Below are 55,975 nucleotides of genomic sequence, written 5' to 3'. Positions count from 1 at the left end.
CCCGGGGGATGACCTGCTTGGCGCGTACGCCCTGCCGGGGCAGGAGCAGCCGGTCCCGGTCGCCCCACGCCACGGTGACGGGCACGCCGGGGAGGTCGTCGGTGAACCTGACGGTCCGTCCGGCCCGCAGCGTCTCGGTGAATCCCTCGGCGCGGGCGAGGGCCAGCGTCTCGGCGACCACGGCCTCGGGGGAGCGGCGACCGGGACGGGCGTAGATCGTGCTGGTGAGGACGGTGCGCCCGGCTGCCGTGCGGGCCAGCCGCTCGACCAGGGGCAGGGGCAGGCCGCGCGCGGTGCGGCGCATCCCCTGCAGCACGGTGAAGGCGTAGCGCCGCTCGGCCGGCGTCCAGAAGCCGGCCGGGGACAGGGCCGTCACCGACCGCGCCAGGCCCTGCCGGCCGAGCTCCAGGGCCAGCAGACCGCCCAGGGAGTTGCCCGCCACGTGCGGCCGGTCCAGCCCCAGGGCGGCGCAGAAGGAGCCGAGCACGGCATCGGTCGTCGGCAGGTCGTGCGGCAGCCCGTGCGGCAGCGCGGGCGACCGGCCGAACCCCGGCAGGTCCACGGCCGTCACCTCCCGCTCGGTCGCGAGGATGTCGATCACCGGGTCCCAGGCCTCCCGGTGGTGACCGATGCCGTGCAGCAGGAGCAGCGGCTCGCCGGCGCCCACGCGCGTGTAGGCGAGGGTGATGTCGTGCGGACCGTGCGGGGTGGGGGCCGTGAAGGAGAGCGTCGCGGACATGGGGCTCCTCGTCGGTCGGGGACACGCGGTGCCGGCGGCGCGCGAACGGTGCCGGCGCTGCTGGACAGCCTGTCAGTAAGGGCTACCGATCGGTAGCCCCTCGTCGCCGCCGTCCCGTGCGGGTCCTGTGACGTCGGCTGTTCCGCCTGGACACGGGCGGACGCGTCCGCTGGGATGGGACGGTGAGCACCGATATCTCGACCGACGTCTTCGAAGAGCACCGGCCCGTCCTGCTGGGCGTCGCCTACCGCATGCTGGGCCGCCTCGCCGACGCGGAGGACGTGGTCCAGGAGGCCTGGCTGCGCTGGTCCCGGGACGACCGGACCGACGTCCGCGAGCCGCGCGGCTACCTGGTGCGCGTCACCACCCGCCTCGCCGTCGACCGGCTGCGCCAGATCAAGGCGCGGGGCGAGACCTACGTCGGCCCCTGGCTGCCCGAGCCCTACGCCACCGACTTCGGCGACGTGGTGCCGGACACCGCCGAGCGGGCGGTGCTCGCCGACTCCGTCTCCCTGGCCGTCCTCGTCGTCCTGGAGTCGCTGTCGCCCCTGGAACGGGCGGTGTTCGTGCTGCGCGAGGCGTTCGGCTACCCGTACGCCCAGATCGCCGCCGTGCTGGAGCGCGAGGAGGCCGCGGTGCGCCAGCTCGCCGGACGGGCCCGCAAGCACGTCGACGAACGCCGGCCCCGCTACGACGTCGACCCCGCCCAGCGCCGCGACCTCACCGAGCGGTTCCTCGCCGCGGCGGTCGAGGGCGACCTCGAAGGGCTGATGGCCATGCTCGCCCCCGGCGTCCGGCTGGTCGGCGACAGCGGCGGAAAGGCGAAGGCGCCGCTGCGCGTGCTGGAGACCTCCGACAAGGTGGCGCGCTTCCTCATCGGCGCCGCCCGCAAGACCGACCCGGGCGCCACGCTGCGCTTCCTGGAGGTCAACGGCGGCCCGGCCGCGCTGGTGCTCACGGGGGGCAAGCCCGACTTCGTCGTCCAGGTGGACATCGCCGACGGGCGCGTCCAGTCGGTGTACATCGTCCGCAACCCCGACAAGCTGCGGTACCTGCCGATCGACTGACGTCCCGACGCCCGGCCAGGCCGAAGCCCCCGTCCCCGACGGGGGCTTCGCCGTCGTGTCACCCCCGCGGCCCCGTACGAACACCTCGTGAACACCGCCCCGCCGCGCGCCCCCGCCACGCGCGGCGGAGAGAGGATTGGTCTTGACCAAGGGGATGGGGCGTCCTATCGTCGCTGAGAACTGCAACAACCTTTAATAAACAAGGGCGCCAAAACGCCGCCGGACCACGGCGATCGCGGAGGACAGGGTGGGGACCACGCAGTTGGAATCGGTACCGGAGCCGAAGTACTGGCACCTCAGGACCATGCTCAGCGAGGCCCTGGACTCGGAGTTCTCGGTGGGAGAGATCCTGCCCAACGAGCGCGACCTCGCCGCACGCTTCGGCGTCGCCCGCGCCACGCTCCGCCAGGCCCTCGAGCAGCTCGAACTGGAGGGCAGGCTCCAGCGCCGCCGCGGCGTCGGCACGACCGTCGCGCCGCCGCGCGTGGGCGTGGCCGTCGGCCCCCGGCAGCACGCCTGGCCCGGCACCGGCGACGACGGCTGGAGGCCGGCCGACTGCCTCGCCGCGGTGCCGCCCGCGGCCGTCGCCGAAGCCCTGGGAACCGGCCGTGACGAGCCCGTGCACACCGTGCGCCGCTCCCGCGTCACGCACGGCCGGCCCGTCGCGGCGGAGCTGCTCTACATCCCGTCGGCGTCGGTGCCGGACCTGACCGCGATCGACGCCCCGTCCGGTGCGGCACGCGCACGCGCCGTGCTGCGCGAGCTGCAGCGGCTGGAGCTGGAGCACCGGGAGAACGCCGTCGAGCTGGGCTCGGCCGGCGCCGAGGACGCCAAGGAGCTCGACCGCCTCCCCGGGGCGCCGGTCCTGGTCGTCACCACGCGCTACCTCGCCGGGGGCCGCACCGCGGCGCTCTCCGTCGCCACCTACCGCGCCGACACCTGCCGGCTGACCTTCGGCGACTCGGGCGACATGGAGATCCACCACGGCCCGGAGACCCGGGCCTCCTGACGTCCGGCCGGCGACGCGGGTCCCGCCTCGGCGGGTCCCCGCGCGGCGGGCCGCACACCCGGGACCGGACCGGGCTCCCGCCGGGACCGCGGCGGAACGGCCGGCCGGACTGCCGAAGGCCCCGCGGCCGGCGGTCAGCGGCGGGCCGTCGCGCCCTCCACCGCGAACAGCTGCTCCTCCACGTGGTCGAGGGCCAGCCGCAGCGCGCCGGTCGCCACGGCGGCCTCGCCGAGCAGCGACAGGGTCACCCGCGGCGGCCGCAGGCAGTAGCGGGCCAGCTCCCGCCGCAACGGCTCCAGCACGCCGTCCAGCCCGGCCGCCCAGCCGCCGACGACGACCAGCTCCGGATCCAGGGCCAGCGCCAGCGCCGCCACGTCGTGCACCAGCCGCTGGAGGAAACGCTCGACGGCGGCACGGGCCCGCTGGTCGCCGTCCCGCGCCTGGGCGAAGACCTCGGCGACCGCCTGTTCGTCCAGCGGATGCAGCGGCCGGCCGGTGGTGGACAGCAGCGTCTCCGGCGTCACGTCCCGGCCCAGCAGGTGCAGCGCGCCGATCTCGCCCGCCGCCCCGCCGTACCCCCGGTGCAGCCGCCCGCCGATCAGCGCACCGGCCCCGGGGCTCAGCCCGGCCAGTACGAACACCACGTCGTCGGAGTCGGTGGCGGCCCCCTTCCAGTGCTCGGCGACCGCCGCCGCGTTGGCGTCGTTCTCCACCAGCACCGGGCACTTGAAGGAACGCCGCAGCCGCTCGCCCAGACGCAGCCCCGTCCACCCGGGCAGCGCGGTGCTCAGCCGGACCGTGCCGTCCGCCTCGACGATCCCGGGCGTGGCCGCCCCCACGGCCCGCAGGGACCCGCGCGCGACACCGGCCCGGCGCAGCAGCTCGGCGACCGCGGTGCGGAGCCGCTCCAGCCGCTCGTCGGCCGGGGCGGTCTCCTCGACGTCCTTCGCCTGGGCACCGATCACCCGCCCGTCCAGATCGGCGAGGAGCGCGGCGACCCGGTGCGGCCCGATCTCCAGGCCCAGCAGATGCCCCGCCTCCGCCCGGAACCGGAACCTCCGCGCGGGCCGCCCCTGCCGCCGCGCCACGACATCGGCGGCGGCCGCCTCGACGACCAGACCGGCCTCGATGAGCCCTTCGACGACGCCCTCGACGGTCGGCCGGGACAGCCCCGTCACCCGGGTGATCTCGGTCAGCGTCGCGCAGTCCGTGGCACGCAACGCGTGCAGCACCACGGCGGAGTTGATCCTCCGCAACAGCGACGGGTCCCCGCCGGTCAGGCCTGCCAAGGTCCGTCCTCCCAGCTCGAGCGCGTGTTCGCCGGATCGTACTCGGCCCGCTCCCCGCGGGCGAGCGCCGGTCCGCCCGTCCCCGGTCCGCGGACGTGCCTCAGCCCGGGGCCACGAACCCGGACTCGTACGCCGTGATCACCGCCTGCGTGCGGTCGCGCGCCCCCAGCTTCGCCAGCACCGCGCTCACATGCGACTTGACCGTCTCCGTACCGACGACCAGCCGGGCGGCGATCTCCGCGTTCGACAGCCCGCGCGCCATCAGCCGCAGCACCTCGCCCTCCCGCTCGGTCAGCCGCGCCCGCTCCAGCTCGGCACGGGCCGCACGGTTCCCGCCCCCGTCGCCGTACTCGGCGGCCAGCCGCCGCACCGACGCGGGGAACAGCAGCGAATCGCCCTCGGCGATCAACCGCACCGCGTGCACGATCTCGGCCGGCCGGGCCCGCTTCAGCAGGAACCCGTCGGCGCCCGCGCGCAGCGCCTCGTACACGTACTCGTCGTTCTCGAAGGTCGTCACCACGAGGATCCTGGGCGGTTCGGGCACCGTCCGCAGCAGCGCGCGCGTCGCCTCGATGCCGTCCAGCAGCGGCATGCGGACGTCCATGGCGACCACGTCCGGCCGCAGTTGCCGCACCAGCGGGATGACCGCCGCCCCGTCGGCCGCCTCCCCGGCCACCTCGATGTCGGGCTGTGCCTCCAACACGGCGCGCAGACCCGCGCGTACGAGGGGCTCGTCGTCGACGAGGAGTACTCTGACCGGCACCCGCCCAGCGTAGATCAGCCCAACGGCAGCTCGACGCGGACCTGCCAGTCGCCGGCGTCGTCGGGTCCCGTGTGCGCCCGCCCGCCCAGCAGCGCGGCCCGCTCGCGTATGCCGCGCAGGCCGCTGCCGCGCCCCGGCTCCGCTTTCCCGTCCGGCAGCGGATTGCGCACCTCCAGACCGAGACCGCCGTCCGCCACCCGGACCCGGACCCGCACGGGGACCGTCCCCGCGTGCCGCAGCACATTGGTCAGCGCCTCCTGGAGGATGCGGTACCCCTCTCGCGAGACGGGGCCCGGCACGGTCCCCAGAGGACCCGTCAGCTCGGCGTCGACCTTCGCCCCGGAGGCACGGGCGGACTCCAGCAGCCGGTCGGCGTCCACGAGCGTCGGCCGGCTGCTCACCGGCCGATCCGCCTCCCGCAGCACGCCGAGCACCCGTTCCAGGTCCTCCAGGGCCGCCCGGCCGGTCTCCTCGATCGCGGACAGGGCCCGATCGGTGAACTCCGGACTGTTCGCCGCGCGGGCGGCCCCGGCCTGCAGGACGGCGACGGTCAGGGCGTGGCCGATGGAGTCGTGCAGCTCGCGGGCGATGCGGGTGCGCTCCAGGAGCTGCTCGGTGCGCTCCTCCAGGGCCGCGAGACGCTCGGCGGCGGACGGGCCGAGCAGTCTGCGCGCGAGGAAGGTGGCCAGCTCGCCGAGGCCGACCACCGTCGCGTACAGGAGCAGCAGCGGGACGGGGACCAGCAGGGCGAAGGCCCAGTGCGGTCCCGCCCCCGCCACCAGGGGCACGTCGTCCGGCGCGGGACCGGTGACGCACTCGGCGGCCGTGTACGACAGGATCGGAAGCCAGACCGTGGCGAACCCCGCGAGGACCCCCAGGGCCACGCGCACCTCCAGCCACAGCACGGTCCGCAGACGGTCCCGCCAGCTCGTGGCCGGCCGCGCGGAGAAACCCGGGTCCGTCTCCCCGGGCGTCAGCATGAACCGCGCCTGCACGCCCTCGCCCACCCGCACGGCCGGGATCAGACCGACCGGGACCAGCGCCAGCGCCGGCACCCACGGCGACTCCGGCGCCACCCACATCCACACGCTGAACGCCGCCACCGGTATCCACAGGTGCAGCAGTCGCGTGTACGTCGCCCCACTGAGCAGCGGGCGCCAGAACCGTGCCATGCCGCCATCCTCCCAGCGCCCACCGACCACGCGATCCCCCGCACGGGGGAGACACCGCCCACCGGCGGGGGAGGACCCGCCCCCTCACCGGACGTCACGCTGCTGCCATGACCAGCATCGACGTCCAGAACCTCACCAAGGAGTACGGCACCCGGCGAGCCGTCGACGACCTCACCTTCACCGTGCACCCCGGCCGCGTCACCGGATTCCTCGGCCCCAACGGAGCCGGGAAGTCCACCACCATGCGGCTGGTGCTCGGCCTCGACCGGCCCACGTCCGGGGCCGCGACCGTCGGCGGGCGCCCCTACGCGACGCTCGACGAGCCGCTGCGGCACGTCGGCGCCCTGCTCGACGCGCACGCCGCGCACGGCTCGCGCACCGCCCGTGACCACCTGCGCGTCCTCGCGCTGAGCAACCGCCTCCCCGCGCGCCGGGTCGACGAGGTGATGGAGGAGACGGGCATCGCCTCGGTGGCCCGCCGCCGGGTGAGGACGTACTCCCTGGGCATGCGCCAGCGGCTGGGCATCGCCGCCGCGCTGCTGGGCGACCCCGGGGTGGTGATGCTGGACGAGCCCTCCAACGGGCTGGACCCCGAAGGCATCATCTGGATCCGGCAGCTGCTGCGCCGGCTCGCGGCCGAGGGCCGTACGGTCCTGGTCTCCAGCCACCTGATGAACGAGACCGCGTCCTTCGCCGACCACCTGGTGGTCCTCGGCCGGGGCCGCCTGCTGGCCGACACCCCGATGCGGGAGTTCATCGACGCGCGTGTGCGCCCGCGCGTGCGCATCCGCACCTCGGACCCCTCCGCCCTGAGGACCGTCCTCGCCCGGCACGGCCACGACGCGGTGGAGCACGACGACGGCCGCTGGACCGTGGACCACGCGCGCGTGGAGGACATCGGCCGTGCCGTGTCCGAGGCGGGCGTCCCGATCCTCGAACTGGCCCCGGACGAGGGCACCCTGGAGCAGGCCTACCTGGACCTGACCGCCGCCGAGACCGAGTTCACCGCGCAGCCCGCGCCGTCACAGGAGGCCTGACCATGCCGTTCTTCACACCCGTGCTCCGCTCCGAGGCGCTCAAGGTCCTCACCCTGCGCTCGCTGTGCGGCACGCTGGCGGCCGTGTTCGCCGTCACCGCGGCCTTCTCCGCGCTGGCCGGGGTCTCCGACACCTCGGACCCGGACTTCGACCCGCTGTTCACGGCCCTCTCCGGGGCCGTGCCCGGTCAGATCGCCGCCATCGCGTTCGGCGCCGTGGCCGTGTCGTCCGAGTACCAGGGGAACGGGATCCGGGTCTCCCTGGCCGCCGTTCCCCGGCGTGGACGGTGGTTCGCGGCGAAGCTGGCCGCCGTCGCCGTACCGACGTTCGCGGTGGGACTGCTCTCCGCCCTCGCCGCCCTGCTCGCGGCCCGCGCGGGCCTCGGCGGGGCCGCGGACGGCCTCACCGTGGGCGAGCAGGTGCGGGGCGTCGTGGGCTGCGGGCTCTACTTCACGCTGATGGCGCTGTTCGCGGCCGGTCTCACCGCGCTGTTCCGCAGCGGCGTGGTGACCCTGTCCGTCCTGATCCCGTTCATCCTCGTCGTCTCCTTCGTCATCGGGGACGCGGCCGGCGGCGCCGTCGAATTCCTGCCGGACAGGGCCGGCCAAGTGGTCCTCCACCAGAGGTACGACGGCACCCCGGGGCCGTGGACGGGACTCGCCGTGACCGCGCTGTGGACGGCGGCCGCCCTCCTCGCCGGAACCTGGCGGCTGCGCCGCCGGGACGCCTGACCCGGGGGCCGGCCGCCGCTCCGCCCGCGGTCGGTGGCGGCCGGCCCACCGGACCGTGACCGGCCGGCCCACCGGACCGCGACCGGCCGGCTACGCCTCCGCGTCCGCCGCGGCCCGCAGCCGGGCGAACTCCTCCGCCATCGTCGCGGCCGTCCAGTGCGCGTTGAGACCGCTGGGATTGGGCAGCACCCACACCCGGGTGCCCCCGATCGTGCGTTCCTGCGGCCCCACCCGGGCCTTGCGGTCGTCGAACGCCGCCCGGTACGCGGTGACACCGACGACGGCCAGCCAACGGGGCCGCAGCCGCTCCACCTTGAGCGCCAGCAGCCGGCCGCCCTCCCGGTACTCCTCGGCACCCAGCTCGTCCGCCCGCGCGCTCGCCCGGGCCACCACGTTGGTGATGCCGAGGCCGTACGACAGCAGCTCCTGCTGCTCCGACGGCTTCAGCTGCCGCGGTGTGAAGCCGGACAGGTGCAGCACCGGCCAGAACCGGTTGCCCGGGCGGGCGAAGTGGTGCCCCGTCGCCGCCGACAGCAGGCCGGGGTTGATGCCGCAGAACAGCACGCGGAGACCGTCCGCGACGACGTCCGGTACGAGACGGTCGCGGGCGGCCTCCAGCTCGGCCCGGGTGAAGCGGGTCAGAGGATCGCTCCGGGGGTGTAGCCCGCGGCGGCCGGGTACTGCTTGACGATCTCCTCGATCCGGCCGACGACGACGCCGACCTGGTCGGCCGCGGCGCCGGTGAAGGACAGCTTGTCGGCCATCAGCGCGTCGAGCCCGGCACGGTCCAGCGGGATGCGCTCGTCGGCGGCCAGCTTGTCGAGGAGCTCGTTGCGCTCGGCGCCCTGCTCGCGCATCGCCAGCGCGGAGGCGACGGCGTTCTCCTTGATCGCCTCGTGCGCGACCTCGCGGCCGACCCCGGCCCGCACCGCGCCCATCAGCACCTTGGTGGTGGCGAGGAACGGCAGGTAGCGGTCGAGCTCGCGGGCCACGACGGCGGGGAAGGCGCCGAACTCGTCGAGCACGGTCAGGAAGGTCTCCAGCAGGCCGTCCAGGGCGAAGAACGCGTCCGGCAGCGCGACCCGGCGCACCACCGAGCAGGACACGTCGCCCTCGTTCCACTGGTCGCCCGCCAGCTCGCCGGTCATCGACGCGTAGCCGCGCAGGACCACCATCAGGCCGTTGACGCGCTCGCAGGAGCGGGTGTTCATCTTGTGCGGCATCGCCGAGGAGCCGACCTGGCCGGGCTTGAAGCCCTCGGTGACCAGCTCGTGCCCGGCCATCAGCCGGATGGTCTTCGCCAGCGAGGACGGCGCCGCCGCCAGCTGCACCAGCGCGGTGACGACCTCGTAGTCCAGGGAGCGCGGGTAGACCTGGCCGACCGAGGTGAAGGCCTGCGAGAAGCCGAGGTGCCCGGCGATCCGCCGCTCCAGCTCCGCGAGCTTGCCGGCGTCCCCGCCGAGCAGGTCCAGCATGTCCTGGGCGGTGCCGACCGGACCCTTGATGCCGCGCAACGGGTAGCGGCCGAGCAGTTCCTCCACCCGGCCGTACGCCACGAGCAGCTCGTCGGCGGCGGTGGCGAACCGCTTGCCCAGCGTCGTGGCCTGCGCGGCCACGTTGTGCGAGCGGCCGGCCATGACCAGCTCGCCGTACTCGCCGGCCAGCTTGCCGAGGCGGGCCAGGACGGCCACGGAGCGGTCGCGGACCAGCTCCAGCGACAGCCGGATCTGCAGCTGCTCGACGTTCTCCGTCAGGTCGCGGGAGGTCATGCCCTTGTGCACGTGCTCGTGCCCGGCGAGGTCGTTGAACTCCTCGATCCGCGCCTTCACGTCGTGCCGCGTGACCTTCTCGCGCTCGGCGATGGAGGCCAGGTCGACCTGGTCCAGGACGCGCTCGTAGTCGGCGATCGCGGCGTCGGGCACCTCGATGCCCAGGTCCTTCTGGGCGCGCAGCACGGCGAGCCAGAGCTGCCGCTCGAGCCTCACCTTCTGCTCGGGCGACCAGAGCGTGGCGAGCTCGGCGGAGGCGTAGCGTCCGGCGAGGACGTTCGGGATGCGGGGCTTGGCGGGAGCGGAAGTCACGTGGACCGATTCTACTGGCGATTCGTGCAGGTCGGCGCCGCGGGGTTGTTCGTCGGAAGCTACGAACGCCGCCCGGACCCGGGGACGATCACGCCGGATCCCCGTACGGCAGCAGCTCCGGGCGCTTGGGCGGCAGGCCGTCGCCGGACGAGCGGCCCGTCAGCCTGCGGCCTATCCAGGGCAGCAGGTGCTGCCGGGCGAACCGCACGTCCTCGGTGCGGCGCGTGAGCCAGCCCGGCGGCGGCGTCGCCGGGACCGGCGCGTGCCAGTCGGGGTCCTCGGGTGCGTAGCCCAGCGTCTGCCACACGGCCTCCGCCACCCGGCGGTGGCCCTCGGCGGTCAGGTGCAGCCGGTCCACGTCCCACAGGCGCGGGTCGGCCAGCGACCGGGCGCCGTACAGGTCCACGACCACGGCACCGTGCTGCCCGGCGAGGTCGTCGATGATCGCGAACAGCGCCTCCATGCGCGGCCGGAACCGGTCCAGCACGGGACCCTGGCGCCCGGGGCTGCGCATCAGCACGAGCTGCTCGCAGTTCGGCGCCAGCCGCTCCACGGCCTGCGTGAGCAGGTCCCGCACCCGGGCCATGTCGCACTTGGGCCGCAGGGTGTCGTTGAGCCCGCCGACCAGCGTGATCACGTCGGCCCCCATGGCCGCCGCGACGTCCACCTGCTCGTCGACGATCTGTCCGATCAGCTTCCCGCGCACGGCGAGGTTGGCGTACCGGAAACCGGGGGTGCGGGCGGCCATCCGCGCCGCGAGGACGTCGGCCCAGCCCCGGTAGGAACCGTCGGGCAGCAGGTCGGACATGCCCTCGGTGAAGGAGTCGCCGACGGCGACGAGGCTGGTGTGGGTGGGGTTCGTCTGCATGGCGACGAAGATGGTAACCCGACTCCATACCCGCCGGTCGGTCGCCCTGGGCCGGGACGCCGGTTCAGGTCCGTCGGCCGAACAGTTCCCGCAGCACGTCCTCCATGGTCACCAGTCCCGCCAGCCGCCCGTCGGAGCCCAGGACCGCCGCCAGGTGCGTACGGCTGCCGCGCATCGCCGTGAGCACGTCGTCCAGCGGCGTGCCCTCCCGCACCCGGGCGATGGGCCGCATGTCCCGCAGCCGGAACGGCGCGGTGCGGGGGGAGGCGTCCAGGGCGTCCTTGACGTGCAGGTAGCCGACGATCCGCCGCCCGTCGTCCACCACCGGGAAGCGGGAGAACCCGGACGCGGCCGACAGCCGTTCCAACTGCTCCGGCGTGATGCCCACGCGCGCGTGCACGACGCGTTCCAGCGGCAGCACCACGTCCCGCACCGGCCGGCGGCCCAGTTCCAGGGCGTCGTGCAGGCGCTCCTGGGCGCGGTCGTCGATCAACCCGGCCTCGCTGGCGTCCTTGACGATCTCGGCCAGCTCCCGGTCCGTGAAGGTCGCCGAGACCTCGCTCTTCGCCTCCACCCTGAGCAGCTTGAGCAGCGTGTTCGCCAAGGCGTTCACCGTGAAGATCACCGGCCGCAGCGCGCGGGACAGCCCCACCAGCGGCGGCCCGAGCAGCAGCGCGCTGCGCACCGGCTCGGCCAGCGCGATGTTCTTCGGGACCATCTCGCCGAGCAGCATGTGCAGGTACGTCGCCAGCACCAGCGCGATCACGAAGGACACCGCGTGCCCCGCCCCCGACGGCACGCCCACCGCGTGGAACACCGGCTCCAGCAGGTGCGCGATCGCCGGTTCCGCGACGATGCCGAGGACCAGGGTGCACAGCGTGATGCCGAGCTGGGCCGCCGCCAGCAGCGCGGACACGTGCTCCAGACCCCACAGCACGCTCCTCGCCCGCCGGTCGCCCTCCGCCCCTTCCTCGACGTACTGCTCCACCTGGCTGCGGCGCACGGAGATCAGCGCGAACTCCGCGCCCACGAAGAACGCGTTGACGACGAGCGTCGCCAGACCGATCAGCAGCTGTACGGCGGTCACCGTCCGGCCTCCCCGTCCTCGTCGGCGTCCGTCGGGCCGTCGTCGAGCGGCGCGCACAGCAGCACCCTGGCGGCCCGGCGCCCCGTCGCGTCCACCACGTCCAGCCGCCAGCCCCCGATGTCGACGGTGTCGCCGACCGCGGGGATGCGGCCCAGCCGGGCCGCGACCAGCCCGGCGACCGTCTCGTAGGGGCCCTCCGGCACGCGCAGGCCGACGCGGGCGAGCCGGTCCACCCGGGCCGAGCCGTCGGCCCGGTACAGCGCGCGGCCCCGCTCGTCGGTGCCGGCCGGGTCCAGCTCGGGGATCTCGTGCGGGTCGTGCTCGTCGCGCACCTCGCCGACGACCTCCTCGACGATGTCCTCCAGCGTGGCCACCCCCGCCGTCCCGCCGTACTCGTCGATGACGACGGCCATCGTGCGACGCCCGGAGAGCCGGTCCAGGAGCCGGTCCACGGTCAGCGTCTCCGGGACGAGCAGCGGCTCGCGCATCAGCTCGGCGACCGGCACCCGCGGCCGGCGTTCGGCGGGCACCGCCAGCACGTCCTTCACGTGGGCCGTCCCCACCACCGCGTCGAGGGTGTCCCGGTAGACCGGGAACCGGGAAAGCCCGGTCGCCCGCGTCGCGTTGGCCACGTCCTCGCAGGTCGCCCGCCAGTCCAGGGCGACGACCTGGACGCGCGGGGTCATCACGTTCTCCGCCGTCAGGTCGGCGAGGTTCAGCGTGCGCACGAACAGTTCGGCGGTGTCGGGCTCCAGCGCGCCCTCCTTGGCGGAGTGCCGGGCGAGCGCCGCCAGCTCCTGCGGCCCGCGTGCGGACGCGAGCTCCTCCGCCGGCTCCACGCCGAGGCGGCGCACGACGCGGTTGGCCGAGTTGTTCAGATGGGTGATGAAGGGCCGGAAGGCCGTGCTGAACCAGCGCTGCGGACCGCCCACCCGCTTGGCGACGGCCAGCGGCGAGGAGATCGCCCAGTTCTTCGGCACCAGCTCGCCGACGATCATCAGGAAGACCGTGGACAGGGCCGTGCCCAGCACCAGTGCCAGCGACGAGGCCGTCGAACGGGACACCCCGGCGTCCTCCAGCGGACCCGCGAGGAGCGCCGCGACCGACGGCTCGGCGAGCATGCCGACCACCAGGTTGGTGACCGTGATGCCGAGCTGCGCCCCGGACAGCTGGAACGTCAGGTTCCGTACACCCTTCAACGCGCTCGCCGCGCCCCGCTCGCCGCGCGCGGCGGCCCGCTCCAGCTCACCGCGCTCGACGGTGGTCAGCGAGAACTCGGCCGCGACGAACGCGCCGCACGCGAGCGAGAGCAGGATCGCCACCAGCAGCAGGAGCACTTCGGTCATCGGGTCACCTCGGCTCCATGATCGGACAGGACGCGGAGGTTCGCGCGACGTCGCGCGCCGGGACACTCGCTCATGCGCCGGTGCTCACCGCCTTTCGGTCGGGCCGCCTCCCGGTCGGGCCGCCTTCAGTCGGCGAGGGGCTTGACCCAGCGTCGCCACTGTTCCTCGGGCGCGTACCCGGCGGCCCGCCACGCATGCTGCGCCCGTTCGTTGCGCACCAGCACCATCGCGTCCGCGCGCCGCCCGCCGAGCCGCGCGAACCGCTCCTCCGCGGCGTCCAGCAGGGCCGAGCCGATCCCCCGGCGGCGGTGGCCGGGGTGCACCGCCAGCCGGTACAGATGGCAGCGCCAGCCGTCGAAGCCGGCGATCACCGTGCCCACCAGGGCGTCGCCGCGCTCGGCCAGGATCAGCGCGTCGGGGTCGCGGGCGACCAGGCGTTCCACGCCGTCCCGGTCGTCACTGATGCTCGTCCCCTCCGCGGCCGCCCTCCAGAAGGCCAGTACGGCGTCCAGGTCCTCGGGCCCGGCGGCCCGTATCCGAAGATCGTCCATGCCGTGATCCCACCACGCGCGGTGGAGCGCCGAACGAGGATTCCGGCATGCGGACGGCGCGGACCGTCAGGTGCCGCGCAGCGCCCGCATCACCGGGGCGAAGGCCTCCATGTACGGCTCCAGCACCGTCAGGTACGTGAACCCGTACCGCTCGCGCTGCGCCCGCACCTGCGCGGCGATCTCCTCCAGGGTGCCCAGCAGCACGAGGGGCAGCTCCAGCGCCTGGCCGGCGGTCAGGTGCGGCACGTGCTCCAGCAGGGGGCGGAGGGCGGCCTCGCGGTCCTCGGTGACGACCACCGTCTGGATGAGCAGGTTCCGCTCCGCCGGCTCCCCGCGCCCCGCCGCCGTCTCTCCGTAGCGGGCGACGCGCTCGTCCAGCTCCTCGACCGTGAGGGGCGCGAGCCGCCCCGTCGTGCTCCCCGGCACCGTACGCGCGCCCGTGAACGCGACGATGTCGGCGTGCCGGGCGGCCAGCTCCAGCATCCGGTCGCCGTTGGCGCCGATGAGCAGCGGCACCCCGGGCCGCTGCACCGGCCGCGGCCGGTGCTCCTCGTCGCCGAGCAGCCGTCGCAGTTCCTCCACGGTGCGCCGCAGATGATCCACGCGCTCGCGCGGCGAGCCGAACGGCAGCCCCGCCGTGTCGTGCTCCGCCCGCACGTAGCCGGTGCCGAGCCCCAGCTCCAGGCGCCCGCCGGTGAGGGCGTCCGTGGTCGCCACCTCCCGGGCCAGCAGCACCGGGTTCCAGAAACCCGCGTTGAGCACGAACGTGCCCACCCGCGGCCGCTCGGTGGCCCGGGCCGCCGCGACCAGCGCCGGGAACGGGGCCACCGTGCCGAGGTGGTCCGGGACCAGGACGACGTCGTAGCCCAGCTCCTCGGCCCGCCGGCACTTCTCGCTCCACTCCGCGGCCGCGGCGGAGACCGTCAGGTTGACGCCGAAACGGAACGGACGTGACATGAACCCTCCTCGCACACGGTTGTCCTCGGTCCCGACGAGTCGATCACCGGCGCACCGCGGCCGCCGCCCTCGCCCCTACCGGCGTTCCGGCACCGGTCAGGAACTGCGCCGGTGGAGCGTGGGACGCCCGCGCACCACGGCTAGGCGTCACTTCCGGGCGGTCGCCAGGCCGTACCGAGGACGCAGTACGACACCGGCAGGGCCGGCCCGTTCTCCGGCATCAGCATCCGCCGGTACGGGCCCAGGGCGAACCCGGCGTCCCGCAGCGCGGCGACCGGGTCCCGGGACACGTGACAGCCGCCGGCCAGCGACGGCCACACCGTCCGGTCCAGCGCCCGCTGGGTGAAGGTCATCACCCGTCCGCCGCCCCGCCCGTGCTCGAAGAACCGCAGCTCACCACCGGGACGCAGCACCCGCCGCAGTTCCCCGAGGGCCCGCGGCACGTCCCGGACGCTGCACAGCACCAGCGACACGACGGCCGCGTCGAAGGCCTCGCTCTTGACCGGCAGCGCCTCCGCCGTACCCGGCGCCACGTCGACCGGCACCTGGGCCCGCAGCGCCGCGTCCACGGCCAGCCGCCGCAGGGAACGCTCCGGTTCGATGGCGACGACCTCCGAGACGGTGCCCGGGTAGTGCGCGAAGTTCAGGCCGTTGCCCGCGCCGATCTCGATCACCCGCCCGGACAGCCCGACGAGCAGCCGCTCGCGCACCCGCGCCATGCCCGTCCGGGTCTCGGCGCTCGTGCTGAACCGGGCGTAGCAGCGGGCGAAGAGCGGATGGTGCACGGCGTCCGGGGGCACTGCGCGGGAACGGGCGGATCGCAGCGGCATGGGACCTCCCTCACGAGGTGGCGCCTCACCGTGATTGTCCCCCGCCCGAGCACCGCGCACCCGCCCGTCGGCACGCCACGTGCGCGCGGTGGTCCGGCCGGCGGTCGTTCAGGGGGCCTCCCGGCGGCGGAACGCGTCCGCGTCCCACGTGCCCTCCAGGCGGGGGGCCAGCCAGTGCGGCGCCGCCGACCGGAAGGCGGCCGGTGCGAGGGCACCCGCCCCGGCGGGCAGGGCGCCGAGCAACGGTGCCCCGGACACGTCCGGCAGGTCCGCGAGGTTGCAGCGCGAGGCGAGGTCCGGTTCCGTGGGCCAGGCGCCGATCACCACGCCCGTCAACTCCAGCCCCCGCGTCGCGAGTTCACGGGCGGTCAGCTCGGTCGTGTTCAGGGTGCCGAGTCCCGCCGACGCCACCACGAGCACCGGTGCGCCGAGCAGGGCCGCGACGTCCGCCAGCGTCCCGCCCGCCTCGTCGAACCGGACGAGCAGCCCGCCGGCCCCCTCGACCAGCACCAGATCGTGCTCGGTGGCCAGCTTGGCCGCGGCCTCCGCCACCTCCCCGGGACGCACCGGCGCCCGCCCGGCCCGCCGCGCGGCCGTGGCGGGTGCCAGCGGTTCGGGGTAGCGGGCGACCTCGGCCGCCGTCACGGCGCCCGCCAGACGCGCGATCTCCTGGGCGTCCCCGGGCTCGTCGGGCCGTACGCCGGTCTGAGCGGCCTTCAGCACGGCCACCGACCGGCCGGCCGCCAGCGCCGCCGCGGCGACGGCGGCGGTCGTGACCGTCTTGCCCACCTCGGTGCCCGTCCCGGTGATCACCAGTACCGGCATGTGTCATCCCTCCTTCGCCGCCGCGCGGACCGCGCGGGTGATGCGGGCGATGTCCGTGTCGCCGGTGATGTAGGGCGGCATGGTGTAGATCAGGTCGCGGAACGGGCGCAGCCAGACGCCCTCGCGCACGGCCGCCGCCGTGGCGGCCCGCATGTCGACCGGGTGGTCGAGCTGGACGACGCCGATCGCCCCGAGCACCCGCACGTCGCTCACGCCCGGCAGGGCGGCGGCGGGGGCGAGCCCCTCGGTGAGGCCGGCCTCGATGCGCTTGACCTCCGCGCGCCAGTCGTGGCCGAGCAGCAGCTCGACGGAGGCACAGGCGACGGCGGCGGCGAGCGGGTTGCCCATGAAGGTGGGCCCGTGGGCGAGCACCGGCACCTCGCCCCGGGAGATGCCGTCGGCGACGCGCGCGGTGCACAGGGTGGCGGCCATGGTCAGGTAACCGCCGGTCAGCGCCTTGCCCACGCACATCACGTCCGGTGTCACCGACGCGTGTTCGGCGGCGAACAGGGCACCGGTGCGTCCGAAGCCGGTGGCGATCTCGTCGAACACCAGCAGCACGTCGTGCGCGTCGCACGCCTCGCGCAGCACCCGCAGGTAGGCGGGGGAGTGGAACCGCATGCCGCCCGCGCCCTGCACCACCGGTTCGACGATCACCGCGGCCAGCTCGTCGGCGTGCCGCTCGATCATCGACGACAGGTGCGCGGCGTAGGCGTCGTCGTACTCCGCGGGAGGGGCGTCGGCGAACAGCTGGCGGGGCAGGACGCCGCTCCACAGGTCGTGCATGCCGCCGTCGGGGTCGCACACGGACATGGGGTGCCAGGTGTCGCCGTGGTAGCCGCCGCGCCAGGTCAGCAGCCGCTGCTTGGCGGGGCGGCCCAGCGAGCGCCAGTACTGCAGGCACATCTTGACCGCGACCTCGACCGACACCGAGCCGGAGTCGGCGAGGAACACGTGCTCCAGCCCGTCGGGCGAGATGTCGACCAGGAGCTTGGCCAGCCGCACGGCGGGCTCGTGGGTGAGGCCGCCGAACATGACGTGGCTCATGCGGTCGAGCTGGTCGCGCACGGCCTCGTCGAGGACCGGGTGGCTGTAGCCGTGGATCGCCGACCACCAGGACGACATCCCGTCGACCAGCTCGTCCCGGGTGCCGGCCAGCCGCAGCCGCACCCCGCTCGCCGACTCCACCACCAGCGGGTCCTGCCGGCCGGGCATCGGTCCGTACGGGTGCCAGACGTGCTGCCGGTCCAGGGCCAGCAGCGCGTCCACGGTCAGCGCGGGCTCAGGCATTGGGCGCCAGGTCGGTTCCCGCGCCGCGCCGGCGCACCGCTACCAGATCGGTGCGCGCCTCGCCCGCGGGGACCGCCGGTTCCGCGGCCGTCGCGGAACCGCACCCGCCCTCGGCCGGGACGGAACCACAGACACCGCCGCCCTCGTGGGATCCGCAGCCGCCGTCCTCGTGCGGCCCGCAGCCGCCCCGGCCCGCCGTGCGGTGCTCGGGCAGGGTCACCCGGTCGGTGCCCTCCACCTCGAAGCCGGCGTCCGCGATCATCTCCAGGTCGGCCTTGCCCGCCTGGCCCTCGCTGGTGAGGTAGTCGCCCAGGAAGATGGAGTTGGCCAGGTGCAGGGCGAGCGGCTGCATGCTGCGCAGGTGCACCTCGCGGCCGCCGGCGATGCGCACCTCGACGTCGGGGCACACGAACCGGACCATCGCCAGGATCCGCAGGCACCGCTGCGGGGTGAGGTTCCACTCCTTGGCCAGCGGGGTGCCCTCGAACGGGATCAGGAAGTTGACCGGCACCGAGTCGGGGTCCAGCTCGCGCAGCGAGAAGACCACGTCGACCAGGTCCTCGTCGCTCTCACCCATGCCCGCGATCAGCCCGGAGCAGGCGGACAGCCCGGCCGCGTGCGCCTTGTTGACCGTGTCCACCCGGTCGGCGTACGTGTGCGTGGTCGTGATGTCCCCGTACGTCGACTCGGACGTGTTGAGGTTGTGGTTGTAGGCGTCGGCGCCCGCCTCGCGCAGCCGCTCCGCCTGGCCGTCGGAGAGCAGGCCCAGGCAGGCGCACACCTCGACGCCCTCGTTCTGGTCCTTGATGGCCTTGATCGTCTCGGAGACGCGGTCCACGTCCCGGTCGGTCGGGCCGCGTCCGCTGGCCACCAGGCACACCCGCTTGGCACCGCCGGCCACACCCGCGGCGGCGGCCTCGGAGGCCTGGCCGGGTTTGAGCCAGGTGTACTTGAGGATCTCGGCCTTCGAGCCGAGCCGCTGCGAGCAGTAGGAGCAGTCCTCGGGACACAGGCCCGACTTGAGGTTGACGAGGTAGTTGAGTTTCACCCGTCGGCCGAACCAGTGACGGCGCACCTTGCCGGCCGCGGTCACCACGTCGAGCAGGTCGTCGTCGGACGTGGCCAGGACGGCCAGCGCCTCCTCGCGGGTCGGCGTCTCGCGCCGAAGCCCCTTGTCCACCAGCGTGTTCAGCAGATCCATGAGAGCCGATCCTGTCCTACGGGGCCGCCCGGGGCCAAGGAGAGTTCGCACAACAGTGACAGATCGTCGTGTGGGTATCGCCACACCTCGGACGACCCGTCGTGCCGCTAGTGTCTGTCCACTGCCTACAAAATCCCCGGAGGGTGACTCATGGCGTTCGGCTGGATCGACGAGCAGGCCGGGGCGCGCCGCCGGTCCGGTCTCGTACGGACGCTGCGGCCCCGTCCGGCCGACTCGCCGCTGCTGGACCTGGCGAGCAACGACTACCTCGGTCTCGCCCGGCATCCGGAGGTGGTCGAGGGAGCGGCGCGGGCCGCGCGTGCCTGGGGCGGCGGCGCGACCGGCTCCCGGCTCGTCACCGGAACGACCGAACTGCACACCGAACTCGAGCGCGAACTGGCCGCCTTCTGCGGCTTCGAGGCCGCCCTCGTCCTCTCCTCCGGCTACGCGGCCAACCTCGCCGCGGTCACCGCGCTCGCCCCGCACGGCTCCCTCGTCGTCTCCGACGCCGCCAACCACGCCTCGCTGATCGACGGTTGCCGGCTGGCCCGGGGCACGACCCAGGTGGTGGCGCACGCCGACCCGGACGCGGTGCGCAAGGCGCTGGCGACGCACGACGGGACCGCCGTCGTCGTCTCCGACACGGTCTTCTCGGTGGACGGCGACGCCGCGCCGCTGGCCGCCCTCGCCGAGGCGTGCCGGGAGCACGGCGCCGGGCTGGTCGTCGACGACGCCCACGGCCTCGGGGTCCTCGGCGAGGGCGGCCGGGGCGCCCCGCACGCGGCGGGGCTCGCGGGCGCCGACGACGTCGTCGTGACGCTCACGCTGTCCAAGTCGCTCGGCAGCCAGGGCGGTGCCGTGCTCGGCCCCGCCCGGGTGATCGACCACCTCGTCAACACGGCACGGTCCTTCATCTTCGACACGGGGCTCGCCCCCGCGGCGACGGGCGCGGCCCTCGCCGCTCTGCGCCTGCTGCGCCGTGAGCCCGAACGGGCGGCCCGGGCGCGCGCGGTGGCGGCCGAGCTGCACGCACGCCTGACCGCCGCGGGTCTGGAAGCGGTACGTCCGGACGCCGCGGTGGTCTCGGTGCGCGCCCCTTCCCCGGAGGCGGCCGTCCGGTGGGCGGCCGACTGCCGGACGGCCGGCCTGTCCGTGGGTTGCTTCCGCCCTCCGTCGGTGCCCGACGGCATCTCACGGCTCAGGCTGACCGCCCGCGCGGACCTCTCCGGGGAACAGATCGAACGCGCTGTACGGGTGATCGGCGAAACGCGGCCATGAGTCGGCGTGGCACGGCCGTGCGTCGCGCGGTGCCCGGTCGGATCAGCGTGGCCGGCCGCGGCGGATCGCGGCCGTGAACGACGCCCAGCTCCCCGGGGAGAAGAGCAGCGCGGGCCCGGCCGGGTCCTTGGAGTCGCGCACGGCGAGCAGTCCGGCCCAGGGGCCGGCCGACGGCCGTGCGGTCTCCACGCAGTTGTTGGCTCCGGTGCTGTAGCTGCTGCGCAGCCATCGCACACCGCGCAGATCGGTACTCGTGGGGGTCTTCCGAGGAAGTGCGGACATGTGGTGCCTCCTTACGCGCCGGCCGCTGTCGCGGCGATGTAGTCCAACGAGTCCTCGGGCGAAAGGGCATGGAGCAGGAGGGCGTCGAAGGCCTCGGTGTAGGCCTCTAGGTCTTCTTTCCGCTCGAGATGGAGGCTACTCGTCAAGTGGTCGAGAACAACCACGTCGAGATCAGAAGTGCTCGGAAAGGAGAAGATGACGAAAGGACCGGTGACGCCGATGTGCGCCCCGGCGGTGAACGGGAGCACCTGGAGCCGGACGTGGGGCAGCCGCGCGGCCTCCACCAGCCGGGTCAGCTGCCGGGCCATCACCCCCGGCCCGCCCACCTCCCGGCGCAGCACCGCTTCGTCGAGGACCGCGTTCAGCTCCAGCGGCGGATCGGCCCGCAGCACGTCCTGCCGGGCCAGCCGGACCTCCACCAGTGTGTCCAGCCGCTCCTCCGACAGCCCGTCCACCGCGGCCCGCGTGACCGCGCGGGCGTACTCCGGGGTCTGCAGCAGTCCGGGCACGACGGTGGTCTCCAGGGTGCGCATCGCGCTCGCCTGCGACTCCAGGCTGATGAAGTCCCGGTACGTCGGCGGCAGTACCCCGCGGTAGGCGTGCCACCAGTGGTGCCGGCCGCCCGTGTCGTCGGAGCCCGCCAGCACCACCAGCAGCTCCCGCAGTTCCCGGTCGTCCACGCCGTAGGCGTCCAGCAGTAACCGCACGTCGGCCGGTTTCGCCCCGCTCGTCCCGGTCTCGATCCGGCTGATCTTCGACTGGTGCCAGCCCACCAGCCGGGCCGCCTCGCCGCTGGTGATCCCCGCCGACGTGCGCAGGGCGCGCAGTTCCGCACCCAGCTTTCGGCGGCGCACCACCGGACCGTGCTGCATGGGCCACTCCTTTACTCCCGTCGAGGCGCGCGCATACGGTCTGTCGTCGCAGAGTTCACCGCTTCGAGCGACAGATATATGCATATCTTGGTGGATCGCCGCTCCGCACCGGGTGAGGGTGGCAGTCTGGCGGCGAAGCACCAGTCCGGGACCGTACTCGAACCGTCCGCTCCGTGTCGGGCTGCGGTCCCGTGGGAAAGGGACGACGTCGCCATGGCAGACCATCTGGAAGCATCCGTCACTCTGCCGAGCGATCCCGCCTCGGTGGCCGCCGCGCGCACCTATGTGGTGGGCACTCTGGCGGAGTGGGGTCTGCCCGCGGACGCGGAGGTGTCCGAGACCGTCCGGCTCATCGTCTCCGAGCTGGCCACCAACGCGGTCCAGCACACGCTCGGGCAGTCACCGACCTTCACGGTGGACCTCGTGCTCGACCGTGACGAACGGCTGTGCGTCGGCGTCACGGACAGCCACCCGCGTTTCCCCAAGCGCCTGCCCGCCGCCGTGCAGCAGGACAACGGCCGGGGCATGGTGATCGTCCGCTGGCTGACGGCGGAGTGCGGCGGCAGGCTGAGGGTGCGGCCCACGCGCGAGGGCGGCAAGACCGTCTCCATCGAACTGCCCTGGAGGGCACCGGGCCCGTCGGCGCCCGCCGAGCCGGTCACGGCCGTGGGCCGTCCCCGGAGCGAGGCCGTGGGGCAGCGGAAGCCTCAGCGGTGAGGCGTGGACGGCACCCGGCGCGTGACGGACGGCGAGCGCCGCGCCGTGCGGCTCCGCACCGCCTCCTCCCGGGCCCCGGCGGCCGGTTCCGCCGCCGGACGCCGTTCGGCGGCGCGGTGTCCACCGGCCAGGTGGGCCCGCCGGACCAGGCGGGGGAGCAGCCACCACAGGCCGAGGCGGACCAGCAGGGTCGCCGCACCGGCGGCCGCTCCGCCGGTCCGTCCGGTGGTCACGTCGACCACGAGCATCACCGAGCCGGTGAACGCGAGCACCAGCACGCCCAGGCCGAGCGTGGCGAGCCGCGAGGACACCCGCACGATGCGCTCCTTGGCGCCGTGCTGGAAGAGGGAGCGGTGCAGCGCGGCCGGGGCCGTGAACAGCGTCGCGGCGAGCACCGCGAACAGCAGCGTGGTGACGTAGACGACGCGCTGGACCGTGTCGAGCTCCGGGAAGCGCGACGTGAAGGCCAGGGACAGCAGGAAGACGAAGAGGACCTGCACGCCGGTCCGGGTGACGCGCAGTTCCTGGAGCAGCTCGACGAAGTTGCGGTCGGCGCGCTCCAGCGGTGTCTCCTTGCGCGCGGTGCAGCGGCGGTGGTCGGCCATACCGTGGCGGTCAACCGCTGAGCACCGTGTCACGCACCCGGGACGGTGACGGCGCGTCAGGACGCCGGCGCCGCCCCGGGCTGATCACTTCACCCGGCCGTACCAGACGTTGCTCGTCCAGATCTTCTGCAGCCGCACCACGTCCCCGGTCTTCGGGGCGTGCCAGATCTTGCCCTTCCCGGCGTAGATGCCGACGTGGTACACGCTCCGGCCCGAGTGGAAGAACACGAGGTCTCCGGCCCTGCGGCTCCTGGCGGAGATGTGCCGGGTCTTGTTGTACTGCTGCGCGGCGGTCCGCGGCAGCTTCTTGCCGGCCTTCTTGAACGAGTACAGCGTCAGTCCGGAGCAGTCGAACCGGTACGGTCCGGTGGCGCCCCACGCGTAGGGCGAGCCCTTCTTGGAGGCCGCGATCCTGAGGGCCTTCGTCGCGTGGCTCGCCGCGGCGGCCTCGGAGGAGGCGCCGGGAACCACGAGGGAGCCGCCCACGGCGGCGATGGTCAGGGCCGAGGCCGTACCGGCACGGGCCATCAGCGACGGGACACGATTGAGCGCAGTCATGCGCAACCCTTCGTCAGCCGCCTGTGAAGGATGACCTGTCGGATTCGGGCTGGCGAAGTTGCCCGGCCGCACGAGTGCGGCTTCACCCCAAGGGCTGCTCGGCCCGGCGCCTGTCGCGAAGGCGTCCGTTCCGGCGACCCGTCGTGCTCGGGTCCTCCACTCCTGCCGATCCACTCCTGTCGACCGGTCGTCCGGGCGGCGGCAGGACTCGGCGTCCGCCCGGACCGCCCCACCGCTGCGGCGGGGGCTTGTCGTCAGTCATGGATCTTGTCTCACGGAAGTCGGAAAATCCCAACGGAACCGGGATGTTGTGTGGTTACTCACCACTCGGCCGTTCGGGTGGACATGTCGGTGTCCGGCCTCTCCGTCGACTGCCGTGACGACCCCGGGACCAGCGGGGGAATGAAAGATTCCGCCATTCGGGCGCGGGGATCGCGCAAGCGAGGAGGGCCGGAAATCCATGGTGTTCCTACGCCGAAAGGGGGTACGCCGTTCGGCCGGTCCCGTCCCCCGTGCGGCGGTGGGTGTGCCGGACACGGCCCCCGGGTCGTCCTGCGGACGGCGGTGGTGCCCGGGGATCGCGGGCATGCGGAAGTCCGCCGCCGGGCACCGGTAATCGATCGGTCAAACCGGTAATCAGTCGGTCAAGACCGTGCGACGGGGCGGAAGTGCCGCAGCCTTCCTCTGCACCCCCTTCCACCTGCGGTTTCCTGAACGGCGGCGGTGCGTTCAGGTTACTTTCCGTGTGTTACACCTGGAGCCGCCGCGGTGGACGCGGAAGCCGGACCGTCCGGTCCCGGCGTGATGTCCTGTGAGGTGGTACGTGCAACTGACCCCGCACGAGCAGGAGAGACTGCTCATCCATGTGGCCGCGGACGTGGCCGAGAAGCGCCGCGCGCGAGGTGTGAAGCTCAACCACCCCGAGGTCGTCGCGCTGATCACCTCGCACATCCTCGAGGGCGCCCGCGACGGCCGCACGGTCGGCGAGCTCATGGCGTCGGGCCGCGAGCTGATCCGGCGTCACGAGGTCATGGAGGGCGTTCCCGAGATGATCCACGACGTGCAGGTCGAGGCGACCTTCCCCGACGGCACCAAGCTCGTCACCGTCCACGAACCGATCGTCTGACGGGAACGACACCATGATTCCCGGAGAGATCCTCTTCGCCGACGAGCCGGTCGTCTTCAACGAGGGGTGCGAGACCACCCGCCTCACCGTGCTCAACACCGCCGACCGGCCCGTCCAGGTCGGCTCCCACTACCACTTCGCCGAGGCCAACCCCGGTCTCGACTTCGACCGCGCCGCGGCACACGGCAAGCGGCTGGACATCGCCGCCGGCACCGCCGTCCGGTTCGAGCCCGGCATCCCGGTCGACGTGGAGCTGATCCCCCTCGCGGGAGCCCGCGTCGTCGCGGGGCTGCGCGGCGCGACCGGAGGTGCCCTCGATGCCTGAACTGTCCCGCGCCGCCTACGCCGACCTGTTCGGCCCGACCACCGGCGACCGCATCCGCCTGGCCGACACCGACCTCTTCGTCGAGATCGAGGAGGACCGCTCCGGCGGCCCCGGCCGCTCCGGCGACGAGGCGGTCTTCGGCGGCGGCAAGGTGCTGCGCGAGTCCATGGGCCAGTCGTGCGCCACCCGCGCCGAGGGCGCCCCCGACACCGTGATCACCGGCGCGGTGATCATCGACCACTGGGGCATCGTCAAGGCCGACATCGGCATCCGCGACGGCCGCATCACCGGCATCGGCAAGTCCGGCAACCCGGACACCATGGACGGCGTCCACCCGGAACTCGTCATCGGGCCCGAGACGGAGATCATCGCGGGCAACGGCAGGATCGTCACCGCCGGCGGCATCGACACACACGTCCACTTCATCGCGCCGGGCATCGTCGACGAGGCCCTCGCCTCCGGCGTCACCACCCTCATCGGCGGCGGCACGGGCCCGGCCGAGGGCAGCAAGGCGACCACGGTCACCCCCGGCTCGTGGCACCTCGCGCGGATGTACGCGGCCCTGGAGTCGAGCCCCGTCAACATCGGCTTCCTCGGCAAGGGCAGCACCACGTCCAAGGAGTCGATGCGCGACCAACTGCGCGCCGGCATCCTCGGCTTCAAGATCCACGAGGACTGGGGCGCCACCCCCGCCGTGATCTCCGCCTGTCTGGACGTGTGCGAGGAGTCCGGCGTCCAGCTCGCCGTCCACACGGACACCCTGAACGAGGCCGGATTCGTCGGCGACACCTTCGACGCGGTCGCGGGACGCACCCTGCACGCCTTCCACGTCGAGGGCGCCGGCGGGGGCCACGCACCCGACATGATCACGGCGGTGTCGCTGCCGAACATGCTGCCGGCGTCCACCAACCCGACCCGGCCGCACACCGTCAACACCGTCGAGGAACACCTCGACATGCTGATGGTCTGCCACCACCTCAACCCGGCCGTCCCCGAGGACCTGGCCTTCGCCGAGTCGCGCATCCGGCCGAGCACCATCGCGGCCGAGGACGTCCTGCACGACATGGGGGCCATCTCCATCATGTCGTCGGACTCCCAGGCCATGGGACGCATCGGCGAGGTCGTCCTGCGGACCTGGCAGACCGCGCACGTGATGAAGCGACGACGCGGCTTCCTGTCCGGCGACACCCGCGCCGACAACCGGCGCGCGCGCCGCTACGTCGCCAAGTACACCATCAACCCCGCCGTCGCCCAGGGCATCGAGCACGAGGTCGGCTCCGTCGAGTCCGGCAAGCTCGCCGACCTGGTCCTGTGGGAGCCCGCGTTCTTCGGCGTGAAGCCCCAGGTCGTGCTCAAGGGCGGCCAGATCGTCCACGCGCAGGTGGGCGACGCCAACGCCTCCATCCCCACCCCGCAGCCCGTCCTGCCGCGCCCGATGTACGGCGCCCTCGGCAGGGCACCGGCCATGAACTCGCTGAACTTCGTGGCCGAGGCGGCGATCGAGGACGGGCTGCCGGAACGCCTCGGACTCGGGAAGGAGTTCGTCCCCATCCGCTCGACCCGCGGCCGCACCAAGGCCGACATGCGCGAGAACGACGCCCTGCCGCGGGTCGAGGTCGCCGCGGACTCCTTCGCGGTGACCATCGACGGCGAGCTCGTCGAACCCGCACCGGCCACGGAACTGCCGCTCGCACAGCGGTACTTCCTGTTCTGAGTGCCCTCGTGAGCCGCGCAGCACTGCTCGTCCTGTCGGACGGCCGCTTCCCCGCCGGAGGGCACGCCCACTCCGGCGGGGCCGAGGCCGCCGTCAAGGCCGGACGCATCACCGACGCCGCGAGCCTGGAGGAGTTCTGCCGGGGGCGGCTGCACACGAGCGGAGCCGTGACGGCGGCCCTCGCGGCGGCCGCGGCCCTCGGCGTCGACCCCGGGGAACTCGACCGGGCCGCGGACGCCCGCACACCGTCGCCCGCCCTGCGGACGGTGGCGCGCAGGCTCGGCCGGCAGTTCATGCGGGCCGCCCGCGCCACCTGGCCGGACCCCGGACTCGACGCACTGGCCGGACGCTTCCCCAAGGGCGCCCACCAGCCCGTCGTCCTCGGCCTCGCCGCCCGCGCGGCCGGGCTCGGGCCCCTGGACGCGGCGTACTGCTCCGCCTACGAAGGGGTGAGCGGACCGGCGACCGCGGTCGTCCGGCTGCTCGGCCTCGACCCGTTCGACGCCACCGCCGTCCTCGCGCGGCTGGCGCCCGAGGTGGACCGCGTGGCCCAGGACGCCGTGGAGGCGGCGCACCTGGCCGTGAGCGAGGGGGCGGACGCGCTGCCGGCGCGGTCCGCGCCGCTGCTCGAGATCGGGGCACAGGCGCATGCCGCCTGGGCCGTGCGGTTGTTCGCCTCGTAGCGGGTTCCCGCCCCGCCGTCCCTTCCCTTTCCCGACCCCGGGGGCTCCACCCCCTGGAACCCCCGTTCGACCCGGACGGCCTCGTCCCCGAACACCGGACGGGCCGAGAGCCGACCCCAGGAGTCACCATGCACCTCGACCACCACCACGACGGACCCGCCGCCGTGTCCGCCGACGCCCGGCGGCCCGACGGGAGCCGCCGCGCGCTGCGCATCGGGCTCGGCGGCCCCGTCGGGTCCGGCAAGACCGCCACCGTCGCCGCCCTCTGCCGCGCCCTGCGCGACGAACTCTCCCTCGCCGTCGTCACCAACGACATCTACACGCGCGAGGACGCCGAGTTCCTGCTCCGCGAGGCGGTGCTGCCGCCGGAGCGGATCAGCGCCGTCGAGACGGGCGCCTGCCCGCACACCGCGATCCGGGACGACATCTCCGCCAACCTCGAGGCCGTCGAGGACCTGGAGGACGAGGTCGGGCCGCTCGACCTGGTGCTCGTGGAGTCCGGTGGCGACAACCTCACCGCCACCTTCTCCCGGGGACTCGTCGACGCCCAGATCTTCGTGATCGACGTGGCGGGCGGCGACGACGTCCCGCGCAAGGGCGGCCCCGGTGTCTCCACCGCCGACCTGCTCATCGTCAACAAGACCGACCTCGCCCCGTACGTCGGCGCCGACCTCGCGCGGATGGCCGCCGACGCCGAGGCGCAGCGCGGCGAACTGCCCGTCGTCCTCCAGTCGCTCAGGAGCGGGGCGGGCGCGGGGGAGGCCGTCGACTGGGTGCGCGCCCGGCTCGCCGCGTGGACGGCGTGAGGGCGCCGGGCGGCGTCCGGGCGCGGGCGCGGATCCTCGCCCGCGGCGACGGACACGGCGGCACCCGCCTGCCCGTGCTGGAGGGCGAAGGGCCCCTCGCGGTGCGGCGGACCCGGGGGAGTGGGGACGAGGCCCGGGTGATGCTGGTCGGCGCGATGAGCGGACCGCTCGGCGGCGACCGCTTCACGGTGAGTGCCGAGGCGGTGCAGGGCGCCAGGCTGCGGATCGGCTCCGCCGCCGCCACCCTCGCCCTGCCGGGCCAGGACGAGGCGGAGGCCCGCTACGACGTCCGGCTCACCGTCGCCGACGACGCCGAACTGCACTGGGCTCCCGAGCAGTTGATCTCCGCGAACGGCAGCGACCTGCACGTGACCACCCGCGTCGACCTCGCGCCCACGGCCCGGCTCGTGCTGCGTGAGGAACAGGTGCTCGGGCGCTTCGGAGAGGAACCGGGGCGGCTCACCAGCCGTCTCGCCGTACGGGTCGCGGGCCGCCTCGTCCTCGACCAGGAACTGTCCTGCGGACCCGGCGCCCCGGGCGGCTGGGACGGTCCCGCCGGGCTGGCCGGTCACCGTGCCGTCGGCCAGGTGGTCGTCGTCCGGCCGTCGTTCGCGACCGCGCCGCCGGCCGCCCGCGTGGTCGGGGAGGGCGCGGCCGTCATGCCGCTCGCCGGACCGGCCGCGCTGGTGACGGCCGTGGCGCCGGACGCGCTGCGGCTGCGGCGGCTGCTGGACGAGGCGCTGGCCCTCCTGGACTGAACCGCTCCGCCCCTCGGACAGGCTTATCCGTTTATCGGATTGGCAAAGAAGTGGTGGCGGCCCTGTTCTCGGGGAGTGCACAGCCGCGAGGATCCCCGTACGTGTCGATCCACTTACGGGGAGGGCCACTTGAGGAAGACCAGGCTGCACCGGAGAGCCGCGGCGTTCGGCTCGGCCGGAGCTCTCGTCACCGCCACGCTGATAGCCGGCGCCGTCGCGGCACCGGCGGCCGACGCCAGCCCGGCCACCGGCCGGGGCCACGGACAGGGCTGGGACCGCGAGGCCCGCGGCGCCGCCATCGCCGCGGCCCGCGCCGCGAAGGCCGGCGTCGACTGGCAGGACTGCCCCGCCGACTGGAACCTGCCCAAGCCCATCCAGTGCGGCTACGTCACCGTGCCGCTCGACTACGCCAAGCCGTACGGCAAGCAGATCAAGCTCGCCGTCGACCGCATCGGCAACACCGGCACCGAGTCCGAGCGCCAGGGCGCGCTCCTCTACAACCCGGGCGGCCCCGGCGGTTCCGGCCTGCGCTTCCCGGCCCGCGTCACCGGCAAGAGCGCGGTGTGGGCCGACATCGCCGAGGCCTACGACTTCGTGGGCTTCGACCCGCGCGGCGTCGGCAGGTCCGCGCCCATCTCCTGCGTCGACCCGCAGGAGTTCGTCAAGGCGCCCAAGATGGACCCGGTGCCCCGCTCCGAGGCCGACAAGCGCGCCCAGCGCAAGCTCGCCGCCGAGTACGCCGAGGGCTGCCTCGAGCGCAGCGGCGAGATGCTCCCGCACATGACCACGCCGAACACCGCGCGCGACCTGGACGTCATCCGCGCCGCCCTCGGCGAGAAGAAGCTCAACTACCTCGGCGTCTCCTACGGCACCTACCTCGGCGCGGTCTACGGCACCCTCTTCCCGGACCACGTGCGCCGAATGGTCGTCGACAGCGTCGTCAACCCCTCGCGCGAGAAGATCTGGTACGAGGCCAACCTCGACCAGGACGTCGCCTTCGAGGGCCGCTGGAAGGACTGGCAGGACTGGGTCGCCAAGAACGACGCGACCTACCACCTCGGCGACACCCGCGCCGAGGTCCAGGAGCAGTGGCTCAAGCTGCGCGCCACCGCCGAGAAGGCGCCCCTCGGCGGCGTCGTCGGCCCGGCCGAGCTGATCTCCTTCTTCCAGAGCGCCCCGTACTACGACTCCGCGTGGGCCTCCACGGCGGCGGTCTTCAGCGAGTACGTCGCCGGCGACACCCAGGCCCTCGTCGACGCCGCCGCCCCGGACCCGTCCGACACCGTCGGCAACGCCTCCGCGGAGAACGGCAACGCCGTCTACACGGCGGTCGAGTGCACGGACGCCAAGTGGCCCACCGACTGGCGCACCTGGGAGCGCGACAACACCCGGCTGCACCGCGACCACCCGTTCATGACCTGGGCCAACGCGTGGATGAACCTGCCGTGCGCCACCTGGCCGGTCAAGCAGCAGACCCCGCTGAACGTGAAGACCGGCAAGGGACTCCCGCCCGTGCTGATCGTCCAGTCCGAGCGTGACGCGGCCACCCCGTACGAGGGCGCCGTCGAACTGCACCAGCGGTTCAAGGGCTCCCGCCTGATCACCGAGCGGGACGCCGGCTCCCACGGCGTCACCGGTCTGGTCAACCCGTGCATCAACGAACGGGTGGACGCCTACCTGCTCACCGGCAAGCTGGACGCCCGGGACGTGACCTGCGCCCCGCACGCCACGCCCAAGCCGTAACCACCGCGGAGAAGGCCCGAGGGGGCGGCCGGTCCGACCGGCCGCCCCCTTCCCGTTCCCTCAGCCGGGCCGCGCGGCCAGCCAGGCGTCCTCCGCCGCGTAGTCGAAGAGTTCGCCGTAGGCCTGCGCCATCTTCGGGAACGCCTCCCGCCAGTCCCGTCCGGCGAGGCGCTCCTCGAGGAAGGCGACCGTGTCCGGCAGGGTCTCGGCGTACCGGACCACCGGGCGGTACCCCAACTGCCGCTCGGCCGCCGTCATGTCGCACACCACCGGCGCCGGAACCGACCACGGCGTGTCACCGACCCCGGGCGCGGGCGGCGGCCCGTCCACCAGCACGTCCTCGGCCCGCACGCCCGTCACCGCGTCGATCGCCGCCGCGATCTCCGCCACCGTCGGCGCGTCCGGGTCGACGGCGTTGAGCACGCGGGCCCCCGGCCGTCGGGCGGCCAGCCGGATCAACTCGGCGACGGTGTGCACGCTCGCCGGATGGAAGCGGCTCGCACCGCCGTACGCGAGCACGCGCCGGCGCCTGCCGTCCAGGTTGCGTTTGACGAAGTACAGCTCCCGCGGGGTCCGGCAGTGCGGCCCGTGGACCGCGCCCGCGCGCAGCAACGTGACCGGCAGCCGGTCGCCCGCGGCCAGCAGGTCGCGCTCCAGCGCCGCCTTGCGGGTGCTGTACGAGGCGTCGCCCGGCCGGACGGTGCGCTGCTCCTCGGTGAGCGGGACCGGGTACTCGGGGAAGCCGCCGGGCTCGGTCTGCGTGTCGAAGTTCCGGCCCTTCGCGTCCTCGTAGACCGACACGCTGGAGATCACCACCGCCGACCCGACCCGCCCGGCGAGGGAGACCAGCTGCCGGGCGTGCCCGGTGCCGAAGGCCACCGTGTCCACCAGGACGTCGCAGCCGTCGCCGACCGCCGCGGCCAGCGCCGCGTCGTCCTCCCGGTCGGCGCGCACCACCCGTACCTCCCCGGGCCAGTCCGCGTCGCGGCCGCCGCCGCGCGAGACGGCCGTCACCTCCCAGCCGTCGCGGGCCAGCGCCCCCACGGCCACTCGTCCGATCTGTCCCGTCGCCCCGATCACCACGGCTCGTGTCATACGGGGACCGTAGGCGCGCACACGCCCGCCGGGCCATGCCTTTCTGCCGAGGGCAGACCGGGCAGACACGGCAGACAGGGCAGACAGCGGCGTCTAGCGGTGCGGCAGCCGGGGGAGCCTGCGGCCCTTCGCCGCCCGCTCCGCCTCCTCGGCCTTGACGTCGGCCGCGTACCGGTCGACGTACTCCTGCCCGGACAGCGACAGGATCGCGTACATGATCTCGTCGGTCACGGCGCGCAGGACGGCCTTCTCCCGCTCCATGCCCGCATAGCGGGAGAAGTCCATCGGCTCGCCGAAACGGATCACCACGGGGTGCACCTTCGGGATCTTGCGGCCGGGCGGCTGGGCCTCGAAGGTGCCGATCATCGCGCACGGCACGACCGGCACCCCGGCCCTGAGCGCCATCACCGCGACGCCGACCTTGCCCTTGTAGAGCCGGCCGTCGTGCGAGCGCGTGCCCTCCGGGTAGATGCCGAGCAACTCGCCCCTGTCCAGCACCCCGAGCCCTTCGCGGATCGCGGCCCGCCCCGCCTCCTTGCCCGAGCGGTCCACCGGGATCTGTCCCGCGCTGCGGAAGAAGAAGGCGGTCAGCCGGCCCTTGAGACCGGGGCCGGTGAAGTACTCGGCCTTGGCGAGGAAGGTGATGCGGCGCCGGAGCACGGCGGGCATCAGGAAGTGGTCGGAGAACGACAGGTGGTTTCCGGCGACGATGGCCGCGCCCGAGTCCGGCACGTGGTCCAGCCCCTCGATCCGAGGGCGGAAGACCAGCCTCAGCAGCGGGCCGAGCAGCACGTACTTGAGCACGTAGTAGAACATGGTTCGCCCTCTCACCCGGATGGTTGCCGCCCTCCATGCTGGGCCACCTGACCATCCATCACCAGACGCTCCGGGCCCGGAGCGTGCCCGGAAACACCCGAAGTATGCGGGAGATCCGCTCTGTTGGCCCGCCGCCGTCGAGCAATCTTTCCCTGAGAAAGTTCGGTCTTTGTCCTTGACGCGTGGAAAGTAAGCGCTCTAGCGTCCAACCGACTCACTCCGCACGGGTTTTCACCTGTTTCACCTGCAGCGGCCGACCGGGGAGCGAACCCCGGTGCCTCGCGGCCGTCGACCAGTCCAAAGGAGTTATGAGTGCGCAACAGACGGATCGTCACCCTGATGGGGGCAGCGGTACTGGCCGGGTCCGCCGGGCTCCTGACCGTCCCCACGGTCCAAGCCGCCCCGTCGGACCCGGCACCGCCGGCCGCGTCGGCCTTCCAGAAGGTCACCCTCAACGACCGTCCGGGCGAGCCCATGGCCCTCGCCGTCCTGCCCGACCGGCGGGTGCTGCACACCGCGCGGACGGGCGAGGTGCGGATCAACGACCCGAAGAGCGGCGTGAACTTCCTCGCCGCGGACATGAAGAAGAGCCCCGCCGGGCTCTACCAGCACGACGAAGAGGGCGTGCAGGGCATCGCGATCGACCCCGACTTCAGCAGGAACAAGTGGGTCTACCTCTACTACTCGCCCCGCCTGGACACCCCCATGGACGACCCGGCCACCCCGGGCGTGAACGAGGGTGACGCGCCGGAGTACGGCACGGCCGCGGACTTCGCCAAGTACAAGGGCGTCACCCGGCTGTCGCGGTTCAAGCTCGAGGGCAACAAGCTGAACTTCGCCACCGAGCAGAAGATCCTCGACGTCCCGGCCGACCGCGGCATCTGCTGCCACGTCGGCGGCAAGATCGACTTCGACGGCAAGGGCAACCTGTTCCTGTCGACCGGCGACGACTCCAACCCGTTCGCCTCCGACGGCTACGCCCCGCTCGACGACCGCCCCGACCGCAACCCGGCCTACGACGCGCGGCGCACCGCGGGCAACACCAACGACCTGCGCGGCAAGGTCCTGCGCATCAAGGTCAAGAAGGACGGCCGGTACACGATCCCGGGCGGCAACCTCTTCAAGCCCGGCACGCCGAAGACCCGTCCCGAGATCTACGCCATGGGTCTGCGCAACCCGTTCCGCTTCGCCGTGGACGACAGGACCGGCGAGGTCTACGTCGGCGACTACTCACCCGACGCCAACACGGCGAACCCCGACCGCGGCCCCGCCGGCCACGGCCGCTGGACGGTCATCGACCGCCCCGCCAACTACGGCTGGCCGTTCTGCGTGACCCGGGACATGCCGTACCAGGACTACGACTTCGCCGCCAAGAAGTCGAACGGCGCGTTCGACTGCGCCGGGCCGGTCAACGACTCGCGCAACAACACCGGCCTGAGCAAGCTGCCGCCGGTCACGGACGCGGAGATCGTCTACGGCTACGGGGCCTCCGCACAGTTCCCGGAGCTGGGCACGGGCGGCATCGCCCCCATGGGCGGCCCGGCGTACCGCTACGACAGGCGGAACAAGGCCGAGAACCGCTGGCCCGCGTACTTCGACGGCAAGCCGCTCTTCTACGAGTGGACGCGCGACCAGATGCTCGCCCTCACCCTGGACCGGAAGAACCAGGTCACCAAGATCGAGAACGCGCTCTCCTCGATCACCACGGACGGCCCGATCGACGCCGAGTTCGGCCCGGACGGCGCGCTGTACGTCCTCGAGTACGGCACCGGGTACTTCGCGGAGCTGCCCGAGGCCCAACTGGCCCGCATCGACTTCACGCGGGGCAACCGCACCCCGGAGCCCAAGGCCGCAGCGGACGTGGTCAACGGGACCAACCCGCTGACCGTCAGGTTCTCCAGCGCCGGCACGAAGGACGCCGACGGTGACGCCCTCCGCTACGCCTGGGACTTCGACGCCGACGGCACCGTGGACTCCACGGAGGCCAACCCGACGCACACGTTCACGGAGAACGCCGTCTTCGACGCCACGCTGAAGGTCACCGACAGCACCGGCCGCTCGGCCGCCACCTCGGTCCCGGTCGTCGTCGGCAACAAGGCGCCGGTCGTCTCCCTGACGACCGACCCCGCGCCGCACGGCGGCACGGCGTTCCACTGGGGCGACACGGTCACCTGGGAGGTCACCGTCACCGACGACCAGCCGGTGGACTGCTCGAAGGTCAGCGTCTCGTTCATCCTGGGCCACGACACGCACGGCCACCCGCTCTCCACGAGCACCGGCTGCTCCGGATCGTTCGAGACGTTCGTCGACGGCGGCCACGCCGGCGCGGACAACCTGAAGGCGGTCTTCAACGCCTCCTACACGGACACGCCCCCGGACGGGCTCCCGGCCCTCTCGGGCAGCGCCGAGGTCGCGCTGACGCCGGCCGACTGACCGGCGGCGCGGACGCGCGGGCGAGGACACGGAGGCGGGGCGCCACCCTGAGGGTGGCGCCCCGCCGAGCCGTCGGCCGCTCAGAACTTCGGCGTCGGCGCCTGCGCCTCCACGATCTCCGCGGCCTCCTCCTCGGACTGCACCGAGGGCGGGGACCCGGCGAGCGGCTTCTGGGCCGTCTCCTTCATGCAGGCCACCGACACGACACCGACCAGGGCCGCGGCCATCGCGTAGTAGGCGGGCATCATGTCGGAGCCGGTCACGCTGATCAGCGCCGTGATGACCAGCGGCGTGGTCCCGCCGAACAGCGACGCCGACAGGTTGTAGCCGACCGAGAGGGACCCGTACCGGACGTTGGTGGGGAACATCGCCGGGAGCGCCGCGGACATCGTGCCGAGCAGACAGACCAGCGACAGGCCGAGCATCAGCATGCCGCCCGAGACGGCGAGCAGACTGCCGTTCTGCACCAGCACGAAGGACGGGGCGGACAGGACGAAGAAGCCGAGCATGCCGGTCATCAGCACGGGCTTGCGGCCGAAGCGGTCGGAGAGCCGGCCCACCTGGTTGATGATCAGCATCAGCAGCACCATCGTGGCCACCAGGATCAGCAGACCGTGGCTCTCGCTGTAGTCCAGCTCGTCCGACAGGTACGTCGGCATGTACGACAGCAGCATGTAGTCCGTGATGTTGTACGCGCCGACCAGCGCGATGCACAGCACCAGCGCCCGCCAGTGCGTACGGAAGATCTTGGCGAGGTCGCCCCGGGCGGTGGTCTCCACCGCGGTCGCCGCCTCGGAGATGTGGACGTTGGAGTCCTCCAGCCTCAGGAACGCGGGCGTGTCGTCCAGCTTCAGCCGCAGGTAGATACCGACGATGCCGAGGGGAGCGGCTAGCAGGAAGGGGATGCGCCAGCCCCAGGCGTCCATGGTGTCGCCGCCGAGCCACGCGGTCAACGCGGTGACGAGACCGGCGGCGCCGGTGTACCCGGCCAGCGTGCCCAGCTCCAGGAAGCTGCCGAAGAAACCGCGCCGCTTGTCGGGCGCGTACTCGGCGATGAAGGTGGACGCGCCGCCGTACTCGCCGCCGGTGGAGAAGCCCTGGAGCAGACGGAAGAGGATCAGCAGGAGCGGCGACCAGAAGCCGATCGCGTCGTAGCTGGGGATGAGCCCGATGGCGGCGGTGCCGATCGCCATGAGGATCATCGTCAGCGCGAGCACCTTCTTGCGGCCGATCTTGTCGCCCATCGGACCGAAGACCATGCCGCCGAGCGGACGCACCAGGAACGCCACGGCGAAGGTGGCGAACGAGGACAGCAACTGCGCGGTGTCGCTCCCGGACGGGAAGAACACGCGGCCGATGGTGCCCGCCAGATAGGCGTAGATGCCGAAGTCGAACCACTCCATGGCGTTGCCCAGCGAGGCCGCCTTCACGGCTCGCTTGACCGCCGCCTCGTCCGTGACGGTGATGTCCGACCGGCGGAGCCTGGGGTTCTGCCGACGCCTGATGGCCCGGAACAGCGCCGGGTGGCGGCGGATCGCCGCGGCGTCGGGCTCTGGGCCGTTCTCGTTGGGGGACGTGGCGGACTCCCTTTCCACGCGCAGAGGCTCCGGGCGGAGCACTGCTCGGTCGTACGTTTCTCAGGTCGTACCGTTCCCCCGATGATGCTGGTTATGGCCGTGACGTCGGTCATGCGCCTGGGCCGATGAGGTGAGCGGGCACGGACGAGTACCCTTCGCACATGCGGATCGCCGTCTCCTCCGACATGGACGAACCCGTGGCCCGGCTCCTCGTCGAGGAACTGCGCGCACGGGGTCACGAGGTACGGGCGCACGGTGCCCTGAGCCCGGGGGCCGATCCCCGGTGGGCGGTGTGCTCGGAGCGCGCGGCGCGCGACGTCGCCGCGGGCGAGGCCGACCAGGCGGTGGTGTGCTGCTGGACCGGCACGGGCGCGTCGATCGCCGCGAACAAGGTGCCGGGCGTGCGGGCGGCCCTGTGCACCGACGCGTACACGGCCGACGGGGCACGCCGCTGGAACGACGCCAACGTGCTCGCCCTCAGCCTGCGGCTGACGTCGGCGCCGCTGCTGCGGGAGATCCTCGACGCCTGGTTCGCCGGCGGGGCGAGCACGGACGCCGAGGACCTGGGGAACGTGGACCACGTGGAGCGGCTCGACCGGGGCCGGGCCGCTCCCTGAGGGCCGCCGTCAGGACGTCAGGACCTTCTCCAGCGTCGCGAGCGCACCCTCGAGCTCCTCACCGGTCACCGTCAGCGGCGGCGCCAGGCGGATCGTCGACCCGTGGGTGTCCTTGACCAGGATGCCCTCGCGCATCAGCCGCTCACTGACCTCGCGGCCGGTGCCGAGCGCCGGGTCCACGTCGACGCCCGCCCACAGGCCCCGCGCGCGGAAACCGACGACGCCCCTGCCGACCAGCGCCTCGAGACCCTTGCGCAGCACCACGCCCAGTTCGGCGGCCCGGCGCTGGAACGTGCCGGTCTCCAGCAGCTCCACCACCGCCGTGCCGACCGCGGCGGCCAGTGGATTGCCGCCGAAGGTCGAACCGTGCTCACCCGGATGCAGCACACCGAGCACCTCGCGGCGGCCGACCACCGCCGACACCGGCACGATGCCGCCGCCCAGCGCCTTGCCCAGCAGCACCACGTCCGGCACGACCGACTCGTGCTCGACCGCGAGGGTGTGCCCGGTACGGCCGAGACCCGACTGGATCTCGTCCGCGACGAACAGGCAGCCCGCCCGCCGGGTCAGCTCCCGCACCCCCGTCAGATAGCCGTCGTCCGGGATGTTGACCCCGGCCTCGCCCTGGATCGGCTCGATCAGCACGGCCGCCGTCGTCTCGTCGACGGCCGCCTCCAGCGCCTCCAGATCGTTGTACGGCACGATCCGGAAGCCGGGGGTGAAGGGACCGAAGCCGCCCCGGGCCGTCTCGTCCGTCGAGAAGCTCACGATCGTCGTCGTACGGCCGTGGAAGTTGTCCGCCGCGACCACGATCGTCGCCCGGTCCGCCGGGACGCCCTTCACGTCGTACGCCCACTTGCGGGCCACCTTGATGCCGCTCTCCACCGCCTCCGCACCGGTGTTCATCGGCAGCACCATGTCCGTGCCGGTCAGCGCGGCCAGCTTCTCGGCGAAGGACGCCAGCCGGTCGTTGTGGAAGGCCCGCGAGGTCAGCGTCAGCCGGTCCAGCTGGCGGTGCGCGGCCTCGACCAGCGCCGGGTGGCGGTGGCCGAAGTTGAGCGCCGAGTAGCCGGCCAGCATGTCCAGGTAGCGGCGGCCCTCCACGTCCTCGACCCAGGCGCCCTCCGCGCGGGCCACCACCACGGGCAGCGGATGGTAGTTGTGGGCGAGGACGGGCTCCTCCGCGCGGATGAGCTCCTCGGAGCCGCGGATGCGGGCGGGTGCGGTCATGAACGGGTCTCCCGGATCTCCTGGGTGCAGCACTTGATGCCGCCCCCGGCCTTGTGGAACTCGGACAGGTCGACGGGGACGGGGACGTAACCGAGGCCCGCGAGCCGGCCGGCGAGTTCCCCGGCCCCGGGCGAGAGGAACACGTGCCGTCCGTCGGACACGGAGTTCAGCCCGAACGCCATGGCGTCCTCACGGGTGGCGAGCACCGCGTCCGGGTAGAGCCGCTCCAGCACCTCACGGCTGCCGGGCGAGAAGGCCCCCGGGTAGTAGACGATGTTCCCGTCGCCCCCCTCGTGGCCGTCGTCGAGGGCGAACAGGGCCGTGTCCAGGTGGTAGAAGTACGGGTCCACCAGCGTCAGCGACACCACCGGCCGGCCGAAGTACTCCTGGACCTCGCGGTGCGCCTCGGGCGTGGTGCGGAAACCGGTGCCGGCCAGGATCCAGCGGCCCACCGGCACGAGGTCGCCCTCGCCCTCGCAGACCGCCTCGGGCAGGTGGACGTCGAAGCCGGCGCCCTTGAACCACGTCTCGTAGGGGACGGACTCGGGGCGGCGCTCCGGCGCGTGGAACAGCGAGCCGAAGACCCGGCCGTCCACGACGAGCGCCGCGTTGGCGGCGAAGACCATGTCGGGCAGCCCGGGGACCGGCGCCACGGTGTCCACGGTGTGCCCGTGGCGGCGGTAGGCGTCGACCAGCGTGCGCCACTGGGTGAGCGCACGGCCCACGTGGACGGGCGCCCCGGAACGCATCCACGGGTTGATCGCGTACTGCACGGCGAAGTGTCTGGGTTCGCAGACGAGGAAGCGCCGCCGGCGCGGCACACGGGAGTCGGACACAGAGGGGTGCCTCCGTTTCCTCACGGACGGTGACTGCGGGACGACTCCACGGTAGGAAGCGACCGGGACGGGCGACAAGCGACGAGAGCTGCGTGTCGGCGCACGATCGCTGCGTTCTCGGGCGGTTCAGCGCACGTCTGCTGCGCCCTGGGGTGCCGGATGGTTCGCCCCGGCCTCCGGACTGTCCGGCAGCAGGTGCGACAGCACCATCACACTGATCGTCTTCCGGATGAACGGCTCCGCCCGGATCCGCTCCAGCACCTCCTCGAAGTGCTCCACGTCCCGCGCCCGCACGTGCAGCAGCGCGTCCGCCCCGCCGGTCACCGTCATCGCCGCCGTGATCTCCGGATAGCCCCGCACGACCTCGGCCAGCCGCCTCGGCGGGGCCGCCCCCTCGCAGTACACCTCCACGTACGCCTCGGTGCGCCAGCCCAGCGCGGACGGCCGCACCGTCGCCGTGAACCCGGTGATCACACCGGTCTCGCGCAGCCGGTCCACCCGGCGCTTGACCGCCGTCGCGGACAGCCCGATCTCCGCGCCGATCTCCGCGAAGGACGTCCTGGCGTTCGCCATCAGGGCGGTGACGATCTTCCGGTCGAGCTCGTCGAAGGGCGAGGGCCTGCTGTTCATGCCCGCACTGTAGCCAGCCGGCGCCCGACCGCCCCGGCCCGGCGGGAACCCGCACGCCGGACACGTGTCCAAGCGTCCCGATTCCCCCTACACTCCACGTTCATGCTGCGCGCCCTCGCCGTCGACGACGAACGTCCCTCGCTGGAGGAACTGCTCTACCTGCTGGGCGCCGATCCACGGATCGGCAGCGTGGAGGGCGCCGGCGACGCCACCGAGGCCCTGCGCCGCATCAACCGGGCCCTGGAGTCCGGCCCGCACGGCCCCGAGGCCATCGACGTCGTCTTCCTCGACATCCAGATGCCCGGCCTCGACGGACTGGACCTCGCCCGGCTGCTGACCGGCTTCGCCCGGCCACCGCTGGTCGTCTTCGTCACCGCGCACGAGGACTTCGCCGTCCAGGCCTTCGACCTCGAGGCCGTCGACTACGTCCTCAAACCCGTCCGCACGGAACGGCTGGCCGAGGCGGTGCGCCGCGTCGTCGAACAGCGCGGCACCGCCGGCGCGGCCCCCCGCATACCCGTGCACGAACCGGACCCCGACCACATCCCCGTCGAGCTCGGCGGCGTCACCCGCTTCGTGGCCGTCGACGACATCACGCACGTCGAGGCCCGGGGCGACTACGCCCGCCTGCACACCGACCGGGGCAGCCACCTCGTCCGCATCCCGCTGTCCACCCTGGAGGAGCGCTGGCGCGCCCGCGGTTTCGTCCGCATCCACCGCCGCCACCTGGTCGCCCTGCGCCACATCGGCGAACTCCGCCTGGACGCCGGCACGGTCAGCGTGCTGGTCGGCACCGAGGAGCTCCAGGTCAGCCGCCGCCACGCCCGCGAACTGCGGGACCTGCTCCTGCGGAGGCGGTGAGACGTGCCCCAGGACCCCGCCGAACGCCGCGTCACCGTCACCGGCCCGCCCCGGCGCACCCTGCGGGCCTCCGCCTACTACCGCCCGCGCACCGAGATCGACGAGCAGACCACCCTCGGCCACACCTACGTCCGCTCCCTGATGCTCAGCCAGCTGCGCGCCGGCCTCACCGCGTTCGCCGTGCTCGGGCTGCTCGTCGGCCCGCTGCCGCTGCTGTTCGCGGTGATGCCGGACGCCCACCGCCTGGAGTGGGCCGTCCTCGGCTTCGGCCTGTACGCCCCGCTCGTCCTCCTCGCCCGCTGGTACGTGCGCCGCGCCGAACGCAACGAACGCGACTTCGTCCGCCTCGTCGAGGACCGGTGACGAGAAGAGCCGTGACGCCCCGATGAACCCGGCCTACGCGATACCCGCCGTCGCCCTCGTCGCCGTCGCCACCGTCCTCGTCGGCGCGTTCGGCCTGCGCGTCTCCCGCACCACCTCCGACTTCTACGTCGCCTCCCGCACCGTCGGCCCCCGCCTCAACGCCGCCGCCATCAGCGGCGAGTACCTCTCCGCCGCGTCCTTCCTCGGCATCGCCGGCCTGGTCCTCGTCCAGGGCTCCGACATGCTCTGGTACCCGGTCGGCTACACCGCCGGATACCTGGTCCTGCTCCTGTTCGTCGCCGCTCCGCTGCGCCGCTCCGGCGCCTACACGCTGCCCGACTTCGCCGAGGCCCGGCTCGCCTCCCAGGCGGTGCGACGGCTGGCGGGCGCCTTCGTCGTCGGCGTCGGCTGGCTGTACCTGCTGCCCCAGCTCCAGGGCGCCGGGCTGACGCTGACCGTGCTGACCGGCGCGCCCGACCGGCTCGGCGGGGTGATCGTCGCCGTCGTCGTCATCGCCATCGTCGCCGCCGGCGGCATGCGCAGCATCACCTTCGTACAGGCCTTCCAGTACTGGCTGAAGCTCACCGCCCTGCTCGTCCCGGCGCTCTTCCTGGTGCTGGCCTGGCAGGGCGACGGCGCACCCGGCCGCGCCTTCGAGGAACCGGCCGCCTTCCGCGAGCAGCGGACCGTCAGGGTCGGCGACACCCTCACCCTCAAGCTCGACCGGCCGCTCACCGTCACCGTCGACGGCACCGTGGACGGCCGCGCCCTCGACGGCACCCGCCTCCGGCTCCCCACCGGCACCCACCGCATCGAGGCCGGCACCGGCCTCACCTTCGCCGAGGGCACCCCGGTCCCGGCCGCCGGACGCGGCGCCGACGACGCCCTGTCGCCCTCGCGCGCCGAGAGCCGCACCGAACGCCCGCTGTACGCGACGTACGGGCTGATCCTCGCCACCTTCCTCGGCACCATGGGCCTGCCCCACGTCGTGGTCCGCTTCTACACCAGCCCGCACGGGGTCGCCGCCCGCCGCACCACCGTCGCCGTCCTCGGTCTGATCGGCGCCTTCTACCTGCTGCCGCCCGTCTACGGCGCCCTCGGCCGCCTCTACGCCCCCGAGCTGACCCTCACCGGCGACGCCGACGCCGCCGCCCTGCTGCTGCCGGACCGGATGATCGGGGGAGTGGGCGGCGACCTGCTCGGCGCCCTGGTCGCGGGCGGCGCCTTCGCCGCGTTCCTGTCCACGGCGTCCGGGCTGACCATGGCCGTCGCGGGCGTCCTCACCCAGGACGTGCTGCCGTCCCGGGGCGTACCGCACTTCCGCCTCGGCACCGTCCTCGCCATGGCCGTTCCCCTGGCGGCGAGCGCCCTGGTCGGCGGGCTGCCGGTCGCCGACGCCGTCGGCCTCGCCTTCGCCGTGTCCGCATCCTCCTTCTGCCCGCTGCTCGTCCTCGGCATCTGGTGGCGGCGGCTGACCCCGCCCGGCGCGGCGGCCGGGATGCTGGTCGGCGGCGGCTCCGCGCTGCTCGCCGTCGCCGCGACCATGGGCGGCTTCCCGGACGGCGGTACCCTGCACGCGCTGCTGGCCTGGCCCGCCCTGTGGTCGGTGCCGCTGGGCTTCCTCACCATGGTCCTGGTCTCCCTGGCCACCCCGGGCCGGGTGCCCGCCGGGACGGCGGCGATCCTGGCCCGCTTCCACCTGCCCGAGGAGCTCGGCACCGGTGAGCTGCGGACCGAGGAGCTGCGGACCGGGGAACGGCGCGCGGACGAGCCGTGCGGGGAGGCGGCACCGTGAGCGGTTTCCTGGCGGGCCTGGTCGTCGCCGTACTGCCCCTGCTGGCCGCGGGTTTCTGGCTGGGGCGGCGCACCGCCCGGCCGCAGCACCTCGGCGGGCTCGGCACCCCGGTCGAGCACGCCACCTTCCAGACCCTGCACACCGCCTCCCTCGCCACCCCGCCGCTGCGCGCCGGCCTGACCGGGGAGACCGCCCGCAAGTCGGCCCGCAAGCTGCGCTCCCTGCTCGGCACCGACGCGCTGTGCCTGGCCGACCACAAGGAGGTCCTGGTCTGGGACGGCGTGGGCGCCCACCACCGCGCCGAGATCATGGAGCGCCTCGCCGGCCCGCTGGAGACCGGCCGCGGCGAGGCCTTCCGGCTCACCTGCGACACCCCCGACTGCGCGGTGCGCTGGGCGGTCGTGGCCCCGCTCACCGTCGACGACCGGGTGCACGGCGCCCTCGTCGCCTGCGCGCCCCGTGAGTCCGCCGTCCTGGTCCGGGCGGCGGGGGAGGTGGCCCGCTGGGTGTCGGTCCAGCTGGAGCTGGCCGACCTCGACCAGTCCCGCACCCGGCTCATCGAGGCCGAGATCAAGGCACTGCGGGCCCAGATCTCCCCGCACTTCATCTTCAACTCGCTCGCGGTCATCGCGTCCTTCGTGCGCACCGACCCCGAGCGCGCCCGCGAGCTGCTGCTGGAGTTCGCCGACTTCACCCGCTACTCGTTCCGCCGGCACGGCGACTTCACCACCCTCGCCGACGAGCTGCACGCCATCGACCACTACCTGGCGCTCGTGCGGGCACGCTTCGGCGACCGCCTCTCCGTCACCCTCCAGGTCGCCCCCGAGGTGCTGCCGGTCGCCCTGCCCTTCCTCTGTCTCCAGCCGCTCGTCGAGAACGCCGTCAAGCACGGCCTGGAGGGCAAGGCCGTGTCCTCGGGCGCGTGCCACATCCAGATCACCGCGCAGGACGCGGGCGCCGAGGCGCTGGTCGTCATCGAGGACGACGGCGCGGGGATGGACCCCGCCCTGCTGCGCCGCATCCTCGCGCGCGAGGTCAGCCCGTCGGGCGGCATCGGCCTGTCCAACGTCGACGACCGGCTCCGCCAGGTCTACGGCGACGACCACGGCCTCGTCATCGAGACGGCCGTCGGCGCCGGCATGAAGATCACGGTCCGGCTGCCCAAGTACCAGCCGGGCGTCCACTCGGCCGGGCGGCTCGGCCGCGAATGAGGGCGGCCGGCACGGCTCAGGTGCTGCGCGTGGCGACCATCGCGACCGTGATCAGGCCGAGGACGACCCAGCCGAACCACAGCCAGCCGTTGCTGCCGAGCGCCACCGTGTAGGCCGTCACCGCGACCAGGCCGCCGATGGTGAGCGCCCCCATCGTCTTCGTGGAACTGTCCGTGGAACCGGGCATCGCGACACCCTCCTCAGGTCCGTTGCCCTCCATGGTGCCCCGGTTCCGCCGCCGTACGGGGCGTACGGCGATATGCGTACCGGTTTTCCGGTCCCTGCTGAGGTCCGGGAGCCGGTCCCGTACGGGGAGAGGCCGAATCCGCGGCGGACGTGACGTCGGCGGCCGGCCGCGTGAAGCCGCGCACCCGCTCGTCGTACGGGCCCGCGCACGACACCGGCCGCGCCTCCCGTGCGGAGCACACGTCCGGGCGGCAGTCCCGAGCGGGCACGGCAGCAGGTGGCGGCCGGCGCTCAGCTGCCGCGTGCGTTCAGCGAGGCCAGGTAGGCGTTGTACGCCTCGAGCTCCTTGTCGCCGTCGCGGTCGGCGGCCCGGTCGGTGCGCCGGGCCTGTCGCCGGTCCGACGCGTACCACTGGGCCACCAGGGCGAGCAGCACCAGGACGGACGGGACCTCACTGAACGCCCAGGCGATGCCGCCCGCCGCGTTCTGGTCGGAGAGCGCGTCGACGCCCAGCGACGCGGGAGGGTTCTCGAACGTGTCGACCATGGGGGAGGAGGCCATCATCAGGGCGATGCCGAAGAACGCGTGGAACGGCATGCCCGCGAACAGCTCCAGCATCCGCATCAGGTGGCCCGGCCGGTGCGGGCCCGGGTCCACGCCCATGATCGGCCAGAAGAAGACCAGGCCGACGGCGAGGAAGTGCACCATCATCCCGACGTGCCCGGCCCTGGAGCCCATCAGGAAGTCGAAGAGCGGCGTGAAGTACAGCGCGTACAGGCTCGCGATGAACAGCGGGATGGTGAACACGGGGTGCGTGATGATCCGCATGTAGCGGCTGTGCAGCAGCATCAGCAGCAGTTCGCGCGGTCCCTTGCGGCCCCGGCCCGCCGTGGGCAGCGCCCGCAGCGCCAGGGTGATGGGGGCGCCGAGCAGCAGCAGGATCGGCGAGACCATGCTGATCACCATGTGCTGCACCATGTGCACGCTGAACATGACCATGCCGTAGTCGTTCAGCCGGGTGCACATCATCAGCCCGATGCTCAGCACACCGGTGACGAAGCCGACGGTCCGTCCCACGGGCCACTTGTCGCCGCGCCGCGTCAGACGGACGACACCCCAGCCGTACAGCGCCAGGCCCACCAGGCAGGCGATCAGGAAGAAGGGGTCCGCCGACCAGCCGAGACCTCGCCCCAGCGTGAACGGCGGCAGATCCATCGTCATGCCGTGCCCGCTGTGATCCATCCGCCGGCTCCTGTTTCGTGGGGGTTGAGCGCGGTTGAGCGCCGTCTGTCCGAAGCAAGACTAGAACCGCCCCCGGCGACTTCCGTCACCGGGGGCGGTGGAGCGCTCCCGAAGGGGCGCGGGACCGTATCGACGGGCGGCTCCGCGAAATCAGAGCACGCACTCCGCTTCCGCGTACCGCGCGTCCGGCACCGTCTTCAGGCTCTCCACGGCCTCGGCCAGCGACACCATCGTGATGTCCGTCCCGCGCAGGGCCGTCATCATCCCGAACTCCCCGCGGTGCACCGCCTCCACCGCGTGCCACCCGAACCGCGTGGCCAGCACCCGGTCGTACGCCGTGGGCGTCCCGCCCCGCTGGACGTGCCCGAGGATCACCGGCCGGGCCTCCTTGCCGAGCCGATCCTCCAGCTCGATCGAGAGCTGGCGGGCGATCCCGGCGAAGCGCTCGTGGCCGTAGACGTCCTTGCCGCCCTCGTCGAAGTCCATGGTGCCCGGCCTCGGCTTGGCGCCCTCCGCGGCCACCACTATGGCGAACCGCTTGCCCGCCGAGAACCGCTCGCCGACCTTGGCGGTCAGCTCGTCGATGTCGAAGGGCCGCTCCGGGACGACGACGGCGTGGGCACCGGCGGCCATGCCCGAGTGCAGGGCGATCCAGCCGGTGTGCCGGCCCATGACCTCCACGATGAGCACCCGCTGGTGGGACTCGGCGGTGGTCTTGAGCCGGTCGAGGGCCTCGGTGGCGACGGTCACGGCCGTGTCGAAGCCGAAGGTGACGTCGGTGACCGCTATGTCGTTGTCGATGGTCTTCGGCACGCCGACGATCGGCAGGCCGTTGTCGGACAGCAGCCGGGCCGCCTTCAGCGTGCCCTCGCCGCCGATCGGGATGATCGCGTCGAGGCCGAGTTCCTCGACGTGGCCGCGGGCCCGCTCCACACCGTCCCGCAGGTGCTCGGGACGGACCCGGGAGGAGCCGAGGATGGTGCCGCCGCGGGCCAGGATGCCGCCGACGGCGTCGAGGTCGAGCTTGAGGTAGTCACACTCCAGGAGGCCCTTCCAGCCGTCCCGGAAGCCGATGACCTCGTCGCCGTGGTCGACGACGGCGCGGTGCACGACGGACCGGATGACGGCGTTCAGGCCGGGGCAGTCACCGCCGGACGTGAGGACACCAATGCGCATAGCCCGAATTACCTTCTCAACGTGGCACGGGTCCGGACCGCGCTGTCCGGTTCGGTTCCCCGCCACCCTAGCGGTACACAGGGGCGGGGCCGAACCGTGCGTCCGCCTACTGGACGTACCCGCTCACCTGTGCGGACGCACCATCAGACGGGCTGCCTCGAGGGCGTCATGCGGGCTGCTGCGCCGCCGCGATGCGCTCGTTGCGCAACGCCTCGTACCACCGGTCGTCGGTCGGCGGCAGCGCGTTCACGTCGAGGGCCAGCTTCAGCAGCAGGTCCGCGATCTGCGGGTTGCGGGCGAGCACGGGTCCGTGCATGTACGTGCCGAAGACCGTGTCGTTGTACGCGCCCTCCGTGCCGTCGCCCGTGCCGTTGCCGTTGCCGAAGCGGACCTGGGCGAGCGGGCGGGCGGTGGGGCCGAGGTGGGTGACGCCCTGGTGGTTCTCGAAGCCGGTCAGCGGGGGCAGGCCGAGGCGCGGGTCGATGTCGCCGAGGACGTCGCCCACGCACCGCGCGCCCTCGCCGCGGGTCGAGACCACGTCGAGCAGGCCGAGGCCCGGCTCGCGCTGGCCGAGGTCGTTGATGAACTCGTGGCCGAGGATCTGGTACCCGGCGCAGACGGAGAAGACGATCGCGCCGTTCTCCACCGCCCGGTGCAGGCCCCCGTCGCGGCGCAGCCGTTCGGCCGCGAGCCGCTGCGGCCGGTCCTCGCCGCCGCCGATCAGGTAGATGTCGCCGGAGGTCGGGATGGCCTGGTCGCTGCGCACGTCGAGCCGTGCCACGTCGAGGCCGCGCTGCCGGGCCCGGCGCTCCACGACCAGGGCGTTGCCCTGGTCGCCGTACGTGCTGAGCAGGTCCGGGTAGATCCAGACGATCCGCAGTTGGTTGTCGCTCACGAAAGTCCCCTGAGGTTACGCGGTCAGTTGCCGACGCGGCGGCGCAGGTCCTGGAAGGCGGTGTAGTTCGCGATGACCTCGATCCGGCCGGGCGGGCACATCTGCACCGCCTGGTCGAGGTTCTCGCACACCTGGAACTGCTGGTCCGCGACCTCGAGGCGTACCGCGAGGTCCAGCTTGCGGTCGCCGATCACGCAGATCGGGTGGCCGGTCAGCCGGGTGTAGTCCACGTCCCACAGCCAGGAGGTGTCGGTGCCGTCGGCGCCGCGCGCGTTCACCGACAGGATCACCGGGGTCGGCGGCGGGTCGATCAGGGAGAAGGTCTCCAGCCAGCCCGCCGGGTTCTTGGCGAGCAGCAGACGCAGGTCGCGGCCCTGGAACTGCACGACGTCGTAGCGCCCGGCGACCGCCTGCACCTGGTACATGCGCTCCAGGGCGACCTGCGGCGGCACCCCGAAGACGGCGGCGACGGCGGCCGAGGAGGCGGCGTTGGCCTTGTTGGCGCGGCCCGGCAGCTGGAGGTGGATCGGCCAGGCGGAGCCGTGCGGGTCGAGGACGTGGTCGCCGGACAGGGCCCAGCTCGGCGTGGGGCGGCGGAAGCCGCACTCGCCGCAGAACCAGTCGTCTCCCGGGCGCTGCATCACGCCGCCGCAGGACGGGCAGGACCAGGCGTCGTCCTTCCACATCTGCCCGGCGGCGACCCAGATCACGTTGGGGGAGGAGGAGGCGGCCCACACCACCAGCGGGTCGTCGGCGTTGGCGACGATCACGGCCTTGGAGCCGGCCAGGCCCTCGCGCCAGTTCTCGGCGAGCATCCGGGTCTCGGCGGCGCGGTCGAGCTGGTCGCGGGAGAGGTTGAGCAGCGCGATGCACTTCGGCTCGGTGGCCTGGGCGACGCCGACGAGGTACTTCTCGTCGACCTCGATCACGCCGTAGCGGGCGTCCGAGCCGTCCGCGAGGGCGGAGGTGATGCCGGCCGGCATGTTGGCGCCGAGCGCGTTGGAGACGACCGGGCCGGCCGCCTTGAGCGCCTCGGCGATGAGCCGGGTGGTGGTGGTCTTGCCGTTGGTCGCCGAGACGAGGGTCACGTCCAGGTGCTGGGCGAGCCGGTGGAGGAGGTCGGGGTCGAGTTTCAGCGCGACCCGGCCGCCGATCACCGAACCGCTGCCGCGCCCTGCGGCGCGGGACGCCGCCGCGACCGCCTTGCCCGCGGTCACGGCGATCTTGGCCCGCGGCGTGAGCGGGTCCGAGTTGCCTGCCATCAGTTCTCGATCCTCCTTGCCGTACGCGCCGCGCCTGAAGCCTGTGAAGCCTGACGGCCACGTGGTGTGGACCTCAGCCTATCGAGATCCATTCGCACTCCCGAATCGCGGCACCGGCCACGCGGTCCCGACGGTGGGCGCGCGCCGCCGGGGGACACAGGGACCTTACTCTGGCCGTCATGCGACACGGCTCCATCCCGGGCGTCCACGGGCGCGTACGGCCTCTCACCCTCCTCGGCGACCCCGTCCTGCACGCCCCCTGCGGCGAGGTGACGGACTTCGGTCCGGAACTCGCGGCGCTGGTGGAGGACTTGTTCGCGACCATGTACGCCGCCCACGGCGTCGGCCTGGCGGCGAACCAGATCGGCGAGCCGGTGCGCGTCTTCGTGTACGACTGCCCGGACGACGAGGACGTGCGCCACCTCGGCCACGTGGTGAACCCGCGGCTCGTCGAGACCGACGGGGTGGTGGTGCGCGGCCCGGAGGGCTGTCTGTCGCTGCCCGGTCTGGAGGCGGGCACCGAGCGCCACGACCACGCGGTCGTCGAGGGCTTCACGATGACCGGGGAGCCCGTCACCGTGCACGGGACGGGGTTCTTCGCCCGGTGCCTCCAGCACGAGTGCGACCACCTGGAGGGCCGGGTCTACGCCGACCGGTTGTCGGGCCGGCGCCACCGGAAGCTGATGAGGCAGGTGGCGCGGGCGTCCTGGAACCGCTGACCGCTGACCGCCGACCGCTGACCGCCGGCCGCGCCCGCGGTGGCGTCGAGGCCGGACCCGGCGCCCGGGCGTCAGAACCCCGGGCCGTCCGCCCTGTCCCCGGCGGCGGACAGCCGCCCCCACAGCAGGTCGGCCAGACTGGTCACCAACTCCGCCCGGGAGCAGGGGCGTTCGCCCAGCCACCAGTCGCCGGCGGCGTGCATCATGCCGACGATGCCGTGCCCCCAGACCCGGGCCAGCCGCTCGCTGCCGGGGCCCATGTCGAGGCGTTCCTTGATGACCTTGCCCAGCTCCTCGCCCATGCGGCGCAGCAGCGGGGCCGAGTGCTTGCCCACGTCGAAGCCCTGCTCGGTCTGGTCGCTCGCGGCGGTGCCGGTCTCCGCCGGATGCATCAGGAAGCGGTACACCTGCGGGCGCGCCTCGATGGCCGCCAGGTAGGTGTCGAGGGTGGCCTCGACGCGCTCGCGCCGCTCCGCCGGGGCGTCCAGGGCGGCCCGCAGCGAGGAGAGGAGGGCGTCGGTGTGCCGCTGGGCGAGGGCGGCGTAGAGTCCGCCCTTGTCGCCGAAGTGCCGGTAGAGGATCGGCTTGGTGATGCCCGCCTCGGCGGCGATGGCGTTCATCGAGGCCTGCGGACCGTCGCGCAGCACCACCCGGTCGGCGGCCTCCAGCAGCTCGCGCCGTCGGCGGTCGGCGGACCGCTGCTGCTCGGTCCGCTGCGTGGTGTCCATGTGCTCTCCCCACCCGTGCTGTTTCGGTGACGCCTGCGCAAACTAACACCAGGCAGGCGTCCGGCATCGAACGGGAGGTCGGCGGCCGTCGGGAGTTGACTTTTCCTACCCGCGGGTAACAGACTCCTGTTACCGTTAGTAACAGGCGTGTGCGCCACTGGAGGGGACATGGCCGAGTTCACCATGGAGCTCAACGACGAACAGAAGGAGGTCCGGGACTGGCTGCACGGCTTCGCCGCCGACGTCATCCGCCCCGCGGCCGCCGAATGGGACGAGCGTGAGGAGACTCCCTGGCCGGTCATCCAGGAGGCCGCCAAGGTCGGCATCTACTCCCTCGACTTCTACGCCCAGCAGTACTTCGACCCGACCGGCCTCGGCATCCCCATGGCGATGGAGGAGCTGTTCTGGGGCGACGCCGGCATCGCCCTGTCGATCGTCGGCACCGGCCTCGCCGCCGTCGGCGTCCTCGCCAACGGCACCGAGGAGCAGATCGGCACCTGGATCCCCCAGATGTACGGCGACCCGAGCGACGTCAAGGTGGCCGCGTTCTGCTCCTCCGAGCCCGACGCCGGCTCCGACGTGGCCTCCATGCGCACGCGCGCCGTCTACGACGAGGCCAAGGACGAGTGGGTGCTCGACGGCACCAAGACCTGGGCGACCAACGGCGGCATCGCCAACGTCCACGTCGTCGTCGCGGTCGTCGACCCGGAGCTGGGCTCCAAGGGCCACGCCTCCTTCATCGTCCCGCCGAACACGCCGGGGCTGTCCCAGGGGCAGAAGTTCAAGAAGCACGGCATCCGCGCCTCGCACACCGCCGAGGTCGTCCTCGACCAGGTGCGCGTCCCCGGCTCCTGCCTGCTCGGCGGCAAGGAGAAGCTGGACGAGCGGCTCGCCCGCGCCCGGGAGAGGGCCAAGTCGGGCGGCGAGCGGGTGAAGAACGCCGCCATGGCCACCTTCGAGGCCTCCCGTCCCGCCGTCGGCGCCATGGCCGTGGGCACCGCCCGCGCCGCCTACGAGGTCGCGCTCGACTACGCCAAGACGCGTGAGCAGTTCGGCCGCCCGATCATTGACAACCAGGGCGTCGCCTTCCAGCTCGCCGACATGCGCACCCAGATCGACGCCGCCCGCCTGCTGGTGTGGCGCGCTTCCTGGATGGCGGTCAACGGCAAGCCGTTCACCGCGGCCGAGGGCTCGATGTCCAAGCTGTTCGCGAGCGAGACGGCCAAGAAGGTGACCGCCCAGGCGATCCAGATCCTGGGCGGCAACGGCTACACCCGGGAGTACCCGGTGGAGCGGATGCACCGGGACGCGGCCATCTACACGATCTTCGAGGGCACCAGCGAGATCCAGCGGCTGGTGATCGCGCGGACCCTGGCGGGGATGCCGATCCGCTGATCCCCGTGTGGGGGCGGCCCGGTCCGCCGGGTTGCCCCCACACGGCCGCCGGGCCAACCTCGGGGTGACCGACGCCTCGGAGGACGCGATGACACGTACGGCCCGTGACCTGCTGAAGACGATCACCGCGGAGCTCGCCCCAGACCCGCGCTCCAACCCCCTGGTGCCGCTGATCGCCGCCGGCGAGGCGGACCGGGAGGTCCTCGCCGCACTGGCCCTGGAGCAGATGCGGGTGATCCCCGCCGACCGCCGCGCCTTCCTCCACCTGGCCGTGCGGTCCTCGGCCGAACCGGAGGCCGACGCCTACTTCACCACCCTGGCCGACGGCGAGGCGATCGCCCAGCAGCGGCTGCCCGCCTTCGCCGCGGCCTGCGGCGTCGACGAGACCCGCGCCGCCGCGTACACCCCGCTGCCCGGCTGCCAGGCCTACCCCGCCTACGTCGCCTGGCTGGCCCTCAACGCCGCCCCGGCCGACGCCGTGCTGGCCGTCACCGCCAACTTCTCGGCCTGGGGCGGCTACTGCGCCACCATCGCCGGAGCCCTGCGCGGCCACTACGGCTTCGACGACGAGGCCTGCGCCTTCTTCGACTTCTTCGCCGAACCGGCCCCGTACCTGGATCGCACCGCCGAGCGTGCCGTGCAGGCGGCCCTGGACGCCGGCCGCCTGGACGAGAGCCGCGCCCGCGATTACGGACACCTGCTCCAGAGCTATGAAGCGCTGTTCTGGCGGACCCTGGAGCGGCCGGCCTGACGCCCTACGGCGTGGTGCCGCTGCTGTGGGCGATGCACGCCACGTCGATGCGGTCGGCCAGTTTGGCGAGTTCGATGGTGAGGGCCGCCACGGTGTCCTCGTCCAGACCCTCCTCGCCGGCCTCCACCAGCCTCAGCCACCGCCCGCCCACGGTGCGCAGCAGCTTGCTCACGTCGGCCGCGGACACCTGCAGGGTGCCGCGGTCGTCGACGATCAGAGGCAGGGTCACTTCGCGGGTCACAAAAAGGGATCGTAGCCCCGGAACCCTCACGCCCCGTGCCATACGGTGGTGATGTTGCAGAACTCGCGGATTCCGTGCCCGGACAGCTCACGTCCGTAGCCCGACCGCTTGACCCCGCCGAACGGGAAGGCCGGGTGGGACGCCGTCATCCCGTTGACGTAGACCCCGCCCGCCTCCAGGTCCCGGACGAAGCGGTCCACGTCGGCGTCGTCGCGGGTCCACACGTTGGAACTGAGCCCGAAGTCCGTGTCGTTGGCGATCAGCACGGCCTCGTCCAGGTCGGCCGCCCGGTACACCGTGGCGACCGGGCCGAAGGCCTCCTCGCGGTGGATGCGCATTTCCCGGGTGATGCCGGTCAGCACGGTCGGCGGGTAGTACCAGCCGGGCCCGTCGGGGCGTTCGCCGCCGCACAGGACGGTGGCGCCGGCGCGCACCGCGTCGTCCACCAGCTCCACCAGATCGGTCACGCCCTGCTCGCTGGAGAGCGGTCCGACCTGGGTCTCCTCGTCCATCGGGTCGCCGACCCGCAACGCCTTCATGCCCGCGGTGAAGCGCTCGACGAAGGCGTCGTGGACGTCCGTGTGCACGATGAACCGCTTGGCGGCGATACAGGACTGCCCGGCGTTCTGCGTGCGCGCGGTCACCGCGACCTCGGCGGCCCGGTCGATGTCGGCGGACGGCATGACGACGAACGGGTCGCTGCCGCCCAGCTCCAGCACCGTCTTCTTGATCATCTCCCCGGCGGTGGAGGCGACCGCGCGGCCGGCGGGCTCGCTGCCGGTGAGGGTGGCGGCCCGCACGCGCTCGTCGCGCAGGACGTCGTCGACCGCGGCGGAGCCGATCAGCAGGGTCTGGAAGCAGCCCTCGGGAAAGCCCGCACGGTGGAACAGGTCCTCCAGGTACAGGGCGGTCTGCGGGACGTTCGAGGCGTGCTTGAGCAGGCCGACGTTGCCCGCCATCAGCGCGGGCGCCGCGAAGCGGATCACTTGCCACAGCGGGAAGTTCCACGGCATCACCGCGAGCACCGGGCCGAGCGGCCGGTAGCGGACCAGGGCGCGGGAGGCGCCGGAGTCCTTCACGTCCGCCTCGGCGGGCTCCTCGTCGGCGAGCAGCTCCGCGGCGTGATCGGCGTACCAGCGCATCGCCTTGGCGCACTTGGCCGCCTCCGCGCGGGCCTGCGCGACCGGCTTGCCCATCTCGGTGGTGACGACCTTGCCGATCTCGTCCCGGTCCGCCTCCAGGAGATCGGCCGCCCGGTGCATGAGCCGGGCCCGCTCCTCGAAGGACGTCGTCCGGTACGTCCGGAAAGTGGCCTCCGCGAGCTGGAGCCGGCGCTCGATCTCCTCCTCGCCCATGGCCTCGTACGTCCTGAGCGTCTCGCCGTTCGCCGGGTTCACCGTCGCGATGGGCATGGCCGACCTCCCTGGGTGCAGACTCGTGATTCGACCTTGGCGCGCGGCGCGGGGCGCCGCAACGCGGGGGGTCTCGTCAGTGCGAGTGCTCAGCCAGCCGGTCGAGAAACGCGGCCTGCGCCTTCACGATCACCTCGCGCGCCCGGTCCACCGTGAACCACGCCACCCGGTCCAGCTCGGGGAACTCCTCGATCCGGCCCGACCGCGGCGGCCACTCCATGCGGAAGGTGCCGGGGGCGATCGTCGCCGGGTCGAGGTCGGCCTCGACGGCCCACGCCGTGACGACCTTCCCGCCGGCCTGGCGGACCTCGCCGAGCGGCACGGCCTCGCCGTCGGGCGGCGGCAGCCCGAGCTCCTCCTCGAACTCGCGCCGGGCCGCCTCCCAGGCGGGCTCCGCCGGGTCGTACTCGCCCTTGGGGATCGTCCACGACCCGGCGTCGCGGCGGGCGTGGAAGGGGCCGCCCATGTGGCCCAGCAGCACCTCGGTGCCCCCGTCGCCGGGGCGGTGCAGCAACAGGCCGGCGCTGCGCCTCACGGGGCCACCCCGGGGTGGGCGGCGAGGAGCGTCTCGACGGTGTCCGCGTCCTCGGGGCGCTTGTCGTCGCGGTAGCGCAGGACGCGGGCGAAACGGAGGGTGACGCCGGCCGGGTAGCGGGAGGAGCGCTGGAGGCCGTCGTAGGCGATCTCGACGACGAGTTCGGGGCGCACGGTCACGCCCCAGCCGTGCTCCTCGACGGCCAGCTCCCCGAGGCGCCCCGTCTGCCAGGTCAGCAGCGCGTCGGTCATGCCCTTGAAGGTCTTGCCGAGCATGACGAACGAGCCGTCCGCGGTGCGGGCGCCCAGATGGAGGTTGGACAGCTTGCCGGTGCGGCGGCCGTGGCCCCACTCGGCGGCCAGGACGACCAGGTCGAGGGTGTGCACGGGCTTGACCTTCAGCCAGGACGCGCCCCGCCGGCCCGCGCTGTAGGCGGCGTCGAGCCCCTTGACCACGACGCCCTCGTGGCCGCGGTCGAGTGTCCGGGCGAGGAACTCCTCGGCCGCGGGCGCGTCCTCGGGCCCCGCCACCAGGATGCGGCGCACCCGCATCGGCTCCGGGACCAGCCGGGCCAGTTCCGCGTGGCGTTCGGTCAGCGGCAGGTCGAGCAGGTCGCGGCCGTCGACGGACAGCGCGTCGAAGAACACGACGGAGACGGGGACGTCCCGCGCGGCCGTGGGCACGTCCGTGCGGGAGCCGACGCGTCCGGCGGTCTCCTGGAACGAACGGGGGCGACCGGCCTCGTCGAGGGAGATCACCTCGCCGTCCAGGACGAACCGCTCCCCGGGCAGCGCGAGGGCGGTCGCGGTGACCTCCGGGAGCCGGCCGGTGATGTCGTCCAGGGTGCGGGTGCAGACCCGTACCGTGTCGCCGTCGCGGTGCACCTGCACGCGGATGCCGTCCAGCTTCTCCTCGACGGCGCAGCCGCCCAGCCTGTCGACCGCCTCGGCGACCGAGGACGCGCTGTGCGCCAGCATCGGCAGCACCGGGCGGCCGACGGTGAGGCGGAACCGCGCCAGGGCGTCGGGTCCGTCGGCGAGCAGGGCCTCGGCCACGGCCTGCAGCGAGCCCGCGAGCATCACCGCACGCCGTACGTCCGCCGCCGGCGCCCCGGTCGCCAGGGCCAGTCCCTCCACGGCGACCGCGTCCAGGGCACCCTGCCGCACCTCGCCGGTGAGCAGTCCCAGCAGGAAGCGCTGCTCGTCCTCGGTGGCCGCGCCCATCAGCGCGCCGACCAGCCGCGACCGTTCGGCCCGTGAACCGGCCCCGGAGACCGCGCCGAGTTCCGTGAGCCGGGCGTCCACCCCGCGCACGGTCAGGCTCGGGCCGGCGGCCGGCGCGACCCGTTCGCCCAGCACCTTCCAGCCGACGCCGATCCGGCCCTGGGGGAGGCGGCCCGCCAGGTACGGGATGACGATCGGCACGTCCTCCGCCTCCGCCTCCCGGAACAGCTCCGCGAGCAGGGCGGTCTTCCGGGACCGCGCCGAGGTGGCCGCGACCTCCCGGGACACCTGGGCCAGACGGGCGAGCAACATGCAGTCAGGGTGCACCGGGAGGGCCCGGTCCACACCCGCACGGACGCCCGGCCTTCCGGCCACCGACCCACCACGGCCCGCTCGGACCGGCCCGGCCGCCGCCGAGCCACCGCCCGCGGCCTCG

Annotated in this window: 57 protein-coding genes and 1 riboswitch (1 of these 58 cut by a window edge); of the genes, 22 read left to right on the top strand and 35 right to left on the bottom strand. The window is 73.3% G+C overall.

All coding sequences use genetic code 11. From position 1 onward, the window contains the following. A protein-coding gene (locus JHAT_RS20290; RefSeq protein WP_077799647.1) for an alpha/beta fold hydrolase crosses the window boundary here: on the bottom strand, positions 1-739 show its 5' portion. 140 nt of this gene lie to the left of the window's left edge; 739 of the gene's 879 nt are visible here — the first part of the coding sequence; the start codon lies at positions 737-739; the stop codon falls past the left edge of the window. A gap of 182 nt (positions 740-921) precedes the next feature. On the opposite strand from JHAT_RS20290, the gene JHAT_RS20285 reads away from it, so the two are divergent. Together JHAT_RS20285 and JHAT_RS20280 are read left to right on the top strand one after the other, a co-directional pair. After that, positions 922-1,806, top strand: a complete 885-nt coding sequence (locus JHAT_RS20285; RefSeq protein ID WP_077799646.1) for an RNA polymerase sigma-70 factor — start codon at positions 922-924, stop codon at positions 1,804-1,806. 247 nt (positions 1,807-2,053) lie between these two features. Beyond that, on the top strand, positions 2,054-2,815 hold the full coding sequence (locus JHAT_RS20280) for a GntR family transcriptional regulator (protein WP_077799645.1): 762 nt from the start codon (positions 2,054-2,056) through the stop codon (positions 2,813-2,815). Positions 2,816-2,949: 134 nt separating this feature from the next. Here JHAT_RS20280 and JHAT_RS20275 read toward each other — a convergent pair whose 3' ends face one another. The 3 genes from JHAT_RS20275 to JHAT_RS20265 all read right to left on the bottom strand — a co-directional run bounded on the left by JHAT_RS20275 (position 2,950) and on the right by JHAT_RS20265 (position 6,039). Continuing rightward, on the bottom strand, positions 2,950-4,104 hold the full coding sequence (locus JHAT_RS20275) for an ROK family protein (protein ID WP_077799644.1): 1,155 nt from the start codon (positions 4,102-4,104) through the stop codon (positions 2,950-2,952). A 100-nt stretch (positions 4,105-4,204) separates the two neighbouring features. Next, positions 4,205-4,867, bottom strand: a complete 663-nt coding sequence (locus JHAT_RS20270; protein WP_077799643.1) for a response regulator transcription factor — start codon at positions 4,865-4,867, stop codon at positions 4,205-4,207. Positions 4,868-4,881: 14 nt separating this feature from the next. Continuing rightward, positions 4,882-6,039: a sensor histidine kinase gene (locus JHAT_RS20265; protein WP_077799642.1), complete on the bottom strand. Its 1,158-nt coding sequence runs from the start codon at positions 6,037-6,039 to the stop codon at positions 4,882-4,884. A 107-nt stretch (positions 6,040-6,146) separates the two neighbouring features. On the opposite strand from JHAT_RS20265, the gene JHAT_RS20260 reads away from it, so the two are divergent. Then, entirely contained in the window at positions 6,147-7,076 is a 930-nt protein-coding gene (locus JHAT_RS20260) for an ABC transporter ATP-binding protein (RefSeq protein ID WP_077799641.1), read from the top strand. A gap of 2 nt (positions 7,077-7,078) precedes the next feature. Beyond that, positions 7,079-7,807, top strand: coding sequence for an ABC transporter permease (locus JHAT_RS20255; protein WP_077799640.1), 729 nt, complete (start codon positions 7,079-7,081; stop codon positions 7,805-7,807). Between the two features lie 90 nt (positions 7,808-7,897). Here JHAT_RS20255 and mug read toward each other — a convergent pair whose 3' ends face one another. The 11 genes from mug to bioB form a co-directional block, all read right to left on the bottom strand. Continuing rightward, positions 7,898-8,449 carry a G/U mismatch-specific DNA glycosylase gene (gene mug, locus JHAT_RS20250; protein WP_107481972.1) on the bottom strand — a complete coding sequence of 184 codons (552 nt, stop codon included), beginning with the start codon at positions 8,447-8,449 and terminating at the stop codon, positions 7,898-7,900. Next, positions 8,446-9,888, bottom strand: coding sequence for an adenylosuccinate lyase (gene purB / locus JHAT_RS20245; protein WP_077799639.1), 1,443 nt, complete (start codon positions 9,886-9,888; stop codon positions 8,446-8,448). Before purB ends, mug begins: the two co-directional genes overlap by 4 nt. An 88-nt stretch (positions 9,889-9,976) precedes the next feature. Further along, positions 9,977-10,756: an SGNH/GDSL hydrolase family protein gene (locus JHAT_RS20240; RefSeq protein ID WP_077799638.1), complete on the bottom strand. Its 780-nt coding sequence runs from the start codon at positions 10,754-10,756 to the stop codon at positions 9,977-9,979. Positions 10,757-10,820: 64 nt separating this feature from the next. Further along, positions 10,821-11,843: a hemolysin family protein gene (locus tag JHAT_RS20235; RefSeq protein ID WP_077799637.1), complete on the bottom strand. Its 1,023-nt coding sequence runs from the start codon at positions 11,841-11,843 to the stop codon at positions 10,821-10,823. Then, positions 11,840-13,189, bottom strand: coding sequence for a hemolysin family protein (locus JHAT_RS20230; RefSeq protein ID WP_077799636.1), 1,350 nt, complete (start codon positions 13,187-13,189; stop codon positions 11,840-11,842). The genes JHAT_RS20235 and JHAT_RS20230 overlap by 4 nt, the downstream gene beginning before the upstream one ends. 125 nt (positions 13,190-13,314) lie before the next feature. Beyond that, on the bottom strand, positions 13,315-13,740 hold the full coding sequence (locus tag JHAT_RS20225) for a GNAT family N-acetyltransferase (protein ID WP_077799635.1): 426 nt from the start codon (positions 13,738-13,740) through the stop codon (positions 13,315-13,317). Positions 13,741-13,806: 66 nt separating this feature from the next. Beyond that, positions 13,807-14,697: an LLM class F420-dependent oxidoreductase gene (locus JHAT_RS20220; RefSeq protein WP_077799634.1), complete on the bottom strand. Its 891-nt coding sequence runs from the start codon at positions 14,695-14,697 to the stop codon at positions 13,807-13,809. Between the two features lie 140 nt (positions 14,698-14,837). Beyond that, entirely contained in the window at positions 14,838-15,527 is a 690-nt protein-coding gene (locus JHAT_RS20215; RefSeq protein ID WP_077799633.1) for a class I SAM-dependent methyltransferase, read from the bottom strand. Positions 15,528-15,635: 108 nt separating this feature from the next. After that, positions 15,636-16,352 (bottom strand): dethiobiotin synthase, encoded by a 717-nt coding sequence (gene bioD, locus JHAT_RS20210; RefSeq protein WP_077799632.1) that lies wholly within the window; start codon positions 16,350-16,352, stop codon positions 15,636-15,638. 3 nt (positions 16,353-16,355) lie between these two features. Beyond that, positions 16,356-17,642: an adenosylmethionine--8-amino-7-oxononanoate transaminase gene (locus JHAT_RS20205; RefSeq protein WP_077799631.1), complete on the bottom strand. Its 1,287-nt coding sequence runs from the start codon at positions 17,640-17,642 to the stop codon at positions 16,356-16,358. Beyond that, on the bottom strand, positions 17,635-18,843 hold the full coding sequence (gene bioB / locus JHAT_RS20200) for a biotin synthase BioB (RefSeq protein WP_077799630.1): 1,209 nt from the start codon (positions 18,841-18,843) through the stop codon (positions 17,635-17,637). Before bioB ends, JHAT_RS20205 begins: the two co-directional genes overlap by 8 nt. A gap of 150 nt (positions 18,844-18,993) precedes the next feature. On the opposite strand from bioB, the gene JHAT_RS20195 reads away from it, so the two are divergent. After that, positions 18,994-20,121 (top strand): 8-amino-7-oxononanoate synthase, encoded by a 1,128-nt coding sequence (locus tag JHAT_RS20195; RefSeq protein ID WP_077799629.1) that lies wholly within the window; start codon positions 18,994-18,996, stop codon positions 20,119-20,121. Between the two features lie 42 nt (positions 20,122-20,163). On the opposite strand, the gene JHAT_RS20190 is transcribed toward JHAT_RS20195, so the two are convergent. Both JHAT_RS20190 and JHAT_RS20185 read right to left on the bottom strand, forming a co-directional pair. After that, entirely contained in the window at positions 20,164-20,403 is a 240-nt protein-coding gene (locus tag JHAT_RS20190; protein WP_077799628.1) for a DUF397 domain-containing protein, read from the bottom strand. An 11-nt stretch (positions 20,404-20,414) separates the two neighbouring features. Then, positions 20,415-21,275 (bottom strand): helix-turn-helix transcriptional regulator, encoded by an 861-nt coding sequence (locus JHAT_RS20185; RefSeq protein ID WP_077799627.1) that lies wholly within the window; start codon positions 21,273-21,275, stop codon positions 20,415-20,417. Positions 21,276-21,488: 213 nt separating this feature from the next. Here JHAT_RS20185 and JHAT_RS20180 point away from each other — a divergent pair, with 213 nt between their 5' ends. Further along, positions 21,489-21,992, top strand: a complete 504-nt coding sequence (locus JHAT_RS20180; protein WP_077799626.1) for an ATP-binding protein — start codon at positions 21,489-21,491, stop codon at positions 21,990-21,992. On the opposite strand, the gene JHAT_RS20175 is transcribed toward JHAT_RS20180, so the two are convergent. Together JHAT_RS20175 and JHAT_RS20170 are read right to left on the bottom strand one after the other, a co-directional pair. Beyond that, on the bottom strand, positions 21,983-22,597 hold the full coding sequence (locus tag JHAT_RS20175; protein WP_077799625.1) for a DUF6328 family protein: 615 nt from the start codon (positions 22,595-22,597) through the stop codon (positions 21,983-21,985). The two genes, JHAT_RS20180 and JHAT_RS20175, sit on opposite strands and share 10 nt — an antisense overlap. A gap of 84 nt (positions 22,598-22,681) precedes the next feature. After that, complete coding sequence (locus tag JHAT_RS20170) at positions 22,682-23,155, bottom strand: C40 family peptidase (RefSeq protein ID WP_077799624.1); 474 nt, start codon at positions 23,153-23,155, stop codon at positions 22,682-22,684. Between the two features lie 3 nt (positions 23,156-23,158). Next, positions 23,159-23,289: riboswitch (cyclic di-AMP (ydaO/yuaA leader) on the bottom strand. Between the two features lie 689 nt (positions 23,290-23,978). On the opposite strand from JHAT_RS20170, the gene JHAT_RS20165 reads away from it, so the two are divergent. The 7 genes from JHAT_RS20165 to JHAT_RS20135 all read left to right on the top strand — a co-directional run bounded on the left by JHAT_RS20165 (position 23,979) and on the right by JHAT_RS20135 (position 30,310). Further along, on the top strand, positions 23,979-24,281 hold the full coding sequence (locus JHAT_RS20165) for an urease subunit gamma (RefSeq protein ID WP_077799684.1): 303 nt from the start codon (positions 23,979-23,981) through the stop codon (positions 24,279-24,281). A gap of 13 nt (positions 24,282-24,294) precedes the next feature. Further along, positions 24,295-24,606 (top strand): urease subunit beta, encoded by a 312-nt coding sequence (locus JHAT_RS20160; protein ID WP_077799623.1) that lies wholly within the window; start codon positions 24,295-24,297, stop codon positions 24,604-24,606. Next, positions 24,599-26,320, top strand: coding sequence for an urease subunit alpha (locus JHAT_RS20155; RefSeq protein ID WP_077799622.1), 1,722 nt, complete (start codon positions 24,599-24,601; stop codon positions 26,318-26,320). Before JHAT_RS20160 ends, JHAT_RS20155 begins: the two co-directional genes overlap by 8 nt. 8 nt (positions 26,321-26,328) lie before the next feature. Next, positions 26,329-27,003, top strand: a complete 675-nt coding sequence (locus JHAT_RS20150) for an urease accessory protein UreF (protein WP_077799621.1) — start codon at positions 26,329-26,331, stop codon at positions 27,001-27,003. A 128-nt stretch (positions 27,004-27,131) separates the two neighbouring features. Next, positions 27,132-27,809, top strand: a complete 678-nt coding sequence (ureG, locus tag JHAT_RS20145; RefSeq protein WP_077799620.1) for an urease accessory protein UreG — start codon at positions 27,132-27,134, stop codon at positions 27,807-27,809. Beyond that, on the top strand, positions 27,797-28,567 hold the full coding sequence (locus JHAT_RS20140) for an urease accessory protein UreD (protein WP_171990990.1): 771 nt from the start codon (positions 27,797-27,799) through the stop codon (positions 28,565-28,567). Before ureG ends, JHAT_RS20140 begins: the two co-directional genes overlap by 13 nt. A gap of 129 nt (positions 28,568-28,696) precedes the next feature. Then, positions 28,697-30,310 (top strand): alpha/beta hydrolase, encoded by a 1,614-nt coding sequence (locus JHAT_RS20135; protein ID WP_077799619.1) that lies wholly within the window; start codon positions 28,697-28,699, stop codon positions 30,308-30,310. A 60-nt stretch (positions 30,311-30,370) separates the two neighbouring features. On the opposite strand, the gene JHAT_RS20130 is transcribed toward JHAT_RS20135, so the two are convergent. Then, positions 30,371-31,405 (bottom strand): NAD(P)-dependent oxidoreductase, encoded by a 1,035-nt coding sequence (locus tag JHAT_RS20130; RefSeq protein WP_077799618.1) that lies wholly within the window; start codon positions 31,403-31,405, stop codon positions 30,371-30,373. 93 nt (positions 31,406-31,498) lie between these two features. After that, positions 31,499-32,221 (bottom strand): 1-acyl-sn-glycerol-3-phosphate acyltransferase, encoded by a 723-nt coding sequence (locus JHAT_RS20125; protein WP_077799617.1) that lies wholly within the window; start codon positions 32,219-32,221, stop codon positions 31,499-31,501. Between the two features lie 312 nt (positions 32,222-32,533). Between JHAT_RS20125 and JHAT_RS20120 the strand changes: the two genes are divergently transcribed. Beyond that, a complete protein-coding gene (locus JHAT_RS20120; protein ID WP_077799616.1) occupies positions 32,534-34,654 on the top strand; it encodes a PQQ-dependent sugar dehydrogenase in 2,121 nt (706 codons plus the stop codon). An 80-nt stretch (positions 34,655-34,734) separates the two neighbouring features. Here the strand turns inward: JHAT_RS20120 and proP are convergent, their stop codons facing one another. Next, positions 34,735-36,249, bottom strand: coding sequence for a glycine betaine/L-proline transporter ProP (gene proP / locus JHAT_RS20115; RefSeq protein ID WP_077799615.1), 1,515 nt, complete (start codon positions 36,247-36,249; stop codon positions 34,735-34,737). 143 nt (positions 36,250-36,392) lie between these two features. Between proP and JHAT_RS20110 the strand changes: the two genes are divergently transcribed. Continuing rightward, positions 36,393-36,848, top strand: a complete 456-nt coding sequence (locus JHAT_RS20110) for an RpiB/LacA/LacB family sugar-phosphate isomerase (RefSeq protein ID WP_077799614.1) — start codon at positions 36,393-36,395, stop codon at positions 36,846-36,848. A gap of 9 nt (positions 36,849-36,857) precedes the next feature. Here the strand turns inward: JHAT_RS20110 and rocD are convergent, their stop codons facing one another. The 3 genes from rocD to JHAT_RS20095 form a co-directional block, all read right to left on the bottom strand. Then, positions 36,858-38,078 (bottom strand): ornithine--oxo-acid transaminase, encoded by a 1,221-nt coding sequence (gene rocD / locus JHAT_RS20105; RefSeq protein WP_077799613.1) that lies wholly within the window; start codon positions 38,076-38,078, stop codon positions 36,858-36,860. Beyond that, on the bottom strand, positions 38,075-38,914 hold the full coding sequence (gene ddaH, locus JHAT_RS20100; RefSeq protein ID WP_077799612.1) for a dimethylargininase: 840 nt from the start codon (positions 38,912-38,914) through the stop codon (positions 38,075-38,077). Before ddaH ends, rocD begins: the two co-directional genes overlap by 4 nt. Positions 38,915-39,040: 126 nt before the next feature. Continuing rightward, positions 39,041-39,544 (bottom strand): Lrp/AsnC family transcriptional regulator, encoded by a 504-nt coding sequence (locus JHAT_RS20095; RefSeq protein ID WP_077799611.1) that lies wholly within the window; start codon positions 39,542-39,544, stop codon positions 39,041-39,043. A 102-nt stretch (positions 39,545-39,646) separates the two neighbouring features. Between JHAT_RS20095 and JHAT_RS20090 the strand changes: the two genes are divergently transcribed. The 4 genes from JHAT_RS20090 to JHAT_RS20075 are packed head-to-tail and all read left to right on the top strand — an operon-like array spanning position 39,647 to position 43,774. Further along, positions 39,647-40,405, top strand: a complete 759-nt coding sequence (locus JHAT_RS20090; RefSeq protein ID WP_077799610.1) for a LytTR family DNA-binding domain-containing protein — start codon at positions 39,647-39,649, stop codon at positions 40,403-40,405. A 3-nt stretch (positions 40,406-40,408) separates the two neighbouring features. Then, positions 40,409-40,768, top strand: a complete 360-nt coding sequence (locus JHAT_RS20085) for a hypothetical protein (protein WP_077799609.1) — start codon at positions 40,409-40,411, stop codon at positions 40,766-40,768. A gap of 22 nt (positions 40,769-40,790) precedes the next feature. Further along, a complete protein-coding gene (locus tag JHAT_RS20080) occupies positions 40,791-42,563 on the top strand; it encodes a cation acetate symporter (protein WP_077799608.1) in 1,773 nt (590 codons plus the stop codon). After that, entirely contained in the window at positions 42,560-43,774 is a 1,215-nt protein-coding gene (locus JHAT_RS20075; protein ID WP_077799682.1) for a sensor histidine kinase, read from the top strand. Before JHAT_RS20080 ends, JHAT_RS20075 begins: the two co-directional genes overlap by 4 nt. Before the next feature lie 16 nt (positions 43,775-43,790). Here the strand turns inward: JHAT_RS20075 and JHAT_RS20070 are convergent, their stop codons facing one another. From JHAT_RS20070 to JHAT_RS20050, 5 genes are all read right to left on the bottom strand, one after another. Next, positions 43,791-43,961 (bottom strand): hypothetical protein, encoded by a 171-nt coding sequence (locus JHAT_RS20070; protein WP_171990989.1) that lies wholly within the window; start codon positions 43,959-43,961, stop codon positions 43,791-43,793. A 290-nt stretch (positions 43,962-44,251) separates the two neighbouring features. Further along, positions 44,252-45,202: a cytochrome c oxidase assembly protein gene (locus tag JHAT_RS20065; protein ID WP_077799606.1), complete on the bottom strand. Its 951-nt coding sequence runs from the start codon at positions 45,200-45,202 to the stop codon at positions 44,252-44,254. Positions 45,203-45,352: 150 nt separating this feature from the next. Continuing rightward, positions 45,353-46,378, bottom strand: coding sequence for a 6-phosphofructokinase (locus tag JHAT_RS20060; protein ID WP_077799605.1), 1,026 nt, complete (start codon positions 46,376-46,378; stop codon positions 45,353-45,355). Between the two features lie 166 nt (positions 46,379-46,544). Further along, entirely contained in the window at positions 46,545-47,273 is a 729-nt protein-coding gene (locus JHAT_RS20055; RefSeq protein WP_077799604.1) for a type 1 glutamine amidotransferase, read from the bottom strand. Between the two features lie 23 nt (positions 47,274-47,296). Further along, positions 47,297-48,535 carry a MurT ligase domain-containing protein gene (locus tag JHAT_RS20050; protein WP_077799603.1) on the bottom strand — a complete coding sequence of 413 codons (1,239 nt, stop codon included), beginning with the start codon at positions 48,533-48,535 and terminating at the stop codon, positions 47,297-47,299. 179 nt (positions 48,536-48,714) lie between these two features. Here JHAT_RS20050 and def point away from each other — a divergent pair, with 179 nt between their 5' ends. Next, positions 48,715-49,254 carry a peptide deformylase gene (gene def, locus JHAT_RS20045; protein WP_077799602.1) on the top strand — a complete coding sequence of 180 codons (540 nt, stop codon included), beginning with the start codon at positions 48,715-48,717 and terminating at the stop codon, positions 49,252-49,254. Positions 49,255-49,325: 71 nt separating this feature from the next. On the opposite strand, the gene JHAT_RS20040 is transcribed toward def, so the two are convergent. Further along, positions 49,326-49,982, bottom strand: a complete 657-nt coding sequence (locus JHAT_RS20040) for a TetR family transcriptional regulator (RefSeq protein WP_077799601.1) — start codon at positions 49,980-49,982, stop codon at positions 49,326-49,328. A 168-nt stretch (positions 49,983-50,150) separates the two neighbouring features. On the opposite strand from JHAT_RS20040, the gene JHAT_RS20035 reads away from it, so the two are divergent. Further along, positions 50,151-51,377, top strand: a complete 1,227-nt coding sequence (locus JHAT_RS20035; RefSeq protein WP_077799600.1) for an acyl-CoA dehydrogenase family protein — start codon at positions 50,151-50,153, stop codon at positions 51,375-51,377. 88 nt (positions 51,378-51,465) lie between these two features. Further along, complete coding sequence (locus JHAT_RS20030; protein ID WP_077799681.1) at positions 51,466-52,128, top strand: transcriptional regulator; 663 nt, start codon at positions 51,466-51,468, stop codon at positions 52,126-52,128. Between the two features lie 4 nt (positions 52,129-52,132). Here the strand turns inward: JHAT_RS20030 and JHAT_RS20025 are convergent, their stop codons facing one another. The 4 genes from JHAT_RS20025 to JHAT_RS20010 all read right to left on the bottom strand — a co-directional run bounded on the left by JHAT_RS20025 (position 52,133) and on the right by JHAT_RS20010 (position 55,851). After that, complete coding sequence (locus JHAT_RS20025; protein ID WP_107481971.1) at positions 52,133-52,369, bottom strand: DUF6213 family protein; 237 nt, start codon at positions 52,367-52,369, stop codon at positions 52,133-52,135. 26 nt (positions 52,370-52,395) lie between these two features. Next, positions 52,396-53,781, bottom strand: a complete 1,386-nt coding sequence (locus tag JHAT_RS20020; RefSeq protein WP_077799599.1) for an NADP-dependent succinic semialdehyde dehydrogenase — start codon at positions 53,779-53,781, stop codon at positions 52,396-52,398. 76 nt (positions 53,782-53,857) lie between these two features. Beyond that, positions 53,858-54,316, bottom strand: a complete 459-nt coding sequence (locus JHAT_RS20015) for an NUDIX domain-containing protein (RefSeq protein ID WP_077799598.1) — start codon at positions 54,314-54,316, stop codon at positions 53,858-53,860. After that, complete coding sequence (locus tag JHAT_RS20010) at positions 54,313-55,851, bottom strand: ATP-dependent DNA ligase (RefSeq protein WP_077799679.1); 1,539 nt, start codon at positions 55,849-55,851, stop codon at positions 54,313-54,315. Before JHAT_RS20010 ends, JHAT_RS20015 begins: the two co-directional genes overlap by 4 nt. Positions 55,852-55,975 lie beyond the last annotated feature (124 nt).

It is taken from the genome of Streptomyces sp. JHA26 (assembly GCF_002005565.1).
GTDB lineage: Bacteria > Actinomycetota > Actinomycetes > Streptomycetales > Streptomycetaceae > Streptomyces.
Note: the sequence above shows the minus strand (reverse complement) of the source record. Positions and strands in the feature narration are given on the sequence as shown.

Bases quoted from the DNA above. Each gene is read 5' to 3' on its own strand.
- JHAT_RS20265 (WP_077799642.1), bottom strand. From the start codon at position 6,039: ATGGCACGGTTCTGGCGCCCGCTGCTCAGTGGGGCGACGTACACGCGA.
- JHAT_RS20260 (WP_077799641.1), top strand. From the start codon at position 6,147: ATGACCAGCATCGACGTCCAGAACCTCACCAAGGAGTACGGCACCCGG.
- JHAT_RS20255 (WP_077799640.1), top strand. From the start codon at position 7,079: ATGCCGTTCTTCACACCCGTGCTCCGCTCCGAGGCGCTCAAGGTCCTC.
- JHAT_RS20240 (WP_077799638.1), bottom strand. From the start codon at position 10,756: ATGCAGACGAACCCCACCCACACCAGCCTCGTCGCCGTCGGCGACTCC.
- JHAT_RS20230 (WP_077799636.1), bottom strand. From the start codon at position 13,189: ATGACCGAAGTGCTCCTGCTGCTGGTGGCGATCCTGCTCTCGCTCGCG.
- JHAT_RS20225 (WP_077799635.1), bottom strand. From the start codon at position 13,740: ATGGACGATCTTCGGATACGGGCCGCCGGGCCCGAGGACCTGGACGCC.
- JHAT_RS20220 (WP_077799634.1), bottom strand. From the start codon at position 14,697: ATGTCACGTCCGTTCCGTTTCGGCGTCAACCTGACGGTCTCCGCCGCG.
- JHAT_RS20215 (WP_077799633.1), bottom strand. From the start codon at position 15,527: ATGCCGCTGCGATCCGCCCGTTCCCGCGCAGTGCCCCCGGACGCCGTG.
- bioD (WP_077799632.1), bottom strand. From the start codon at position 16,352: ATGCCGGTACTGGTGATCACCGGGACGGGCACCGAGGTGGGCAAGACG.
- JHAT_RS20205 (WP_077799631.1), bottom strand. From the start codon at position 17,642: ATGCCTGAGCCCGCGCTGACCGTGGACGCGCTGCTGGCCCTGGACCGG.
- bioB (WP_077799630.1), bottom strand. From the start codon at position 18,843: ATGGATCTGCTGAACACGCTGGTGGACAAGGGGCTTCGGCGCGAGACG.
- JHAT_RS20195 (WP_077799629.1), top strand. From the start codon at position 18,994: ATGGCGTTCGGCTGGATCGACGAGCAGGCCGGGGCGCGCCGCCGGTCC.
- JHAT_RS20190 (WP_077799628.1), bottom strand. From the start codon at position 20,403: ATGTCCGCACTTCCTCGGAAGACCCCCACGAGTACCGATCTGCGCGGT.
- JHAT_RS20185 (WP_077799627.1), bottom strand. From the start codon at position 21,275: ATGCAGCACGGTCCGGTGGTGCGCCGCCGAAAGCTGGGTGCGGAACTG.
- JHAT_RS20180 (WP_077799626.1), top strand. From the start codon at position 21,489: ATGGCAGACCATCTGGAAGCATCCGTCACTCTGCCGAGCGATCCCGCC.
- JHAT_RS20175 (WP_077799625.1), bottom strand. From the start codon at position 22,597: ATGGCCGACCACCGCCGCTGCACCGCGCGCAAGGAGACACCGCTGGAG.
- JHAT_RS20170 (WP_077799624.1), bottom strand. From the start codon at position 23,155: ATGACTGCGCTCAATCGTGTCCCGTCGCTGATGGCCCGTGCCGGTACG.
- JHAT_RS20160 (WP_077799623.1), top strand. From the start codon at position 24,295: ATGATTCCCGGAGAGATCCTCTTCGCCGACGAGCCGGTCGTCTTCAAC.
- JHAT_RS20155 (WP_077799622.1), top strand. From the start codon at position 24,599: ATGCCTGAACTGTCCCGCGCCGCCTACGCCGACCTGTTCGGCCCGACC.
- ureG (WP_077799620.1), top strand. From the start codon at position 27,132: ATGCACCTCGACCACCACCACGACGGACCCGCCGCCGTGTCCGCCGAC.
- JHAT_RS20130 (WP_077799618.1), bottom strand. From the start codon at position 31,405: ATGACACGAGCCGTGGTGATCGGGGCGACGGGACAGATCGGACGAGTG.
- JHAT_RS20125 (WP_077799617.1), bottom strand. From the start codon at position 32,221: ATGTTCTACTACGTGCTCAAGTACGTGCTGCTCGGCCCGCTGCTGAGG.
- JHAT_RS20110 (WP_077799614.1), top strand. From the start codon at position 36,393: ATGCGGATCGCCGTCTCCTCCGACATGGACGAACCCGTGGCCCGGCTC.
- rocD (WP_077799613.1), bottom strand. From the start codon at position 38,078: ATGACCGCACCCGCCCGCATCCGCGGCTCCGAGGAGCTCATCCGCGCG.
- JHAT_RS20095 (WP_077799611.1), bottom strand. From the start codon at position 39,544: ATGAACAGCAGGCCCTCGCCCTTCGACGAGCTCGACCGGAAGATCGTC.
- JHAT_RS20090 (WP_077799610.1), top strand. From the start codon at position 39,647: ATGCTGCGCGCCCTCGCCGTCGACGACGAACGTCCCTCGCTGGAGGAA.
- JHAT_RS20080 (WP_077799608.1), top strand. From the start codon at position 40,791: ATGAACCCGGCCTACGCGATACCCGCCGTCGCCCTCGTCGCCGTCGCC.
- JHAT_RS20070 (WP_171990989.1), bottom strand. From the start codon at position 43,961: ATGCCCGGTTCCACGGACAGTTCCACGAAGACGATGGGGGCGCTCACC.
- JHAT_RS20065 (WP_077799606.1), bottom strand. From the start codon at position 45,202: ATGGATCACAGCGGGCACGGCATGACGATGGATCTGCCGCCGTTCACG.
- JHAT_RS20060 (WP_077799605.1), bottom strand. From the start codon at position 46,378: ATGCGCATTGGTGTCCTCACGTCCGGCGGTGACTGCCCCGGCCTGAAC.
- JHAT_RS20050 (WP_077799603.1), bottom strand. From the start codon at position 48,535: ATGGCAGGCAACTCGGACCCGCTCACGCCGCGGGCCAAGATCGCCGTG.
- def (WP_077799602.1), top strand. From the start codon at position 48,715: ATGCGACACGGCTCCATCCCGGGCGTCCACGGGCGCGTACGGCCTCTC.
- JHAT_RS20040 (WP_077799601.1), bottom strand. From the start codon at position 49,982: ATGGACACCACGCAGCGGACCGAGCAGCAGCGGTCCGCCGACCGCCGA.
- JHAT_RS20035 (WP_077799600.1), top strand. From the start codon at position 50,151: ATGGCCGAGTTCACCATGGAGCTCAACGACGAACAGAAGGAGGTCCGG.
- JHAT_RS20030 (WP_077799681.1), top strand. From the start codon at position 51,466: ATGACACGTACGGCCCGTGACCTGCTGAAGACGATCACCGCGGAGCTC.
- JHAT_RS20020 (WP_077799599.1), bottom strand. From the start codon at position 53,781: ATGCCCATCGCGACGGTGAACCCGGCGAACGGCGAGACGCTCAGGACG.
- JHAT_RS20010 (WP_077799679.1), bottom strand. From the start codon at position 55,851: ATGTTGCTCGCCCGTCTGGCCCAGGTGTCCCGGGAGGTCGCGGCCACC.